Genomic DNA, 57,671 nt, shown 5'->3' with positions numbered 1-57,671 from the left:
ATTGGAGTTGCATTCCAGGTAACATAGCAGAAATCGGAGTAGATAATTTGCTAACATCATTTGTTGACGAAGCTGTCAGTTTACTGGCGATAGAAACAAACTATAATGACGCAGGATATTCTCCGTCCGGAATACGCATGACTGATAGGTTTGGCTATCCATTAATGGTTGATCTGTATGATGCCCCTTTGAAGAAAGGTGCGATCGCTAACAGAAATACATTTATTGTAGGTCCATCTGGCTCAGGGAAATCATTTTTCACAAATAATATGGTGTATTACATGCTTACAGCCAAGATGCATGTAAGTATTGTCGATGTTGGCCATAGTTACAAAAAATTATGTGAAACAATGGGTGGTAGGTATATAACCTATTCACAAGACGATCCAATCGCGTTTAATCCATTCTTCTTTAAAACGCTCAATCCATCCGAGGAAGACGAAGACGCATTGTCTGAATTGCTATTGAGCTTATGGAAAACGGATAATGAGCGAGTGACAAATGCTGAACTAACAACAATTAGAGACATTGTTCACTCATATTATGTATTCCTTAGAGCTAAAAGGTTAGTTGGAGAGAAGTACTATCCTTGTTTCGATACCTTTTACGACTACACAAAAGTCGAGTTTCCCGCAGTTTTCCAGAAAAACGGCGGCAGGGAAGACGTTGAGTTTGATCTAAAAAATTTCCTTTACGTATTGAAGCCTTATTATGATGATGGGCAATACGGTTTTCTGCTCAATTCGAGGAAAAACATTGATCTAATGGATCTCCCTTTTGTGATCTACGAATTGGACAACATCAAAGACCATCCTGTGTTGTTTCCGGTAACAACAATCATGATTATGAATACTTATGTACGTAAGTTATTCAGTGTAAAGGGAACAATTAAAGCTCTGATTATTGAAGAAGCTTGGAAAGCATTGACGAAAGAAAAGTTTGCAAACTTCCTGCGCTGGGCTTCTAAAACAGTAAGAAAGCATGATGGCTCCTTGATCGTTGTTACCCAGGAGCTGGATGACCTTATTGGTAGTGAAGTTGTAAAAGATGCCATCATCAATAACTCTGATATTAAAATCCTTTTAGATCAGAAAAACTATGAAAACAGATTTAAAGAAATTGAAGGCTTACTCGGACTAAGTGAAAAACAAGCTTCCATTGTTCAATCTGTTAATAGATCCATTGATCATAAAAGGCCACCTTACAGAGAAGTATGTATCCTTTTAAAGGACTATGCCAAAGTTTATGGTATTGAAGTAAGCCCAACCGCGTATGCTGCCTTCACTACAAGGAAGGATGAAGTGGAAGAAATACACAGACTTGCAAAAGAGAATTATCATAATGATATGACCAGGGCAACAACTGCTTGGGCAGGTGGAGAACGGCCAGGTAAGCAACAACTAAAAGTGAATTCCATTTAAAATCATAGCAATCATGAAATTCAAAAAACACGTTTTTGCAGCATTACTATTTTTTTCCTTATCAGGCGGTGCGTATTCGCAAATGATTACGAACGATCCAATCCATACTGTCATTACAACAATAATTAAGTTTTTCCAGGAGCCAAGCTTTGTACAGCTGGTAGGAAATGTGAAGAAGTTGGTTCAAATCAGCAAGTTCATTCGTCAAGTTGGAAGGGGCGTAAGCTTGGCTCAGGAAGCCACTACTACATTAAAACTGATTAATAACTATGGAGCCGCGCTTGCCGCTGATAAACACATATTATCATCAGAATATAGCGTGATATCGAAAGACTTTACCAGTTTTTCCAAGGAAGTAGCAAATATTACCAAGGATTTAGCCGAAGTGGTGCAACAGAAGAACTCTACGATGGATGATGGTTCAAGACTTGAAGGAGTGAATAAAGCTTCCGAAAGACTTCGCAACTTGAATTCTGAAATAAAGTCTTACGTCGGAAAAATCAACTATATATCTCAAAGAAGGGCATTTGGTATGGACGATAAAAGTGCTACTGCGCGTCTTTACAAAATTGCTAGCAATGTATCAGGAGAAGGTGGTAGTGGCTTTTCCGGTGTTGATGAGTTCCCAGGTTATACATTCGGAAACGAATATGACAATGAAGAAGTCGATTTTGATATTGAAAAAAAGATGGCTCAGGAAGCTGCCATGATTCAACAGCAACTTTACCAGGAGTTTAATAACAAACTGCAAATTGCTGAATTAGAGGCTCAATCGCTGGCAAACATGCAAATCCCAAAAACAACGGAAAATGGATTCTACATGATAAAAATGAAAGAGGGAGCTTGTCCAATGGTTCCTACACCAACAGGACAAAGTACATTTTTTGGTACAACCATGCATTATGATTCGACTTCCGGAGTGACGGTAACTACTCAATACGAAGACAGAGGAAAAGATGCCTTCCAAAAAGCCATGAAGGATTGGGAATACCAAATGGAAGAAATATGTGGACCACTTTGGGAAGCATATGAAAAAGGAATTGATATGCAGCGTAATGTACTCGTGCAGGAAACAGTGTCACCGCTAAGAGATCAGTATACAAAAGAGATGAATGAGAAAATGGCCGCAGCCGAAGCTACTATTGCAGAAAAATATAAAGGGAAGTCCACGACAAAAATTAAAGAAAAAGAATAGACTCTTCTCTAACATCCACAATTAAAATTCATAACAATGAGCACATTTATGCTACTAGCCGACAGTTTCGGCAGCGCCGATCTTTTGAGAGTAATAGATTTAATGTATGCGAAGCAGATAGCTGACAATACCTATGGTAGTGCTATTGGTACTGAGCTAATGGCCGCATCCAGAGGAATTGCCGGAATCGCTGGCCTATTTTATATCGGTTCAAAAATATCAGGTCAGATTGTAAGAAACGAAGGAATCAATTTTATCCCGTTACTCAGGCCATTTGCCTTAATGATCTTAATTGGCTTGATTCCAGAAATCACTACTCTAATAGATGCAACGTTTAAGAAAGTTGCGGTTGCTGCGCAAGCTGACAGTGAGTCCGTAAAGCAAAGGGTTGCTGAATTACAGAAAAAAAGGGAGCAAGCCGTTAAAAAGAAGTGGCAGCAAATCGAAGAAAATGAAGATGCATATAACATGGAATTCGGTGAGCCGGAAGACGATATGTTTAAATCAGTAAGCAAGGCTTTTAATATTGCAACCGGAAAAATGGCAGATGATTTCAAATCAGCTTTATATGACTTCACACAAGCTATCCTCGCATTACTAGGAGATATCGCGTATATAATCCTGTATTTGATATCAGCCATATATCGTATAATACTAAGGATTATTGCTCCTTTAGCTATTGCATTTGCCATTTTCGATGGTTTATCGAACAACGTAATTGAATGGTTTGGTAAATACATTAATTATGCCCTATTGCCGATGGTGGCTGGAATATATCAAAATATCGCTGTCACTTTAAACATGGGGTTTCTAGATGAAATGATGATTTCCGGAGATATGTCTTCCACGCTTCCAGGACAAGATCCATTTGCCTTTGGATTAGTTTATACAGGAGTCCTTATTATCCTTTTGGTACTCTACACACAAATACCATCCATTACAAACATGATAATGGTTGTCGGTGGATCTTCCGGAATGATTCAGGGACTAACTGGAAAAGCTGCTGCCGGTGGTATGGCTGCAAAACGATTCGGAAGTATGAGAATGGGCGGTGGTTCAATGGGTGCTGCTAGTATGGGCGGAGCTGGACCAATGGGTTCAGTTGTACAGCAAGCAGGTGCATCACGAGGTATGGGTAACATAATGGGATCAAAAAATCACGATAGTGGTAGTCAAAGTGGTGGCGGATATCCATCAGGAAGATCCGGATCTTTTTCGAGCAAGCCAGCACCAAAAACAGCAACAGTTAGCTAATGAAAAAACCATCATTATATCAATCGTATCTCAGGGTACAACTGGAAGCGATAATTATTACAATTCTAGCATTCTCGTTGACTGTCGGATGCTTAGCTTGGTGCTACAAATATTATGCAGACAAAACAGCTGTATTTTATGTGCATAACCAAGGTGTCACAATACAGGTGTATGACGAGACAAAAAATAGAACGGAGATCATCATTCCAAACATAAAAAAAATAAAAAAATGAATGAGCTATTAAACATGGAGAAGGGGCATCAACGGAACAGACTTCTGGTAATTACAGTGATCGTTGGTTGCATATTAATTTGTATTGTTTCAGTAGTGCTAGCTTTTAAACAAGTTCATGACTCGAGTAATCGGATATACGTGATTAACAGAGGCGTAGCACTGGAAGCGTTTAGCGCAAATGTGTTAGAAAACCGGCCAGCCGAAGCAAAATTCCATGTAACTCGCTTTCACGAGCTGTTTTTTACTTGCCCTCCTGACGCAAGATCAATTGAGGCAAACTTTGTCAAAGCTTCCTTTCTTGCAGACGAATCTGCTAAACGAACATTTGACAGATTAAAAGAAGATCAATTTTATCAAAAGTTGATTCAATCGAATACGAATCAAAAAGTTACAGTTGAAAGTGTCGATGTAGACCTAAAAAAATATCCATACACGGTAAGGACAATCTTCAAAATTACCCAAGAAAGAGCAACTAATAGAAGTACCCGAATATTGGCTTCTGAAGCAACGTTGGTTGACGTAACACGATCAGAAGTGAATCCACAAGGTTTCCTTTTAAGAAACTTTACAATTACTCACAGAAGCGATCCTAAGGAAGAAAATGTAGGAGTTGTTAGGTGAAAACCCAAAATATATTAAGTAAATCTGGTGAACTATGATTCTCAAGAACTTTAAAAGAAAAGATAAAAGACCGGCGGAAGATAAACAGCTATCAGGTTATCAGTTAGGTTCAACTATCCGCGAAAAGATAGATGCGCAATTCCAGATCACAGGACACAAGCTCAATTCTTGGCAGGATATAATTGGGAAAAAGACAACAAGTGGAATTGTCATTTTCCTGTGGGTGGGCTCCTTCTGCTACTTCCTATATTCAATTTTATCAGTAATAATCAAACACTAAAATGGCAGCTAATACCGAAATAAAGGCTGAAAAAGCCAAGGCTCTTTCGAAGCCATCGAAGCACTTATTCATGATACTTCTCCCCATTCCGTTTCTTGTTGGAATAGGTATCGTCGGAAACCAGCAAGGATGGATTGGAGGATCCAAACAAGAAATTAACAAAGAAGTAGGTCTTGATCTGGCAATACCGGATGCAAAAGTTAAAGAATTAAAGAAAGACCAGAAATATGATGCATCAGCCAGTTTATCAGGAGATATGCAGCCGGTTGATGGCCTAGGAATAACCCTTGACGACAATGCTAATATGAATTCCCGCATGATGGCAGGCGACAAAAATAACGTCAGCGGTTTGGAAGCAAATACCAAAGATGATGTCGAAGCTTTTGCAAAATCAATGGGGGCAGCAAATAAAGGGAATGGGACGTTGAGTTCAGAGGATATGAAATTAACCAGTCAGCAAAGAAAAAACAAAGTGAGACAAGGCAGTATTGCGCAGCAAAATGCTTACAACCGTGATGTTAACCGGACAGTTAACAACATGTACAATAATCCTGCTGCCGAACGAGAAGAAAGGGCTGAGAAAGTACGAGCGATTAAAGAAGAAGAACAACGACTCAAAGCAAATGACAAACTTCTGGCCATGTTGGATAAGCAAATGAATCAACAAAATCAGCCGGTGCAGCGGCCACCTATGAATGTTGGCCAAAATACAATGCCCAGAAATTATTCTCCTGGAAAAAATAAAGGACAGAATACTCAAAGCAATGATGAATACAGTGTAGAAGTTAACACTTCTTCTATCGGAACAAATGGGAAAGAAGGTGGAAATGGTTTTTACGGTTTGAACGGCAGTAAGGTTAAAAACAATCGACCATCAAAAGTTAAAGGATCTATCAGGGCCGTAGTGCATGGTGACGGAGACGGGATTACAGTGACTAATGGTTCATCAGTATCAATCCGGATGCAGGATGAAACCAAAATTATAAAAGAAGGAGAACCTTTAATCCTTCCAAAAAATACTTTGGTATATGGAATTGCTCGAATTACCGGAGATCGTATAGATATATCCGTTAATACCATTAGGATAAATAATTTCATCTACAATGTAAGCCTTGTAGCTTATGATTTGGATGGTCGTAAGGGTTTGTACGTTCCTGATATGAGAATCAAGCAACAAGTAAATAATTCACTTGCGCAAAGTTCAACACAAATGATGTCTCCTTCATATGTAATGGGTGGTTCGGTCGCACAGCAAGTTGGAGGTCAACTCGCCAGCCAAGGTGTTAATATGGTGATGCAGACAGGAAGAAATGTTCTTCAAAGAAAGATGCAGCAGCCCAAGGCTCAGGTAAGACCCAACTACCAAATTCTGTTAAGAGCAGGTAAAAACAACGAAGAAACTGACACTGAAGGAGAAAGTGATTCAGAAATAATTGAGTAAGTAAAACATCAAATATCAAGCAAATTAGAAATCCAATAGCCATGAAAAAAATACTTCCAATTGTACTCATGTTAGTTTTGAGTAAGACCGTAATTGCTCAGAATAATGTGCAGATTGTGAGCGATTCACTAGATTCACTGATACCAAACAGTGTATCAAAAAAGAGTCACTTAAAGCCCATAGTGATTGACCCCCACCCTTTCATTTTGCCGATTGCAAAAGCATCGGTAAGAGGTAGCTATCCCGTTGAACTTTCATTTAACAAGACTACTCACATAGTATTTCCAAGCAAAATAAAAGATTTTGATGCCGGAAGTGACGTTGTGATTGCCACTGTCCCAGAAGCTGTGCTGAATGTTCTTCGTGTTAAAAGTGACGTTAAGGGATTTGTTGAAGAAACAAATATGACAGTTTTAACAGAGGATGGAGGTCTTTACAGTTTTTTAGTGCGGTACAATGAAAACCCAGCGGTGTTCAACATCAATATTTCTAACAATATAGTCGCTGATTATGAAGCTACAAAGGCGTTAGGAATCGGTGCTGGCTCCAATAGTTCTCCGAACACTTATGTACTTGCGGAAGGCAATTATTTGGAAGAAGCATTGAAGGTTTCCTCCCAAAAAGTTATAGATAAGAAGAATTTCATCCGGCATGTTGGAGCCAAAAAGGACAATTTTGAAGCTCTGGTGAAGGGGTTATACCTGGACAATAATAATGTCTTGTTTATGAAGCTTCAACTTAAAAATAAGAGCTATATGCCTTATAATATTGATTTTATTAAGGTATTTGTTAGAGATAAAAATTACGTCAAGAGAATGGCTGTGCAAGAGGAAGAAATTAAAACTTTAATGTCTTACCCAATTACTCCTGATCAGTTAAACGGCTACTCGGACATTGATAAAGTGATCTCATTCCCTTATTACACTCTTGCGGATGGCAAAATATTAGAAATTGAGGTGTATGAAAAAGCCGGTGGCCGCCATGTAAAGTTCCAGTTGGACAATCAGACATTACTTCAGGTAAAAAATCTATAATCATGAAATTTATAAATCTTACAATACTATTTATGTGTCTTTCGGTTACTTATTCCTTTTCTCAAGTACATGTCAAAGGCAGTAGATTTTTTGACATTGCAGCTGGTACTGTTGATGGCATCGATCATAACCTAAAAAATGACAATTCAGGTTTTTGGGTATCGCTAGGTACAGGTAGATACAATAAGTTTGAAAACTCTTGGAGGTGGAACTTAGACTACTTGCAAAAGACGTATGCGTTCAGTCCGGATGGACTTAATACAGGTACAATCCCAGTACGTCATTACAGTGTTCAATTTGGACATGGATTTAAGCTTATTAAAAGTAAAAGACGAGTCTTTTATCTCAACGCCATTCCACAGTTGCTTGCTGGCTATGAAAGTGTAAATAATAATGTTAGCGTAGCCGGTAATTACCACATAAACAACAAAAACAAATTTCTGATCGGTGGAATGATGGGAATAGAGGTTGAAATCGAAAATTTCACAATCCAGGCAAAACAGCGTTGGCTTCCTAAATCAAGTACCAAGATATTCCATACCCAGCTGGGCATTGGTTACCGTTTCAATAGATAGTGTAAATAATAAACAGAGCTATGAAAAATGCAATATATATGTTCGTAATGTTCTTAGGAATAGCGACACTAATAGGATGTGAAGGACAGTTAAGCCTAACACCTATGGAAGATTATGGGGCAACACCAGGCTTTCCTGAATATAACTTTTCCTTTCGAGCGATGGATGCGAAGCTCGGTAGGGATACAAGCTATGTCGTAATACCAACCGATACGATCAGCAAAAGCAGAGTTATTTTCCTTGAACTATACTTAAAGCAGCTGACGTTCAGTAAGAATGTAAATTATAAAATAACATATCAGGTGGATGAAGGTACCGACGCTAGCTTGGTATACCGGGCGCAAGAAATAAGAGCGAATGACTGGCTCAACGTTACAACATCGAGTTTCGTCGAAGACAAACTTTACATTCTATTCCTTCCAATAACTCTTGGACAGACATCAGTAAATATAACCTGTACTGACGATGCAAAGAAATCAAAGACCTTTAAAAAGAGCTTTTTTATAGTCAAATAAAGACTTAATTTTGACTTCCGATAATTAAATTTTAAGAGGTTTAATTTTTCGCGCCCCAATACCCTGTCAGGTTTGGGGCATTTTCATGATCTCCCCTACCCTATTTAATGCTAGTGTTTTGTGCGCCAGCGCCAGGTGTGGCCAGCTGAAAACCTTAGAGAAATTAAAACGATTTTCAACCAGGATAAGCATTTTCTTAGGTGACAGAGCACTGATCAGACCGGGAGCTAATGAAGTTGATTAGCAAAAACTTAGGTTTTTTTTACAAAGCTACATGTAGCATTCTCGACAACCCGTTTTGGGCTGTGATAATACGGACCTTGTACTGTAGAACAAATTAAGTTTTGTCCTATTAAACTGTTATATGATATGATTAAGCCGAAATTAACCTTCTGAAATCCTTAAAAAACCAGAGTTTTCCAAAGGCTTACATGTAGTATTTGCGACAACCCATCTAAAATCAGGGAAGTTGATAAACGAATATGAAGCTGCTGGCAGAATTAGTAACAAGAATGGCATTTCGCATGATTATACAATGAAACGGTTCTAGCTCAGGATCAAAGATTATCATCTTCAAAAAAAGTTACATGTAGTATTTCGGACAACCCAGACATTGCATTTCCTACTAAAACACCTCCAAACTTGACGCTTAGATTTGCATACGGAAAGATCATGCTTTATAAATATCTTTGAACGAGATCTGCTTGGCTTTAATGCCTTCTGATACTTCTGTTACTATCTTAATATTTGCAGCCTATTTTATCATCTGTACCGGGATTAACATTTTTGAGGTTAAACTTTGTATCGTAGTTGATGGCAAACGTCACCAGAGCCACAATATGAGCCTTTAAAAACAACGTTGTATCGTAAGATAGATCCAGTATTAGTAAACTGATCCACATGCAACTTAAAAATCCGGCTGATATCCAACTTAAAACATCAATACATCGGCCTCCGGCGTCTATTTTCCTTTCCATAATATAGGTTATAAAATTCTAATAAATATATTACAATAAAATGTAATATACAATATATTGTAATAGTAATTTTATTAAAACCATTGTTAGCCTGGATCGCTCGAAGTATAAATTATACAAAAAATTACAACTATCTTATTAGTTTAAAAAAATTGCACATTCTCTTCCCCATTTGTTCAAATAATAAAAACATGAGCGATAGCGAATACCGCTTTTCTTTTTCTCTTTTTATAGTTTTTATAATTGTTATATAATATTGATGTAGTATTCTGGACATACCCCCCTCTCAATTCGCTGGAAACGCAATAAATTGACTTCTATTACATGTAGGATTCCCGACAACCAATACACAATTTTGACTTACATGTAGCATTCTCGACAACCAGTAAAAATTACATGTAGTATTCTCGACAGCCAAAATCATTTACATGTAGCATTCCCGACAACCCACTCGCCTTACATGTAGTATTTGCGACAGCCAATTTTAATTTTTTTGTGGATAACTTAGGAAAATGACTACTTACATGTAGTATTCCCGACAGCCCAATAAGAAGGCACTGTTTTATTATTGGAAATTTTCCATACTTTTGGAATTATTCCAACATATTGATAGAATTAGTAATAAAGTAAATAAACATAAGCAATGGAACTAGAACCTATTCTAAAATCGCGGTCATTAGAAATTATATCTTGCATGAATATGCAATTTGAATTTTTCATGCCATATTTTGAAGGCTTGAAAGCAGGGTTTCCAAGCCCAGCAGCCGACTTTATTGACGTCAACATAGATTTGGTCAAAGAGCTGGTAAAAAATCCTTCTAGTACTTTTTTAGGTAAGGTAAAAGGTGATTCCATGCAAGATGTGGGAATTTCCGATGGCGATATTCTTATAATTGATAAGAGTTTAGAATTTGAGAATAATTGCATTGCAGTTGCACATATTAACGGCGAATTTACCGTAAAGCGAATTAGAAAAGATAAAAATTCACTCTGGCTCGTTCCTGCAAATGAAAAGTATAGCTCAGTTAAAATTGCTGTTAACGATGAATTTGCAATCTGGGGAATCGTTGTGAAAATAATTAAAGATGTAAAAAATGTTCGCACTAATTGATTGTAATAATTTTTATGCATCGTGCGAACGTGTTTTTAGACCGGAACTGAACGGTGTCCCGATTGTTGTTTTATCCAACAATGATGGCTGCGTTGTGGCTCGCAGCAATGAGGCCAAAGCATTAAATATTCCAATGGGCGCGCCTGCTTTTGAATATGAAAAGATGTTTGAAAAACATGGCGTTCAGGTATTTTCCTCAAATTACGCTTTATATGGAGACATGAGCGCTCGTGTCATGACAATTCTAGGCACTTTCTGCCCAGATCTGGAAGTTTACAGCATCGACGAAGCCTTTCTCTGCTTCGACGGATTTAAACATTTTGATCTCCAAAGAATTGGTATAGAAATGAAAAGGAAAGTGCATAAATGTACTGGAATTCCTGTTTCAGTAGGATTTGCTCCTACCAAGGCACTTGCCAAGGTCGCAAATAAAATTGCAAAAAAATTTCCGGAATTAGGTGGAGTATATATCATCGACACAGTTGAAAAATTACAGAAGGCTATCAAATGGTTGAAAATTGAAGATGTCTGGGGAATTGGTCGCCAACACGCTAAAAGACTTAATGATCAGGGAGTTATAACAGCTCTGGACTTTACATTAATGGGTGACGCATGGGTTAAAAAAAATATGTCCATTGTCGGCCTGCGGTTAAAAAAGGAATTATCAGGGATTCGAACTCTTGAACTGGATGAAATAGCAGATAAAAAAAGCATTGCTTGTACCCGGAGTTTTGACAAAAACTATTCAATCTACGACGAAATAAAAGAACGTGTCGTTACGTATGCTACAATCTGTGCTGAAAAGCTCCGGAAGCAAGACTGCTGCTGTAATGTCCTACAAATATTTATTGTTACGAATTTCTTCCGCCAGGATCAGCCACAGTATAGCATGAGCATTTCTGTTGATTTGCCTTTTCCTACAAATTCGAGTATTGAATTAGCTGAGTTCGCTATCCAAGCACTCAAAAGGATCTATAAACCTGGATTCGGTTACAAGAAAGCAGGGGTGATCGTTTTAGAACTAACACCAGAAGATTCTAAGCAAACAATGATATTTGAGAATTCCAATCCAAAGCACTTAGAGCTTATGGCTGTGATTGATAAGCTTAATAAGTCGTACGGTCAGCAAAAAGTGAAGCTTGCAGCACAAGACTTAGACAGAGTTTGGAAAATGAAGAGAGAAAGACTTTCGCGTAGATATACAACCCGGTTAGATGAAATCATCTTAATTAATGCCCGCTGATATGAAAATGGTCAAATAAATATAAATTGGGTTTGTAAATTAATTAGGTATTTAAATTTCAATAAAACATGACTCCTCCCCCTCTTGAACAGCCACGATATGTTACTGGAAGATCTGAACATCTACCGGTCGGTGGCTACCCTCCTAAGATTTATAAATACCGTGATTGGAAAGAGCAATATCATGATGAGATAATAACTAAAAAGCAAATTCATTTTGCACGGGCGATAAAATTTCCAGACAAGTTTGATTGTCGATTTCCAATTCTCTTTGATTTTTCGTTTGAGACAGTTTTAGAAGCTTATAAAGGTAAAATAACTAAACAAATCGAGTCGGAAGGAATTAGGCCAAATAGGGATAATATAATCCGAAGAGTACAACTCATATACGATGAGTGTTATGGAACAGACGAAAAGCAAGAAAAGCGAAAAAAGGAATATTATAGCCTTATAGCAGACAAAACTTATGTATTTAGTGCAGCGAAATCATGTGATAGCATCCGGATGTGGGATGGGTATGCAGATAATCTTTCTGGCTTTTGTGTTGAATTTGACTTTGAACAAATCGCACCACTAATACCTGTAAATTTAATAAGCGGTGGTCATGTAAGATATATTTCAGATCCTGGATATAAATTGACGCATCATTTCTTAAATGGAGAACAACCAGAACTTAGAGCAAAGCTATTTAACGAGTTACTAATAGATGCCTTTACCTTCAAATTTAAAGAATACGAGTTTGAAAACGAATTAAGGTTTATAAAGCATGATTGGACAGACGATTTAGGACTCCTCCCTCATTACAAAGAATTGATTCCAACTTTCAATGATAAATTAGACATACCATTATCTGCATACACCGGAATAATATTTGGAGAAAACATAGACCCAAAGCATTTAGATGAGATAAAAATTGAATGTGAAAAACAGGGGCTGAATGTTACTTACAAGATGGCATATCGTAACGGGGACACGATAGAAATAAGACCATTATAATTTAAATACTCTGTTAAAAGGTTATCAACGCTGATTTATGTGGCGTTGATAACTTCTAAATTCGGAAGTTCTTCGTAAGTAAATGCTCTGGCTGGTTCGACAGACGTTCTAAAATCCTTATCAATCGTGTAGGCTTGCATCTGATCAGTGGGGTATTGGTTTGTTGCAATTTCAGTTATACGCTTCTCAGTCAAATCATCCATCATCCATTCCCAGGCTAATTCATTATTCAAAATGGTCGGCATCCTGTTTTTGCTGTTATGCACCTGCTTCATAAGATAGTTCGCGTCGGTAGTTACTATTGCCATTGTATCCACTTCTTCCCCGGTTTGACGATCAACCCATGGCTGCCAGATCCCGGCCATGTAAAAGTATTCCTGTTCTTTCAGACTAATGTAATATGGATATTTAACGGCCGTTTTTAGCGGTTCACCTGTTCTTTTATTTTTGGGGAAGATGTGTCTCCATTCGTAAAAGCCAGTTGATAAAACTAGGCAGCGTCTTTTTAAGGTTGCGTCTCGATACATTTTACCGGGAAATAGCAATTCTTCACCTTTAGCATTCAAGGTCGTCAGCGGTGGATGATATTTTCCCGCTACGTCTTTATAACCAGTGCGCATTTTCTTGACATCTTCTCTTGTCTTTAAATAAGATGGGATGAAGCCCCACTCCATTTGAACAATGTCAAAATTGCTTTTCAAGTCATTCGGTTTGAGCACAGCACTCGGTCCATAGGCGAACCCTTCCTGTACATCCTTATCAAGAAAGTTATAATTAGCAACAGCTTTTTCAAGCTCCATAAGTCGAATGTATTCCGACCGGGAAACCTTTTGTCCATTGTAGTAGCACATGGTTACTTAGTTTTGAAATGTTCGGTGATAATTTCTCCTATCTTTTCGGCTTCCCTCTGTCGTCCTTGTGGGATAGACATCCATATCTTCCCGCTGGGCGTGTTCATTTTGCTTACGGTCAAAGGATTCCTTGCATCAGAGAAGGCAACCCGAAATACTATCGTCTCGCCAATGGAATGTTCTTCAATCCTCAGTTTAACGCCTTCAAGCTCTGACTCGAAACTCTCATTTTCAAAAAGCATAGAGTGATGAGTTTAAACAATATCAGAGATTACGTTTCTTAAAGTTATATAGTATTTGCTATCGATTGACTCAACATCGTCCTCTGAGAAAGTCAAATCATCATGGCCGTACTGCTTTAAACTGTTACGCATAAAGGCAATAGCATCTTGTAAGGTTTCTCCATCCTCCGGTATCAGCTCTTGTCTCGCGCCATCTTTCCAACGTGCATGCTGCGGATATGATTCTGAATTATTCATGATTTCTGTTTACTGATGATAATCAGATTAACAAAAACCGTGCTAAACTGTTAAAGATAAGCAAGCTGGCGAGCTGGGCTTTATGCTTAGAGAACGGCAAGATCGCTTTTTAACAGAATTTGGAAAGCCCTTCCATGCCTGCTCAATCCCGTCCAAATCTAATCATCGCTCCAAATTATTCTTCCATTCTCAATGCTCGCTAATATTCTGGTTTCCTTTCCCCCAATTACCGATATCTGGGAGTTAATGTCAAAATCTTCTTCCTGGCAATTATCATAGTTCGTAGCAGTTACTATACCGTCCCGCAAAGAATTAATTCTTAATTTATGGACAGAATTTGGATGTATTGCTAAATTATCTGTTCTGTGTTTAGCCGCAATACTAGGGTATATTATACAATCGTATTGAAAATTATTCCCGTCCTGGGCTTTATTTTCTTCCCCTGTTAGTACTTTATCGGAAAAGTAAGCACTAAATAAATACTCAAATTTATTTATATGAACTACTGGTATGTCCTTTACAAATTCTCCACCAATAAAATCAAAATAAAGCATATTAATCCGTTTCAATAAATCAGGGTATCCTGATAAAGTTTTGTCTAACGATCTGTATGCTTTTACTAATCCTTCATTAATTTGTATATTATTACTCAATATTGGATAACTCACAAAAGGTTCATCACTTTCTTTGATCCATTCAGAAATTATAATTCGGTCCCCAACTCTTGGCTTTGCTTCAAGCAGAGCTATGTTCTCTGAAAAAGAACAATACAAAACAGTTGTCTCAGTGGAATTAGCTCTGCCATATATGCCGATTTTTTTTATAATATCCAAAGGAGGATATCCTATAAATCCCGGGTCTCGAACTTTGCCATCTTCCAAAAAATGATCTCTAACTAATGTAATTCTATACAAATATTTAAAATATATATTGTTCCTTAAGACACCTCTATAATTAAATATCGTATTCAGATATGATTTTATGTCTTTCGCATCTTTCTCATTTATCTTAGATAGATCTATATTCTTTAAGAATTTCAAAGCCTTCAAGTAAAAGTCTCTACATTCACGTAAAATCTTTTCATTTTTTTTTGATAGATTATCCGGGTCATTTATGGCCGCTAGCATTGCTTCTTGCTCCGGGGTCATATGACTTCTATTGTTGTATTTTTTTTGTTCTGGAATTTGCGGAAACTGCATAGAAAAATAAAAAAATTAGTCCAAATAATCTAAATTTCAAATCCATCTCCTCGAACAACTTCCAAAGGAAAAGTGTCAAAACCTCCCTCTTCATCCATACACACAGCTAACACAGTTCCGTCATTTTTAACAATAAACTGAATTAGCTCTGCCTTAAATTCGCTATTTTTAACATGTAGTGTTACAAATCTCCTTTCCATTTAATTTTTTTTAGTTATAAATTACTAAATTCTATCCCCATGATGAGCGTTCAAAAAATCCATAAGGGTTTGTTTATAGCTATCCATAGGAACAAATTGAATAGGAACAACAGGTAGTTTTTTGCGCTCCAACTCGTTTGCAAAAATCCCTTGCGCATTAGTTTGAGCCACAAAAAATAGATGTCCCATGAAGTTCGCTGACTCTTGATGTAGTCCACTAAAAATCAAATCACTGTTTAAAATATGAAATTCTGTTGCAAAAGAAGATTTGATTAATTCTTTGCCCTCCACGGGAAGTACGAATTTTATTGTAGTTGTAATAGTTATAATAGCTCTATTATCATTTTTCTTAAAAACAAGAGCACTTTTCGTTTCTAATCCACTAGGTTTTTTTGATGTCAAAATGTTATCTATATATTCCTTTTTATACGAGCTATTAACATCAAAATTTTTATTTGAAATTCTACTTATAAAGTAAATGTCGGTATAGTTCATACTCAATTTGGAAAAAATGGATCAGTTAAAATGATATTCTTTATTGATAGCATTTATAAGCCTATTCAAATCACTACCTATATGCTGAACTGATTCAAAAGGCTTCTGATCGAGATAAGTTTCAATTTCATACTTAAACTCGTCTAAAAATATATCGCTTACAATGCTATTACGTGATATTAGATTGTTAGCCTGCGCCATTATTGAGAAGTGATCTGAGCCAGTTTGACTGACTTTATCAAACATCTTTTGAAATTTATCATACAAGTCTCGAACGCTTTGTGTATTCATATGAATAAAGCCTTTTAGGAGCTTAGCTATTAGTGGGTTATTCTATTAAACTGGTTGTAAAGCCTTTGGCTGCCATATTGCACGAATATTAGATGCAAGCTTCAATACTTCATTAGTCGTACGGAAGTTGGATCATAATAATAGTCACTAATAGTTCCATCTTTTATCTTTTCTACCATTTCATCAATAATGAAGATCGGTACTAAAAACCATTCGTGCGATTTAACGTTGCGTCCAAAACGATCTCTTGTTTCAATATCTAGTTTTGCTGCACCAAAAAATTTATGAATTACTTTTTCAAGTTTTGCCCTGTTAATATTGGCTAGCTTGTATGTAGCGATAATTTCTACGTCAGCCATAAGAAAGGTAGGATCGACTTTGGCATTACTAATGCGCTTTTTTACATCCCCACCTGTCACTCCAATTTTGTGTACGATGTTCCTATTTTCTCTAACCAGTGGATGATCTGAAAAACTACGAAGTACATATATTGTTCCGCTATCAAGGTCATATTCACTATTCTCACTCGAGAAGAGTGGGCCGTCATTCGGCTCCGTAATAAATCTGCTAGTTTCATCCTTATACATAGCTCGTATAAGTGATCGCAATAAAATATTGCTTTCAGTTCCATTCGCATAAACAACCCGCAGCCTGGCGTCGTCTTCCCCGTTAGGAGCTTTAATTGTTTCACCAATTTCAGCTATATATGATGTTTGGCCCCCAATAATGATAAATTGTCCCGGTTGAAGTGTCGTTTTGGTAAATCCTGCGTCTTTCCTGAAAACTATTGTATTTCGGTACCCAGTTTCAATATCCTTTTTTACAGATTCAAACAGGGGTTTAAAATGCTCAAAATCTTCACACCGAATACGGTTAGCTATTTCCTCTGCTGCTTTTTTCTCAGCCTGTGAACGCACATGCCTTAGTTCAGTAATGGAGTTTTCTTCATTTAGATCTATACCAAGCTCAGCTAGCAATTCGTCATCGTTCATGCCGACCGAAGCATCAGTCTCTTGACTAAATTCGCCATTCAATAAATTTTGATAGTCCAGGTTTTTAAGAAGATTTCGGCACTCCTCCTGATTACGTATTTGATCAAGTCTTACTGCATACAATCTCTCAAATATATCTTTATCTTCTCCATGCTCCGGTAATCGTCTTTTTTCTTTTACAAAATTTTGGATTTCCTCAAAGCCCGCCATAATCCGTTCTTCACGCGCAGTGTAGCCGGTGGCTTTCTTCGATTCGATTTCAAATCCAAGTTCTGCTAGAAGTTCATCGTCTTCTTCCGTAAGTGTTTTATTTTTAGCCATTTCTTTCTTCTGCTTTTAGACGTGCGAGAAAATGGATTCCTTCTGCCATACGTTGCTCCCAAGGATCGGCCGATTTTATGTCCGGCAAACGGCCCCTTTCTTTTTTAAACTTCAAAGCACGTCTGGCAAGATCACGAGCCTCATCTAAGGACAAACTCAGTTTTCTACCAGAAATAACTTCTGCCATAGCTTTTAAGCTTTGTTCGGTCATTGCTTTGGATAAAATGGCATAAGCTTCACTAAAAGGATTAATGCTGTCAATCCAGTCCACATCCAACTCACGTACATCCATGGTAAATTTACGCACTCCATCAATTAAAGCTGTATTACCACGGCCATTTGTATCACTTTCTTGTTCTTGGTTAAGAATTTCTTTTGCTTTCTGCGTAAAGTTCAGCGCTGCAACAGCGTGCTGCCGAACCGCCTCAATATCCTCTTCGCCCAATTCCGGGTATTTATCTCTAATAATTTTTCCCATTCTAACCTGGGTTAATTCTTGCGGAACAACTTCCTCGTCAAAAAGACCTCGCTCGATAGTTTGCTTATCTTGTACAAATGCTGCAATGACCTCATTCAGATCTTCTTTGCAAATACGCTGTGCTTGTTCGCTTTGCGGCACAGACAGCCCTTTAATTTCAATTTGATACTGGCCGCTCTCTTCATCAAACCCAACATTTTCTCTGTTAGGATTATAGCCATCTTCCCCGTAATCATAACCCGGAACTGGGCCACTCTGCGTATTTTTAGGCGAAAAATTAAACCTAGGTGCCAGTACTTGTTCCATCAACAAACTAGCAGAGATCGCTTTCAAAGTGTCATTAACGGCATCGGTAACTGTTTCTTCCGAAGCATCAGGTTCTGCTATCAGGTTTGTAAAACGAGCATGGATTTTATTAGGAGCATCGCGCGTTGCACGGCCGATAATCTGTACAATTTCCGTTAGGCTCGAACGATATCCCACTGTGAGCGCGTGTTCACACCAAATCCAGTCAAAACCTTCCTTGGCCATGCCAAGGGCAATAATAATATCGACAAAATTCCGGTTTCTTTTTACTTCTGGAAGTCTTAGTGCTGCCGAAACCTTATTTCGTTTGGCCGGATCAGCATCAACCAGATCGGCGATACGTAAAATTTTACCCTCTGATGTTTTGACTAAGTGGAATCCTGTTATAGGATCTATACCCTGCCAGTCTCCCAATGTTTCAATAATATGCTCAACCTCTTTAATCTTATCTCCCATACTCTCGCGAGAATTCACGTTCGGAATATGAATGATCGTTTTTTCATTCGGGTCAAGGACATTTAAAATATCATCTGCGTAAGCTCCGCTATAAAAGTAGTAGCCTATATTCAGAGTCTTGAGATATTCATAGCCATTAAGTTGTTCATAATAAGTATAAGTTACCGTTTCGAACCTAGCTTCATCTTCCGGCATCAAAACTGGGTTCGCATCACCACGAAAATACGAGCCAGTCATGGCTACAATATGCACCCGATCACGTGCTACCAGTTGTTTAAGTTGAGAGCCAAGCACATTATCTCCATCTGCACTAACATGGTGAAATTCATCAATAGCGATCAATCGGTCATCAAAACTATCAACTCCTAAGCGCTCGACAGCAAAGCGAAAGGTCGCGTGTGTACAAACCAGCACTTTGTCTTCACTTGCTAGGAACGACTTAACTGAATTAACTTTGCTGCCATCTTCACCTGGTGCATTGCAAAGATTCCATCTGGGTTGTACCTGCCAGTCATAATAAAAACCAAATCTGGTTAAAGACTCATCGGAAAAGCTCGAACCAATAGACTTTTCCGGCACGGTAATGATCGCTTGTTTAACCCCCTGATTATGAATTTTATCCAGGGCAATAAACATAAGCGCTCGGCTTTTCCCAGAAGCAGGTGGAGATTTAATCAACAAATACTGTTCTCCACGCTTCTCATAGGCTCGCTCTTGCATCGCCCGCATACCCAGTTCGTTAGATTGGGTGGAACTACCTGTACTTTTATAATTAACAGTTACTGAGGGGATAGATTTACTTTCATTCATAAGGCTTTTACCTTTGATGTCATTTGAGTGTAAAGAGCAAACAGTTTTTCAAGTCGTTCGGTATCATTTTTGAATCGGCGGCCAATATAGATACGCTCGAGCACTTCGTCATTTCGGTCATGAGCACGGCGTAAGTCTTCCGGCATTTTCTCTGGATCATATAAATCAGCAATTGTGGCCGGAAAATGTCGCTCGCGAGCTATTAGGATTTCTTCAGCGCAGGTGTTTAAATCCTCCCTGTTTTTTTCAGTAAGTTTTGGTACAGGGAAAGTATTCCAGCCAAGCGTATTGGAATAAGAAAAACGCATTTCCAAACGAACACAAACAGTACCAATCCAAACCCAGTGCAGGCGTGAAGCAATTATAGCCATATTCCACAATGGCGCGTCGTAAAGCGCAAAATTTCGATCACCAACTATAGTGCCACCATTGACTAATCCAACTGGAAGGAAATCACGGTTTTCCGAACTCACTCTAGGAACTACAATGGTATAATTACTATTGCGATGCCTGATTTCTCCGAATTTGTAAGGTAGTGCTGCTAGTTCCTGGGTTTGCTTTTTTGTGCTTTTCTTCCGCAATTCTTTGATAGCATCTAGCCGCGCAACTATTTCAGGGATAGACTTGACCTCATCCTGGTCTTCATCTTTTATCCACAAGCAAAATCGCTGTTTCCCATTAATGAATTCCTCTGAGTTCGAGTACGGATATATATACCTCTCTGTAGCATTGTTGCTAGCAATAAAAGCAACTTTTTCGCTTAAAGTGAAAAATAAATATCCGCCATCGACGGGCTTGCTGCCAAAATCCATGGAAACTAATTCATTTACTGGTCTCGACTCCTTGCTAACAATTACGTTATTACCTGCTACAAGATAAGCATTGATATTATCAACTTTTTTCTCAATTGTTTCTTCATCTTCGCCAATAGAAAACAGACGCCTTATTTTGCCCGAATGATTTGATATACCGACTATAACGACAGTAACACCCGCATTATAACTTGCCAGATTATTCCATTTAAATGAAGTATGAGCAAAAGCAATTTCGTGCCGAGTTTTAAGAATAAGCGGCCAGAGGATTGGAACTTGTTGCCCTTGGCAAATGGAATTAGTTGAGACAAAGGCTGACGCCGCATTCGTGTGCTTACCATATTCTGCAGCCATCATAAACCAACCGGCCACATAGTCCAGAGATTTCCATAAGCCGGTCTTGTTTTCAAATATTGCTTTTAAATCACCTTTTTGGTCATTTGATTGCCAAGTAGAACCCAAATAAGGTGGATTCCCGCAGATATATGTCTCTCCACCCTCATTTTCAAAAGCAATTTCAGCTTGATGTAAAGGTGTAGAGAATAAATCATTGGCGTAAAGTTTTACTCCCGTACCTGCGGGAGGAAAGATAGATAACCATTCGAGCCTTAAAGCATTACCACAAGTGATCCAATTTTCAGCACTCAAAGGCAAAAATTCCGCTAATGCAAGTTGTTGTCCACGATACAACACATCGCATTGATATTCAGCAATAATGAGGGCAAGGCGCGCAATTTCACAAGAGAATCCCCGGAGTTCAATGCCGCGAAAATTTGTGAGAGGGATTTCGCTTTTTCGGCTGCTTTCGCCCCGCAGTTTATTAATTTCCGCCTCGATTTCACGCATTTGCTTATAAGCGATCACAAGAAAATTCCCGGACCCGCAGGCTGGATCAAATACCCGGATAAAAGCGAGGCGTTTGCGTAAATTCAACAGTTTTCGTGCATTATCACCGGCTTCTTCCAGTTGGCCGCGCAGGTCATCAAGGAAAAGTGGATTTAAAACTTTCAGAATATTGGGTACGGAAGTATAGTGCATTCCCAGAGCACCGCGTTCGTCTTCATCGGCAACGGCCTGGATCATTGAACCAAAAATGTCTGGATTGATTTTCTTCCAATCCAGGTTACCCACATGCCGTAAATAGGATTTGGCTATTCTTGTGAATTTGGGAACTTCGGTTGATCCGGAAAATAACTGTCCGTTGACATAAGGAAATTTAAGAGCCCAATTTTTAATTTTGCTTCCTGCGCGTTGATCTTTTTTAGTGTCCATCGCCCGGAAGATTTCTCCGATGATCTCGTGGATGTCGGATGCATCACCAGCACTCATCTGTCCTACAGTATCAGAAAAAAGACCGTTTTTTTCGAATATATCGGTATCTTCAGCAAAGAAACAGAAAATCAGCCGTGCCAAGAAATGGTTCATATCATGACGGCGCTCTGCCGTTGCCCATTCCGGATTATCGCGCAACAATTCGATATACAGTTTGTTTAGGCGACTTGTCGCTTTAATATCAAATGCACTTTCACGGATTTGTCTGACCGTCGTAATACCCGCCAAAGAAAGAAAAAAACCAAAATGATCGTGAAAAGCTGGATAATCGCAAGCTACTGTTTCACCGCTGATCACATCTTCGGCTTGAAATTCCTTTCCATCCGTAGCTAGTATAAACTTAACTTTTGCTTTGCTAGTTGCTGGACTTTCTTTAAGCTTATATAGTGTTTCTGTTACATTCCCTTCATTACAAACGGCGATATGGATGTTATTTTGTTGTAGAACACCACCCTCAATATCCGATTTGTTGCTATTCCCAGACCTTAGGCGTTTAATAGTTGTCTCCTTATTGCCAAAAGCTTCTAAAAACGCATACGGAAACTCAGCTGAGACAAAAGGCTGTTCTGCTAACAATGAAATCGCTTCTTCAATCTCAACTGCATTCATTCTTTAAAAAATATTTAATAACGGGTAAATAGGTTAAATTTTAGGATACTTAACCTATATATATTTAAAAGGGAGGCGTAAATCAAGTTTACACCTCCCTTTTCATTGAAATAATAAATTTAAATTAAGTTACTATTTAATTTTATTGAAGTACTTGACATTTTGAGGTCAGCATCCCAGGTGGAAATATGTTTCTTATAAGCTAACGAATAACAATTCATAAATACACTTCTTTTTATATCCCAGTCAGCACGAGGATTCGTTACCCATCTTTGGAATGGATCAGATTCATCCTCTGGGAATACAAGGTTTCTTTTGCCATACAAATTCGAGAATTGAGATTTTAGATCAGCTGATAAAATGCTATGGAAATGATGATCAGCCTGGCTTTCCCTTAATTGAATTATACCCTCAGGCATAAAATCGACTTTAATCCAAAATCCCCGAATGTGTTTATCATTACTACCAAGCTTTATAACAAACTCATATGTAATTTTTAATCCTCCCTTTTCAATCAAATTATTAAGATATTTTGTGATTAACCGCTTACGCTCTGCTGGTTCAGAAAAATGAACGTCACAAATCTTACATAGAAAATCAACAGAGTACCAAGAGTACCTTACTCTATCACTGACGTTTTGATGCATTGCCTTAGACAACATCAGATATAATGTTTTACGGCCATCTCCACCCTTCCCTTTTCCAACCTTTGGGTACCCGGTAACTTCAAAAGTATAATACCTACTTATAAAACCATTCAGAAAGTCCTCACTTAATCTAATATCATAGACTTTCCTATTATCATTTTTTGTATCCGTTGTAATTTTAAGTTGCTTAATAATCTGAATACCCTCCATTTCCACTGTTCTTCCGTGATTATGGTAAGAATATGCTTTTGAAAAAATAAGGTTTCTACTCTGTAAAAGATGTAAAACGTAATCAAAAACGGAAACGAATTTATGACCTTTATATTCGATAGCTTCTGCATCTTTATCCAAAAGATATGAATGCTTGGAAGATAACTCACGTCTGTCTCGACCAACTACTTTAATGAAGTCTGACATTGTGAATCTTGTAAATCCAAACATATCAGTTTTCAGACTAGTACTAATAAATATGATAAAGTCCCTGGCAATCTCATGATCCCTTCCATAGGTCTTTTTAAGCGCGTCAAGGTTATCCGCTATTGCTCTATCAATTCTACTTATGACACGAGTATCAGTAAGAGCCAGAGTTTGTTCGTTCATTGCTTATCAGATAGTTGTGAATAGTTATCAATAGAATTGGCAAAAATCGTGGTTATACATTCAAGGCTAACATTAAAAAATTTAGACAAAGCAATAAACTCGCTTAGTTTAAAGGATTCAGGATTATTTGACCTGTAATTCGTGAAGCTTATAGGGTTTTGATTCAAAGCCCGTGCGATATCCGCTTTTGACACCTGCTCGTAAAGATCATTAAGATTAGCGATCTTTCCGTGACTTATCAAATGTGAAACTTTTGTGATATCCTTCATAAGTATAGTTCTAAAAACTTCTCAAATATATACATTTTTCTATACATACATATATATTTTTATATATTTTCATTATTTGTTGGAAGCACATCAACCACCGTCAATCGGACACCCAATGCAGCCAGGTATCTGAACAGAAATTTTGAAGTATAATTATTATTTACCCTCGGATCACCTTCTATCGAGCTAACTTGCTCCGGACGAATTTTTGCTTTTCTGGAAGCCCCATATACTGTCCAACCAATATCCTCTCGAATACCTTTAAGCACTTCTGAAAGATCCTTCTGCGCTTTTGTAGCTATATCTTCTAACTGTAATTCATTCTTAATAGCAGGACTTTCAGTTTCTAAGCTTGCATACAATTCCCTAAGAAACCTCAGAAGCTTAATTTTAATCTTTTTCTGTTCTTCCTCCGGCAGACCGGCAATCAGTTTATTAAAATCCAGTTCGTCTATGTTACTCATTTTAGATTCTTTTTAGCAGAACGCTTAAAAAAAGAAAGAACTATATCTCTCATGAGCATAGCTATAAAACCCAAAACAGCAGAGCTCACCGCTATTATGATTGCATTTTGTATTATTTCATTCCAATCTCTCATAACAAACGTGATTTATGATTATGATAATTTTTTATGAAACTTAATTCATGATACTATTTCGATTTGTATTCCCATGAATGTTTCATTACTCCACTCCCAGCTACTTTAAAAGACTTATTGTCAATTCGTTTACCATCTCTGTAAACATTAATAACAAACTCTGCCATTTCTCCTGAGCCTTCTTTGGGTTCCGTATTGAATGTGACTTTTAACAGCTCTAAATTTTTCGATGTTACAAATACATACTTCCCATCTGTTAACGCAACATCATTTACAATAAGACCCGTTTCAACAGCTGTACCTTCATAAACCAAGGGTTCACTAAACCCAATCTCTTTTTTATAGTCTTCATATTTTCCAGATTGAATGTATTCAACTTTAAATATAGAACCAGGTTCTGGCGTAACAGTTTTAGAGTCATCAGAACATGAAAAAAATAAAATCCAAGCCGACAACATTAATAAGTACTTTCTCATGATAAGATAGTTATAGATGTTATTAATATACAAATTTATAATTTTTGATTAATTAATAACACCTATGACACTTTCATGATCTTTTAAATTTCAAAGACAATCATACTTATCCAACAAAGCGCACAAATGATCAGGCAAAAAAAATACACTTGCAATAGAATCACGATCTTTTCAGATTTCCGTGATAATTAAATTTTAAGAGGTTTATGAAAACCGGCCTATCAACCGGAACAACACTTTAAGATATATAAATAATTTTGGATTACAATATATTGTAATACTTCACTATAAATATTTTAGTCGTTTTAGCTCCAAACGTATACTATACGTTTAAAAACACAAATCTTAGATTAAACTGAATGCCTGGGCAACAGCTGCGCGTGCATCGCTTAGGTTTTTGTAAGAGATCTCTACTAGGAAAAGGATTTTCTTAGGTGGTGTAACACTGATCAGGTTGGAAGCCGATCATGTTAATTCATAAAAGCTTAGTATTTAGAAAATAACTAACATGTAGTATTTGCGACAACCAAAAGGGACATTGTGTCACTTTATCCTCACAAATTTCTTGTGCTAAATGTTTCACAGTTGTTTCGATAGATCAAGATGTCAATTAAAAAATTTCTAAATAAATTAATTTCATTGTATCCTTTAATGATAGCATTTAGATCTATGTACAGTTCTATTACTGTCTCATCGTAAGAGTAATCTGTATTCTTGACCAACCAATGTCAACAAGCGCTCGTTAAAGGCTTGTTGAGCCTGAACGCATTGATATATCATTCTTTTCTATCTCTATTGTTGCTTCCGGCGGGATAAAGAAACCATTTGAGTCTATTGGAATAAGCTTAATATTACTGTGTGACTCCGGCAAAACCGCTTGAAAATAATCTTTAATCCTTTCAGCATCTGCCCGATTCGCGCCTTGAAAGTAGACCTTTTTCAAATTTTTCATAGTTTTTATGAGGCCAAAATCCAGTGAATGATTGATCGATGGGAAAGTATAGCCAATTACGACCAAAACCTCCGTGGTATCAATTTTGTAATAGTTATCCTTAAAACTATTGTCCTGTATAATAGAAGGGGGTGAGTGTTCCCAGCAAAATTTTAATCCCTCTATTTGGTCATAGAATATGCCTTGTTGATCACCAATGATATCAGCAATAAAATAGGCCATTTGATACTCTGTCATATCATACAACCCATTATCCTTTGCACCAGGAGAGCCGATTGAAAAACTGGCTGGCATACTTACCGATCCATTGAGTTTTTTAAAATTCACCCCGGTATACTTGAATATATTCTTGCCGTTGGTTTTTCCATGAGCATCCCATATATCATCCGCGTTGGGAAAGATTTCCCTGAAAGCTCTCTCTAATTGAGAATCGTAATTCCATGACAAGACATTTATTGTTCCTGGAAATTCAATATATCCAGGTGAATCTTTGATCAGTGTACTGTGAACTGACGTTATGGTTGCCCAGAAGTTAAGATACCTTTGATCGATACCCTTTCTCTCCCAAAAAATTAAACTTGCAAATAGGATTGACTTTAGTCTCGTGAGTTTGAACCTATCATTTTGAATCCAGTAGATTTTGGCCAATGTATCTATGGATAACTGTCCGTCTAACTCGTTACAGAATTCTTCAATAATCTGAATGGAACGTTCCCGTTTATCAGAACCAAGATTAATTTTATGCTTACCATTAAAAGAATAGGAGATTTCCTCCTGAGTTGAGTTTCCTTTAATAAAAACGGCCATCTCTCTTATTTCCTTACAAAGATCGGCAACACAGGGAATCTTTTTTGCGCTGGCACCAGCGCCTAAGTAGTACGTGACACTCATATAGGTAAACAGGAAAGCTCCCTTTCAATTAATTCTGATGATATCAATAATGCTTCTATCCTTCGGCTTAGCAATGTTTGCTGAGCGGATTTATCTTAAGTTTAGGTAAAGCCTTTTCACATTTGCCAATTGTCGAATCAATAGCCCTCTTTGCTTCCTTTAATTCAAGTTTAGTAAAACTTCTCATCCTCATACCTTGTTCATTTTTGAGACTGACAATGATATTATTATCAAATCAAGTTAAGCTCTTTTAACATAATATCTTTTGAATAAACATACTTCGTTGATTGCCAAGGCATTTTATTAACCCCTTCGGATGCATAGCGCCTGACTGACTCCAAATCCTCAAAATTCCCCTGATAAATCGATACAATGTTATTGATTACTCCCAGGGTCTTTCTGTCATTATCGGTAGAAACCAAACTGATTTCTTTATAAAGGTCCCTAATCAGCCCTTCATGGTTGCCCAATATATTGTCCGATTTAAGCTGGTCAATAAGCGCTTCGAGGAAAAGCCGGTTGATGTAGGTCATATCCTTTTTAAAGATATCCAACAGCATCACTGTGTACAGTGTTTTCTTATGTACGAAAACGATGCATTTGCGTCCGGATACAAAAAAAAGGTGCGCGCTCCAGTCCTGACCAGCACGGGGCAAACCTTTTCCTTTATTAGCTTTGATAAATTTACCCAGTTTTTGGGTACAATGGATTTGAACCATAACCAGCTATTTTAATCCGTAATGGTCATTAATTAACGGTGTGAAAACCTCAAAGAAATCTTGCTCTGTGACTTTTCTCAAATCTTCCACCGATGACAGCCCAAAATATGCTGCTGCTTGCAGAATTACCGGAACCACTTCCTCATTGGCCTCAAAATTTCCATTAGAAAGATAAATGGGAATCATAACTTCTTCATTTATTACAATCGGTTCGATTTGATTTTCCATGTGTTCGTTTTTAAGACTACATTATCTGAAATTTATCGTTATCTGTTGCTTTTTTGTAAGCTTCATCATATTCTTCTTTAGAAATTAGCTCGCCAACCTCATAGGTGCACCAAGTTCCGGTTAAATTAAACTTCTTATCTGGGTTCTTAGGATCATATGGTTGATTATGCTGAACATAGATAATCGGCTCTGGATTTAAAAAATTGATAACTTCTTGATAACCATCTATGGTTTGACCATCACCTCCAAAGACCTTATAATAATCATAAATGCCTTCTGTCTGATGCCTTTTAAAATATGCTATTTCCATAGTTCATTATTTTAAGATTTCATTATAGCAAATTCTCCTTAATGAAATTATCATTTTCTGCGATTGGTTGAACACTCACAGCCCCTACGCAGTTCTGACAGCAAGCCATTAGTAAACCCATGCGGTCATTTGGGTTTATCTTCCATTTTTTTGATGCAATATCCAGCAACCATCCTTCCGGTAAAAGTCCCTTAAAAAAATGGAAACAAACGCTTTCCCACATATTTTTGTGGACTGACCGGCATGGTAAATGTGACAAATTGCCCCGGATATTTTTTTATATAATCTTCCTCATAAACAAAGATATAATCTCGATCGTCGCTTTCCGTTAGTATTCCGGCTAAGGCCTCATGGTAATAGATGGCAGCTCGTCTCATAAATTCTCATTATCTGTTTTAATAAGTAAATTTTTGTTACTCGCAAGAGCAAGCATATACCCAACATTTGAAAATTGATTTGCTTTTTTTAAGTTAAGATTCTTCTTTCCTTGTTCGTTTTTTGGACAAGTGAAATTGTTATAACTTCAACATTTCCCACTCAATAAGGATATTTATAACTTGGTGAATGCATCAGATAATTCTAAACCAGTATTAACAAATCGGGAAGTATTTGAATAGATTACCTCCTTTTCGCCCAACATAAATGAAACAGTACTACCTGCAAAATTTATGATCAGGGGTTTCTCCATTTTTAAACCATCTTCTAACAATTCTTTTGTCACAGGGACAGATAGCGAAAAGTTATGACTGTCCAGTGCTTTTAATAAATACTCATAGAGTTCATCCACGGTACGAAAATCTACCGGATCAATTAACGAGGTCGGATCATTAGCTTTTATTAATCCTAAAAATATCATACATTTTCCATTTAAGGTAAAGATTCAATTTCACTCTGAATGTTTCTATTTTATTAATTTTCCATCATTGTTGAATTTAATTACATAACCATGAGTCAGAACCAAAACGCGTCTTTGCCTACCCATATACCCCCTTCCCAGCGTTAAGAAAAACCATATCAGTGAAATGAAGTATAGGAATTGCATGACCGTCCAATAGTACAAAACGGTTTGTCTTTTTCAAGAGACTATCAGTAGGTTGAAATCCAGGTTCATTCCCATTTATCTCAATGGAATAATCTTTATTTTCTGAGGACAGCAAGAGATAATGATTTTGGGAAGGATATTTTTGCTAAAATTTCTTTACCTCGGTGGTCACACTTTCAGAAAATACGTACTCTATTCCATTTGCTTGCCCAAAAGAGAAGTTTGAAACCCCCGATAATAAAGAAATTAAAAAGACCAAGATTCTGGACATTTTCATCGTTAGGAGTCCAATTTTTGGATAAATTCTTCTTGTGTCATAGGTGTTGTACTTTTTTATTTAATTGTTAATGTATTGTTCTTTTTGTTACGACTTTGCAAACTGTTCCGGGTTCAATTCTTTTAATTGAATAAATTTTATTTCTTATATACTATAGCGCTTCAAGGCAAAATGAATTCTTTACAGGGCTCATTTTTTTTATCGTTATATTGCGGAATTTACTGACAATCAAATCTCGTATTATTTTTTCGTTTTCTACCGAAATTTTTGCACCAAGGAATATAGACTTTATACAATCAGGATCAATTGAATGAATATGCAAGCCATTGATATCAAAATTCAAATCATACAAAAGAATTCTAACTTCCTTTTCGTATTTCCAGTCTATTGACTTCATTTTTAACCAGTTGAGTATTGCTTCTCGCGGGTATTTATAGTAGTCAACGGCGACGAATGTTTCAGAATACTCGACTTTTGTTATTAGTCGCTCGGGGTTGGATGATTTTCTTATGCTTGTATAGAGCTTTTTAAAGTCAAATCCAATGCATATACCAGAGTGAGACGTTGTATAGTGTGACCACATTAACGGATTGGAAAATGTTTCACTAAAACAGGTTAATCCCCTTTTAGAAAGATCTTGTTTTAGCCCTCGTGTTTGGGTCTCAATTATATGGTTATAAATATGCTCATTTGAACTTGTTCGGGGCAGAAGCTTGGAAAGCTCATCGGATTGACTGGGATATTTAAGTATTAAGTATTCAATATAATTCTGAGAAATTTGGCTAAAATCGATAAGTGAAATATCACAGTCGAAAGGGTCATTCATGTTTAGCGGAGACCGAAAAGCTAGAGTTTGGCCAGAAATGATCTTTAAACCAATTTCAAAGTTTGTGTACTTATAAATTTCTGAATGATTACTGACCATGTTCAGAATCTCTTCTTTTGCTTTTTTTTCAAAGCCAGGCTCTTCAATATGCAGTTTCGTTAGCATCAAGGTATTATTATAATTTGTAATTTTTTGACAATTCCTCAGTGACCTCAAAACCTTGTCAAACAGATGAATCTTGACCATGACATCACCCTCAGTTATAAGCAAGTCTGTTTGATTTTCGATTGTTCGTTTTTTGAGACTATTGCATAACCTGGTTGTAGAGCTGATGTAAAACCAACTCCCGACCTTCAGTAGAAAGACTAAGAATATAATTTCCCCAATTGGTTGAATTACCGTAACGTTTTTCTTGATCCGGAAGGTTACTTAAAATAAGGTCGCTTCTATCACCAATGCCGTTATTGGAAAAATACTTCAACAGTTCGTGCAACCATTTAATAGTTATAGGTGGGTCTGCAAACACAACGGAAATAGGATTTTGCTCATACGCAGTTTTATACGCATGTAGCGCTGGGATTTCCATACCCCACCCTTCTATAAAGTCTCCTTGGGTCATATGGTCCAGATTCAGAAAGAAGCTACCAAAATTATTCCTGCGTCCACCCCAGGAATCGCATAAGTGGTCTGCCTTCCATGTTGGGGTAACTACCCGTTTAATAAGCCGCTCATTGGTTGCCATATCTGCATTTTCCATGCTGCGATATTCATGGATGAAGGTGATTGCATCTTTTATATGTGATTCCATTAATGTAGTTCTTTAAGGCTTCTTCAATTTTTGAGACGTCCGATTGATGAATATATTAAATCTCCTTGCGGTTCCAAGATAAACTTACCTTCATTTTATTACTTGTAAATAGCCCGGCAAATCGTATTTCCCTGAGAATCAAAAAGCGTAACACCTTTCATAAAATACTTCTTTGCTCGAACGCAAAGCATATTGGAAAGATAATCTCCATCATTATGAGCATCAGACAAATAAACCCACACAAATTGATTTTCAGAGATTTCCACATTTGTATAACGGATTTTCTCCGTATCTAACTTTTTTCTATATCCTTTATAACATCCTTATAAATATCTCGTCGAGATTGAGAGATTTTCTCTTCAAGTCTTGCTCTACTTTCAGTTTCCTCAAATTCGTCGGTCATTTTCTCATCGGGTGTACGCCTGTCCCTAGTAAAAAAAAACCAAATTAAAAAAACAGCACCTAAAATGGTCGGAAGAATTCAGCCATTCTTATTCGGTGCATTTGGTTGCTGATTATGAACTTCATTTTCCATAGGTACGGAGGATTAATTATAGCTTCGTTTTTTGAGATTAAAACCATCCAATAATATACAAATCAGTATTCTTAGAATAAGGCTTGGATAAAGATGAATTAGGAATCTGTGACTTTAACTCATCAAATTTTTCTAAAAGCTGTATTGAAGGTTCACTGGTAAAGAAAACTATGTTTTCCCAGCCAGAATCAGATTTTTTATCGAAACCATAAACCAGATTAATTTTTGGACTCTCACGCTTAGATTCAGACCAATCACTCATGTCCTCCGGCCAGGATGGGATTTCTAGCTCAGGAAGAATCTTTTTTAATTCGTGAAAGACTTTATACGCTTTTTGAACACTTTCATAACTTAATGCCATTTTTTGAAATTTAATTGTGAATGTTTTATTATCGTTTTTTGAGACTATTGTCTTACATCATCTCTACCTCTTCCAGGTATTTTTCTATCCTTAACATAAATCTGTCATATTGCGTTATCAGGTCTAATATGGTACTGTTCTTATTCCAGCTTCCCATTTTAGCTTTGTTTGGTTCTATACCGGCAAACATCTGAGCGGTATCAGCACAAAAGGTGTAATTGATCGCAAGCGGAATATTTAAAGCAATAAGTTGCTTTTCCGCATAGCCTAACTGAATTTGCCCTCTTTTATTAACTGTCAGAATACTAAGGTTTATTCCACTTCCCGACGGATCAGGGAATTGCAGCCCTAAGCTTCCTGTGTTCCATGCAATGAGAAGACCGATCTGTTCGCTGTCAGCAATCATTTTTTTTACAAAATCCACTATGGACTGATCTGTATTCTGGCCCAGTTGTTCAAAGTAATCCTGTGCAGTCAGTGTAGTCCGTCCATAGGACTGTTTTTGCGTTTGCACTGGTTCTACTCCCAGATCCGTGTCTATATTGACTTTTAAACCAGTTGCATAATCTCCTTCTATACGGACAATAGCTCTGGTGATTTCCCGGGTCCTGGTAATAATCTGAGGAATAATTAGCAAAGAATCTACCTCACCACTGAGTTTATAAACCTGAAGTTCAACCAGTGCCAGTGTGAAATGCAACTGTGGAGACTGTGAAAGGTATTCGACCATTTCTTCAACGCTTTCACGAATACCATCACCAACGATCAATAACAGAAACCGCCCCCTTTTCAGGTTTCTGCTGATGTTATCGATCAGTGTATGCTCATCTGTTTCAGCATTGCCGGCCTGGTTGCGAATCATAGAGATTAGGCCTTCAGAATTCTGATTAACATGTCTGACAGCATCATCAAGATCGGTAAAAGTCCATTTGCTTAATTCCTTGGCATAATCAAGAATCTGCCCTACAACTTCCCTTCTGGCCTGCGGATTGCGCCAGAGTTTCGTTTCAACAATTGTTATGTAGCCTTCAGCCGAAATAAGCAGGTTATCAATAAAACCTGCATTTGTTTTTACTTCCCTTCCGATAGAAATTGCAGGTGCAAATCCAGATTCAATATCACTGATAGGAAGTATAGCAGCATTCTCGTGTATGATCTTTTGTATCCAGCTTTCACTAAATTCATTAGTATACAAGGGTATTCTCTCAGAACTGCTTACTATATTGTTTTTAATCAGCACGGGCTGACCATTTTGCCTGTTGCCTTTTATTATCATTAAATCTCAAATTTAGCTGTGATCATCTTTTTCATTACGCTCCCAGCGCTCTGACTCCGCAGCATATTAAATTTACTGAAAGTACAAAAAGCATCATGATATTTTAGGATCTGGTAAATAAATCACGGTTAGAATATTTACGCTAAAAATTCAATCCTTCTTATTGATGCGTACCCATCCTTCGATCTCAATCCCCTCATGTCTTAAATAATTATAAAGAGTAGTTTTGCTTCCAATTTTTAACTGTTCGCAAATCTGGTTGGTTGTATATTTTTTGCTATTATATAATGTTGCTGCCAGGCCGGCCAACTCTTTCGATTTTTTGGTTAACCCTTTAGGCCTGCCTCCTACTCTACCCCTCGCACGTGCTGCCTCCATTCCAGCCAGGGTACGTTCCATCAAAATCTCTCTTTCGTTTTCAGCAAAGACAGAGCTGAGCATATACCAAAGCCTGCCCATTTTAGTAGAAGTGTCAATGCCTTCGGAAATGCTCCGGAAGTCAACACCCATCTCCTTCCATTCGACCATAAGCTTGATCAATTCATAAGTTGTTCTGCCCAAACGGTCAATTCTCCAGACAACGATGACATCTTCCTTTCGAAGCTCTGAAATCATCCTTATATATTCCGGTCTCTGCAATGAAGCGCCGGATATCTTTTCATGATAAATTTTCTCACAACCTGCCTTTTTAAGGGCATCAAATTGCAGATCCTGGTTCTGCTCGGTCTTCGAGACCCTTATGTATCCAATCACCATTTCAAAAAGTACATTTTAACCCGTGGTCTCGCAATATACAGTAATTTGTTTTGGTGTACCACTAAAATGTAATTTCAAAGTGACAAAATCAGGCATTTTAAGAACCAAATGGGAAGAAAAGCTTAGGTGCCCGAGAGTACAGAAATACCACCGAATAAATTAGCTAAAATTTCACATAGATATTTTCTATATGTGAACGTCCAACAAAAAAGCCTGCACTTATGGAACAGGCTCGTGTAGTAAGTATAGAAAAACAAATCCGACTCAGTGTTTCAGCTGAAATCCCCGGGTAGGAAGGAATCAGGCTTGGGGGAAAGCGCCTAATAAATTCAGAATATGTTTTTGCAATCTGTTCGTATCGTTCGTCTGCACCAAGGCTGGTGGATGATTGGATTCGCTTCTGGGTGGCTATGGTTCCTGTACGGTCAATTTATCTGAACATCAGATCTACGGCAGGGACGGTTTTGATAATCCTGCATACTCCCATGCGTAATGCGCAGCACATCTGGATCTTCCGTCATTTCCAATATAGTAATCAGCCTGAATTCTGCCGCTTTTAGCTTCCAATGTGCCGGTTTTAACAAAAGCCGCTGCAGGAAATAAATCTCATCCTCCTAGTTTTACTATTAAATCTGAAAGACATGAAAAATAAAATATTTAATACGTTCAAAATAATGCTGGTATTAGCGTTGCTTACAGCCATCAGGCCCGTTAAAGCGCAATCTATGCAGATGCATCATCAGCATTCGTCGGCAGGTAAAAACATGCTCCTTACCCTGATGGATTCCATGATGGTACAAATGAGTAAACTGCCAAAAGCCACTTCACCGGAATCTGATTTTATACAGCAGATGATACCGCATCATGAAGGTGCCGTAGCCATGGCAAAGTATGAAATTCAGCATGGCAAAGATTTTAACATGATACAGCTCGCCAGAAGTATTCTGACTGAGCAAACCAGTGAGATCCAGCAGATGAACCTGTGGTTAAAGCAAATTTCTGCAACGGACAAAGAAATGCCCTCCGGTTACCAGCAGTCTATGAACCAATCGATGCAGACCATGATGAACACCATGCCTTCAAATGAGCAGCTGACAGATATTGATCATGCTTTTGCAGCTGTGATGGTCCCGCATCACCAGGCCGCTGTTGATATGGCCAAAATCATATTAAAATATTCCGGTGATCAGCTGATTACCGGTTTTGCCAAACAACTTATTTCCTTACAGCAGGTTGAAATTGAACAAATGTCCTTATTCTTAAATAAATGAAAATGAAAACAATAGCGCTTGCAGTCATATTAAATCTTGTTGGTTTAATTACCGCTGCCCAAAGTCCGTATGCTCATGACCGTGTTTATACAGGTAACCAGGTTTCCAATACCGTTTCTGTTGTAGACCCATCAACGAATAAGTTATTGGGAGAAATTAAACTGGGTAAACCCTACCCTAACGTATTGAGTCCCTTATACAAAGGCCAGGCGCTGGTGCATGGCCTTCGATACTCACAGGAGAAAAAAATACTGGCTGTGGTGTCCATCGGCTCCAATGCTGTTACCCTGATCTCTACGGAAACAAACCAGATATTGAAGACCATTTATGTTGGCCGTTCCCCGCACGAGCCGACGTTTACGCCCGATAGTAAACAAATATGGGTGTCTGTGAGAGGAGAAGCATACATCAGTGTCATTGATGTTGAAAAAATGGCAGAGATCAGGCGCGTACCCGTTGCAGACGGACCGGGCATGGTATCCTTTACACCGGATGGCAAACTGGCCTATATATGTTCCAGCTTTACGCCGGAGGTAGATATTGTGGATGCAGCAACTTATACAATTGTAAAAAAGATTCCGGTTACCAGCCCCTTTTCACCCAATATATTTACCAGTCCCAAAGGTGAATGGATAGCCATGACGCACAAGGATACTGGGAAAGTTACCATTATCAATACCGCTTCTCAGTCTGTTGCCAAAGTGATTACGACCGGCGCGATAACCAATCATGTTTCTTTCAGTTATGTGAAAAATAAACTGATGATGCTCGTTACAGTTGGCGGTGAAAACAAACTGCGGGTATTTGATGCAGCTCAGGATTTTAAACAAACCGATACGGTTAATATCGGAGCTTTGCCTCATGGCCTGTGGCCTTCGACGGATGGAAAATTACTGTATGTAGGCCTGGAATTCGCTGACCAGGTGCAGGCTGTTGACCTGCAAACAATGAAAATAATCAGCACGATCCAGATTGGACAAAGTCCGCAGGCACTGGTTTATGCTGAAAATGCGGTAACTAATATCAACGCTAAATCCGGTCTTTCTGCCCTGAATGATACGGCTTCCACACAGGTAATTGCATTAAATGCAGTTAACACAAATCAAAAATCACATGGCAGAATTGCTGTGCGAAGCATTGGCCTGGCTGATCTGGTGGAGCAGATTTTCACTTCATTACAACCGAACATCTCTTATACCCTGGCTTTATCAAGGTCAGATAAAGCGCCGTTTTCTTCTGATTATCAGATCAATACTTTTGATACCGATGCGAATGGCAAATACATGGGTCAGTCTACCGGGCTGGTTAAAACGATTAACAGTGTTGATAGTCAGTCTTTCCGTCATGTGATTTTAACCGACACTAAAACCGGGAATGTTGTATTATCAGATCAACTTTAAAAAGTAGATTTACAACAGACTGTTTGATAAGCCCTTATGATTTTTTAAGGTTATCTTTGGCCGACTGTCAACTATTTTATGATTACCAAAAACAATGTCCGGTTGAGTAACAGCACTGTGTTTCGTGTCTCTGCCAGAGTGATATGGTTCAGTGCTTTATTTATGGGCGTTCTGGCGTCTATACCGAAAATACTTCAGCTGCATATTACGCTTATCGAACTGGCTGTGGATGCATCCGTTGCTTTTTTGTTTTCCCTTTTTGTATGGTATTTTAATATATACAGTCTGCCTAAATTTTCAAACCGACAATTTACCAGCCGGTTTTTCAATCTCAGACTGCTCTACAGTTTGCTTTTGGGCATTGGTTTAATGTTTCTGCTGGTCAGTGCCCATCAGCTATTGTTTCCGCATTATAAATTTGAGTCGATGATCATGATGTATGAGTTTCGCGGCATACTCATCAACCTGACCATTTATATGTTTTTATACCTGCTTTATCAAAGTTATCATACACAGCTGATCGGTATAGAACTGGAACGTGTAAAAGCAGACCATATCGGGGCACAATATGAATTACTGAAACAGCAGGTCAATCCACATTTTCTTTTTAACAGCCTGAATACATTGAAATCGATGATTGAGATTGGCGATGCGCATTCCGTGGAGTTTGTTCTTAAACTTTCTGATTTTTACCGTTTTACACTGAACAACAGACAACAGGATATTATTCCGCTGTCAGAAGAATTAAATATATTGCAGGCTTATATGTTTTTACTGGAAGCGAGGTTTGAAGAAGGCATCAACCTGAATATCAATATTGAGACATCCGCAGCTTTTACTTTCATTCCTCCTTTTACATTGCAGTTACTGGTAGAAAACTGTGTAAAACACAACGTGATTTCTCTTGAACATCCTTTAAATATTAAATTGTACACCGCTGATGATACGCTGATTGTTGAAAATCAATTGCAGTTAAAGAAAAATCCGGAAGCATCAACAGGAATGGGACTGGAAAATATCAATCAGCGTTACCAGCATCTTACTCAGAAAGAAATCAGAATAGAACAGAATACAATTTCCTTTAAGGTTATTTTACCTCTTATTTATGAAAATCCTGTTGATCGAAGACGAGATTAAAACAGCCAAGGCATTAGGGCAATTAATTTTGTCTATCAATCCAACTGCAAAAATCCTGGCTACTATACAAAGTGTTGAAGCAGCAGTTAAATACATCAGGGAAAATGAAAGTCCTGACCTGATCTTTATGGATATTCAGCTGGCGGACGGCTTGTGTTTTGACATATTTAAGCTGGTTAAAGTCGTTTCGCCGGTTATATTCTGTACCGCTTTTGATGAATATGCACTGGAAGCTTTTAAAGCTAACGGAGTAGATTATGTGCTTAAACCGTTTTCCAGGGAAAGTTTAACGGCAGCACTGGATAAAGTCGTTCACCTGAAAAACTTTTTTCAAACACATGACAATGCTTTGCCGGATCTGGAAGTTCTGCTGAATAAAATTGAAGTCCGTGGTAAAAAAGGCTTTCTGGTATTTAAGAATAACAAATATCTAACCATACAAACAGAAAATATTGCGTTCTTTTACACCCATCATGATACCACCACGATAACGACTTTTGATGGCCAGGAATTTCCCGTAAACCAATCCTTGGATGAGATTTACCAGCAATTGGCACCACATCAGTTTTTCCGCATTAACCGTCAGTACCTGGTAAACTATACGGCTGTTAAAGAAGTAGAGCATTATTTTACCCGCAAACTGGTCGTATCTTTATCCGTTGACACTCCCGATAAACTACTAATCGGAAAAGATAAAACTGGCTCATTCCTGAACTGGCTGGACAGCAGATAGTAAGTAAAATAAAACAATTACTCTCATCCCCACCTCCTGGTTACATATCCTTTGATGGTTTATGACAAACTATGCCAGCATAAATTCAGATCCTCCAAAAAATTCCTGCATGTACCCTTGCACTTTTCTGTCATTTTTCTTCAGGTCCGATTGTTATTTTAACCCTAGCCTATTGTGCACATTTGTTAACAGCATAAAACGGGCTTCCCGGATTGTTAAATAGCACGTGCCGGGCTGTGCATTTGCCGTCGCTGTTATCAGAAGCCTCTGGCTAAAAAAGTCTTTTCATAGACCATTGGCTTAATCCACTGTAAAGCCATACTGGCGGTAAATCTTTTTTGCTTCGCTGCTGACCAGAAAGTTCATAAAATCTTCGGCAGCTTTGGGATGTGGCGCGGTTTTGAGCTGCCCGGCCATATAGATTGCCTGGATATTTTCCTTTTCCGGAACCGGGATCATCTCGATTGGATTGCCGATCATCTTCTGATAATAGGCCTCAGAATACCACACGGGCCCGGCCTGTGATTGTCCGTACATGATGCGCATGGGCGTCTGACGATGATGGATCTGGGTCAGATACGTTGTTTTATCTTTTACTTTTAGCTCCATGATCTTTTTTCGTAGCATTTCGCCACCGGCTTTCACATAGGCTTCTTCTATCCTTTTTCCAATTCCCTCCCATTCAGGATTGGGCATGCTCACCATCACATCTGCCCTTCCAAGATCACAGAGCCCTTTTACATTTTTAGGATTACCTTTTTGCACCATGATTGCCAGATTGTTTTTAGCATATACTTCGCTGCGGCTAAAAAAATCCTGCATCTCGGAGATCTTGGATTTGCCCGCCGTATAAACATCAGGCTGATGCGAAATCCGCATGTTGCCAACTGTTATTGATCCACTTTTAATTTGCTTGGCCAAAATACCGGGCGGAAGTGTCTCAGCAAAAATGCGGGTGTAATCAGGATAGGCTTTTTTAAAGCCGGCCAGAAGGTCATCAATGACCATAAACTGGTTTCCGGCAAAAAACACAACCAGCTGCGGATCAACGATATCTCCGTACAGATCAGGCACATTGTCAACACCCGCTACGGTAAAGGAAAGGCCTTCGTTCCAGGGTTTGTTCCAGGGTGGGTCAAAACGGTGTTCCTGCTGCTGGGCATGAAGCTGACTTAGGCTTGTTAAACTCAAAATGAGTGCGGTGATGATTACTAAATGTTTCATATCTGTTGTTAATAGGTTGATGATGATCATGGATGTACAATGGCCCAGCCTTGCTGCTGACGGATAATGATTTCTCCGTTTCCGCTGGGCACATAAGAAATAAAGTCAAAGAGCTCATCTTTGCTGATTTTTCTTTCTCGCATCGTGTTCTCGCATTCAGCCAGAATCACCCCTCGCTGCTGCAAAGCTTTTAGCTGGGTTTCATAGGGCTGGTCCTTTTTAAACACGGTCACTCCCCCGCCATGCGCCACAAGTTCCACTTCCAGTTTTCCATTTAAACGCGGGTCATCCAGCGCATTCATAATGTTTCTCATCGTTGCTTTAATTACTTTTTCGTCATCACTATTAAGCTGATAAACCACCTTATAGGATTTCTGATCTGCAATAGCTCCGTGAAAATCTGCTGGACTTACGGGAGATTTCTGCGCAATCGCACCTGCAGAAATAAGCATTGCTGCTACATACATCATTGTTTTCAACGTTTTCATCTGTTTTGGTTTTAAAAGATTAGGGTACTGTTTAAATTATTTTCTTTCTTTTTTTGCATCTGCAATAGCCTTGAATGGACCAAGCTTATGCTGTTTCTCTGTAAATTCGTCAGCATAGGGTGCAAACGGAAAATCAATTGGTTTTTTGGTAAGGTCCACCCAATCATTTTTTTGGTCTTTGTGCGGGCGTGGCTGTGAATTGACAAATGCGGCAAGATCCCAGGCTTCTTTCTCAGTCAATAGCCTGTTTTCATAACTCGCACCGAAAGGCATGTTGTTTACCACATAGCCTGCAAAGGAGGAAAGCCGGTAAAGTCCTGCCCCGTCGTTGTAGCTGTTTTTACCCCAAAGCGGCGGATAGATGTAAGACCCTTTCTCCGGATTGGGTATTCCTTCACCGTTAACACCATGACAGCTTTCACATTTGGCTTTGTAAATAATCTGCCCATTTTTAGGATCTGCGGCTCGGTCAAGGTAGGCAAGCTTCTCTAGCCCCGTTCCTTTCGGCACGATACCTTTGGGAGTATCCTTCCCCAGCCACTTCATGTAAGCGATCATCGCTGTCATTTCCTTGCTGGCGCTGTCGGGTTTCGTTCCGTTTAAACTTCTTTCAAAGCAGTCTGAAATGCGTTTGATGATGGTCTCTTCTGTGCCCGAACGTGCCCTGAATTTGGGATAAGTGCTGAATACCGCCGCATAATTATTGCCCATGATTTTGGTACCTGCGTCAAGATGGCAGTTCTGGCAGTTCATCCCATTACTAATCTGCATCACAGTTCCTTTTGGCCCCAGGTAGTCAGCGGTGTGTGCAATCAGCTCTTTTCCATACCGGATCAGCTCTATCTCGCTGATTTTGGGAATAGAATCTGTCTTCGGCGGCTGCCAGAGTTGATTTTGCGGCCGCACTGATTCCGTTTTCTTTGGGGCACTAGCAGCACTGGCTGATGGAATTTTAGCCGGTCTTTGCGCCAGGCCAGGCAGTAGAATTCCAGTGATCAGCAGCAACAGACCTGCCAATCCAAGAAGACAAGTCAGAGTATTTTTCAGCAACTTCAGAAAGGTTATTGGATCCTTCATATTTATTAGGTTTAGAAAATTATTGTTCAGGCAGATTCAAGGGTATGATGACGTTCTGCTGATTGATGATACAAAGATAGGGTGAACACAGCCCTAATAGAAATCATTAAAAGTAATGTGCCATAACATTTCATTATAGAAGAGCGTACCATTCATATACTTTCATCACCTGGGTAATCCGGCATTACGGCAGGCAAATTTCATAAACAGTTCAGGAAGCGCTTCTTGCTGACCATGAAGCTGTGTGAAATAAAAATACCTTTCTATGTTAAGCCCTTCAATATCGACAATGTAGCACTCCTTGTTTTGAAGCTCCTTTAATACCGCATGGATCGAAAGCAATGCCATACAATCAGAATGAAGCATGTATAATTTTATACTTTCGCTTCCTCCAAGCTGCATTTCGCTTTTTAAATCAGACAGGCTCATGCCTGCCGCTTTTAGTGCATGTCCGATTACTTCCAGTGTTCCCGAACCCGGCTCCCGAAGAAGAAGCGGAATTTCTTTGAGCTGCTGCGGCAGAATAGACCCTGATTTTACAAATGTATTTTTCAAACTGGAAACCAGCACGATTTCATCTTTCAGAAACTCTGAATACCGGATGGCTGTATTTTTAGAATAACCCTCGATCACGCCCAGGTCAATTATTTTGTTCTGAAGCAGCTGCTCGATCTGCTCGGTATTATTAACCGTAAGTGTCACCTGCACATCCGGTAACTTATTATGGAATGCGGCTAAAATAGGAGGTAAAACATATTGTGCAAGCGTGGTACTGGCACCTAGCCTGAGTATACCGCTATGCCGTCCAGCCAGCGCATTGATATCAAATTCCAGGTTCCGGTAGGCTTCAAGTATCTGCTTGGTATGCACCAGCAGCAGCTGTCCGGCCTGGGTCAGGGTGATTTTTGAACCGTCTCTTTCAAAAAGTTTTATCTTAAGCTGGCTTTCAAGCTCATGGATATGTTTGGTCACAGCAGGCTGGGATATAAACAACTCAGAAGCTGCTCTTGTAAAATTAAGCCTGGTAGCAACTGCTTGAAATACCTGCAAACGAAAATCGAATAGCATAGCTCTTTTTAAAGTTAGTTTAGCCGGATTTTCCATCCGTTCATTATATTTTATTTTTATAAAGTCCTTTATCAGGCCCAATGCACAACTGCATACAAGGCAACGGCCGAGATCACGATCCAGAGTGCAAGGCCCTGAAGTAACGGCTTGTACCCAATGGATGTAAGCACTTTTCGTGACAGGCCAGCACCGATCAAAAACAAAGTAAGCGTTAACCCCGCCTTAGCGATACCGGTTAACAAGGGCTTTACCAGGGCGATCTGAGGGACATTGGTATTGACCACCATGGCAAGTATGAAAAATCCTATAAAGTAAGGAATATTAATCTTTTTAGATTCATTCTTAAAGATAAAGGTGGAAGCAAAGGCAACCGGTATAATCCACAGTGCCCTGGCAAGCTTTACTGTGGTGGCTACTTCAAGTGCCTGCTCGCCGTATTTGCTGGCCGCCCCTACTACCGAACTGGTATCATGGATCGCCAAAGCACACCATAGGCCAAACTCAGCCTGGGACAAATTATAGTAATGTCCGACTAGCGGAAAAATGATCAATGCAGCTGAATTGAGAATAAAAACACAGCCAAGAGCTACAGATATCTGTTTCTCTTTCGCCTGGATGACGGGAGAAATTGCTGCAATCGCGCTTCCGCCGCAGATCGCCGTTCCACTCGAAATCAAAAAGGACGTTTTTTCTTCAATACGCAGCCATTTTCCCAGCAGATAACCGAAGCCCAAGGTCATACTGATTGACCCTAATGTGAAAAGTATGCCCTCACTGCCTGCTTTAATCGCACTGTGCACATTCATGCCAAAACCCAGGCCAACAACAGAAGCCTGTAAAAGCCAGTGCGTTGCTTTATGGTTTAAGTGCAGGTATGGGTGGCCGCTTAGCTGAGCAACAACCAAGCCCATCAGTAAGGCCATGGCCGGACTTACCAATTGTGTAATGCTAAGCACAACACAAACAATGAATATTATTTTTCTGCCGTTTTCGCTTAGGTTAACAAGTAATCCACTCGTTTGCTTTGTAATCTGATTTTGAGTATTCATGACTTTTCTGTTTTGATACTCAAAGGTCCTGGATTTAGGATTCATATTTTCATCACAAAAAGGCATGTGTTATAACTAAATGTTATCATACATAAATTATCTTTCCCAACATTGTACCAGTCAGGTTTATTATCAAAGGTGCCAGATGCTCTTTACCCCACTTTCAAGTTTCGGGCAGGTCAACTCATTGCATAACCCTGTCCAGTTGTCTTTTTCAACCAAAACGTCGGTTGAATGGTCAACGCTTTTTAGGACGGGTCAATATTTATAAAATACGATTTAACGTGTACGGCAAACCATTATATGTACCAAAAGAGCTTATGGTATCTCAGAAGTGAATAATGTTGCATTTTTACCAAAGTTCGTTTATACCACCGATTTATTTTAACAAATTGGAGTATAGATATTTTCTATAACCGAGTTCAGACCCGGTAAGGTCAGTAGCACCAAACTGATCCAGTTCGCTTAGGAATATTTAAGTTTTTAGAGAGATGTCAGTAGCCGATGCTCCCCCTTTCTTTATTTTTAATTTAATTTTCACACAAACATTATTTAAGCAAATACTTAAATAATGTTATATTTGTATCGAAATATAGAAAGGTATGGAAAATAATGAAATAGATTCAGAACAAGTCAGTAGTTGTATCCGCTTGTTTGCGGATCAAGAGCAGATCCAGGTATGTAAGGAAATATTGGACGCAAATGAAGATGTTTTAACCAGATTAGCGCAGGTTTACGCGCTTGCTGGAAATGATGCCCGTCTAAAAATACTTTATCTAATCCAGCAGCAAAACGAGCTTTGTCCCTGCGACTTAAGCGATATTTTGCAGATGACGGTTCCGGCTGTTTCTCAACATCTTCGTAAATTAAAGGACGCTGGTTTAGTACGAACCAGAAAAACCGGGCAGACTATCTTTTATTCGATCATACCTGATCAGGCAAATGTCATCAACCAGTTATTTGTAAATATCCCCAATCAAGAAAGTGTAGCAGTATGAAAGCGCCCAAAATCACCGCTAATGCCGGTATACTTACTGCATTGGCAAGTTCTGTCTGCTGTATTACACCATTACTGGCCATGGTGGCCGGGACAAGCAGCCTGGCAACAACTTTTGACTGGATTGTGCCTGCACGTCCTTATTTTATTGTTGGTACTGTATTGATTTTGGGTTTTGCCTGGTATCAGCAGTTAAAACCAGTTTCCGAAGTCTCATGTCATTGTGAACCTGAAAACAAACCATTTATGCAATCCAAAAAATTTTTAAGCCTGGTTACCCTTGCAGCAGTACTTCTCATTACTTTTCCGAGTTATTCTGCACTAGTCTATCATCAAAATCAGGAAGCAAAACAACCCATTTCCAAGAAAGGGCAAACAGCCCTTATAAAGATTAAAGGTATGACCTGTGAAGGGTGTGAACATCATGTTACACAGGAAGTCAATAAATTAAAAGGCATACACAAGGTTCAGGTATCGTACAAAAACGGTAATGCAACCGTTCAGTATGACAGTACAAAAACATCACTGGCAGCAATTAAAAAGGCAGTCGATGCTACCGGATATAAAGTCGTTGAAACAAACTAGGCAGTTATGAGTGTAATATTAGAATCTGTAATTACCTGTCCGCACTGCAATACCGAATATGCTGAAACAATGCCGGTTAATGCATGTATGTACTTTTACGAGTGTACAAATTGCAAGACATTGCTAAAGCCAGCTGCGGGTGATTGCTGTGTATTTTGCACCTATGGAACTGTGAAGTGCCCACCTATCCAAATGAACAAGTCATGCTGTGCCTAACAGTATAATATCAATGACATGAAAATGATGAAAACAATTCCGGCCCTTCCTGTTCAAAATATTGAAGAGTCGGTAAAATTTTATTCTGAAAAATTGGGTTTTACGGCACCATATTATGACGATGGCTTTGCTAAAGTAGTGCGGGACGAAATTGAAATCCATCTGTGGGCATCGTCAGATGTAAACTGGAAGAACAAAGGCTTGTCCCTGGCAGCAGATCCAATTTGCAGTGGGGCCGAAAGCTTTCTGGCGGGTACGGCCAGTTGCCGGATTGAAGTCCAGGGTATCGATGAGTTGTATGAAGAATATAAAAAGCAAGGTGTTATTTATAGTGCTGGCACTGTTGTGGAAGAGCAACCATGGGGAGACCGGGAGTTTCCGGCACTAGACCACCATCGTAACCTGTTAACTTTTTATGAAGAGATTTAGCCTTATGCATTTCGATAATACAGGAAAGTAAAGGCTGCAAAAACCAAAGATCAATTGATGTTTTTGTTACAAAGGGGCCGCAGTCGCGGACGATGAAAACATACGCTAAGCAAATAGATATTTAGTTACTAAGCGTAATATCAAAGATTTAATTAAAGAAATTTAAAGATTCTGATCTCTGAGAAAACGTAGCTTAACTGTATATTCCTGAAAGGAATACTTTGCACTAAGGTTTAATTTCCTGCCTGTTAACTGCCGGATCAGGTCGAAGCGAAGATCTTCATTTTCACACAGGACTTTTACTCTCGCAATCGTATTACCTTCATTAAGATAAAATTGTATAACAACAACCCTGTCTTTGTCCCTGTAAAGACTTATAGGATAGGAAAGCACGGATGACAATTGCTCGCTGATTTGATACGAAGGATCTTCAGTTATGGTTAATACTGACCGGGCCAAAACACTTTGGAAAAGCATAATGACAGAGAAGAGTAATGCTTTCATAAGATATAAAATCTACTGATTATCCGATCTGGTTCTGATACTGGTCAGCGGAAAGAAGTGTTTCCAATTCACTTACAGAGAATCCTTTGATCTGCATAATCCATCCTTCACCGTAAGGGTCTTCATTTAATAGTTCAGGCTCTGAAGCTAGGGAAGGATTAATCTGGATCACTTCGCCTGATAGGGGCATAAATAGATCCGATACAGTCTTAACTGCTTCCACACTTCCGAAAACTTCACCCGTTTTAAAGGTCTGCCCGGCATCAGGCAACTCTATAAACACAATATCACCCAGTTCGCTCTGAGCAAATTCTGTAATACCAATAGTGATTACACCGTCTTTAACGCTCACCCATTCATGCTGGGCAGAATACCGTAATTCTTGTGGAAAATTCATAATCCCTTTGTTTAGTAAGCTTTTCTAAGGTTATCTGCAAATGCATCAGGCAGCAAACTAAGCTCGACTGCCCTTGCTGCTTTCTCAACATCATATTTCACCCGGATAAATTCAACCTGAATACCATCGGGACTTGTTACAGTTGTCTGATGATCAATGGTAAGCATCACATAACAAGCCCTTGCATCACCATCTTTGGGTTTACCAACAGAGCCGGTATTGATCAGGTGATGGTAATGATCCATACCATTAACCCCGGAATTGACGATGCGGTGATAAGGCTTATGGGAATGGCCAAAGCATAGGATATCGGCTTTGAACTCTTTGAGTATTTCCAATATATACTGCTCCGGAAGTTCTTTTAAAAGATATTCATTGATACTGCGGGGACTGCCATGTACCAAAAGCATATTTAAATGATCGTCATTGAGCTGAAATTCGAGTTTTAAATGCCTGGGAAGTGTCAAAAGATAATCCCGCTCCTTAGAGCCAACAAGCTTATAAGCATAATCACTGCTTTGCTCTTTGCTGCACTCACCTTCTGATTGAAGTATTTTAGAGACTTTCAGGTCATGGTTTCCTGCAATGGTGGCAATTCCATGTTTGCGGATCAAACCAATGACCTGGTTAGGCCAGACGTTATAACCAACCAGATCACCCAGGCAGTAAACCGCATCCGGTTTTTGTTTTTCAATATCTTCAAGGACTGCTTCAAAAGCAGGAAGATTGGCATGGATATCAGATAGTAATGCTATTCTCATTTGCCTGTACGTAAGGATTCTGCGTAAGCATCAGGAAGAATGCTGTCTTCTACGGCTTTGGCTGCTTTTTCAACATCATAATCAAATCGTATAAATTCTACCACGATGCTGTCTTTATTTGATATAGATGCATCCTGCCCAATATTCAGGATTACATAACCACCCCTTGGATCGCCATCTTTGGGTTTGCCAACAGATCCGATATTGATCGCATGACGGAAATAATCGCTGCCGTCTGTCTGAACTGAATCCAAAATTCTATGATACGGTTTGTGTGTATGACCAAAGAGCATCACATCTGCATTTGCCTGCTCCATGATCCGGATCATGCTTTGCTCCTGCCGGTCTTCAAACAAATATTCATTTATCCGGCGCGGGCTGCCGTGAACCAAAAGCACTTGCAAAAGTTTTTCATTCAATTGAAATTCCAGCCGGATATGAGCTGGCAAAGTACGCAGGTATGCCCTTTGCTCATCTTTTACAATCTGATTTGTATAAGCAATAGATACTTTCCCATTCTCTTTTTCATCATCGGTTTTGTAGGCACATCCACAATCGTCGCTGCTTCTTCCAATGCCGAAGTCATAATTACCGGCAATGGTGGGGATACCCCGTTTTCTGATTTCATCAACTACTTCATTGGGCCAGATATTATAGCCTACCAGATCACCCAGGCAATAAATAGCATCTGTATCACGTGTTTCAACGTCTTTAAAAAACGCCTCTAAGGCAGGCAGGTTCGCATGGATATCTGAAAAAAGGACAATTTTCATGGTTGTAAATTTAAGTATTCAATAATTTCAGAAACTGTCTGCCGGGCAGACCGGCCTACACCTATCAGCGTAGCAGAAGCGTATCCGGTAAAACTCCCGTAGCCTACCAGCCATAAGCCGGTTACTTCCTTCGATCTTGTGCCTTCACAATCGGCCTTTCCTTTTTCTTTTAAAATTCCAAGATTTGTAAGATGATCAGTTGCAAAGCCAAAACCCGTGCACCAGATCACGACATAAAAGGCTTCATGAATGCCGTCCGGCCATATAACCCCATCCCTGTACATGGTTTTAAAAGTAGGCCGTGTTTTCAGCACACCACGTGAGCGTGCCTCTTTTACTGCCGGCACCATCACGATATTACCTACATTGTACTGAGCTGAATTAAATTCTTTGCCCTCTTTCATCGCATGGTATTTGGCAGAAGCCACATCAAAAAGTACCCTGCCGTCTACATCATCGGGCAAAAATTCCGGCTCTTTTTCTGCTGCCCAAACAGTGGTTGCTACTTTTGAAACTTCCGCCAGGATCTGTGCTCCGGAATTACCGGCACCTACAATCAGTACTTTTTTATTGATAAAAGGATCTGCATTTACATACTGTGAAGAATGCAGCTGCTGACCCTTAAACAGATCTTTACCCGGTACATCCGGCACGAACGGCTTTTGAAAAGTACCGGTGGCCGATATCACCGTTTTACTATGATACTGCCCCTGATCCGAAAAAATAGTGAAAATATTACCTTCTTTTTGAACATCCTGCACTTTTATGCCATGCTGTATATTTAAATCATAGCGTTTTTGATAAGCGTCCAAATAGTCCAGTACTTCCTTCTTAGAAGGAAATTCATGTTCTGATTTTGGCATCATCCATCCTGGCAACGAGCTATGCTGTGCCGGTGAAAATAAAGTCAAAGTATCCCAGACGTGCTGCCACGCTCCACCGCCTTGCATCTGGTCATCCAAAATAATGTATTTCAGATTCGCCCGGCGAAGAAAGTACCCGCAAGCTAAAGCACTCTGCCCACCACCAATAATTACCAGGTCATATAATTCCATGCAGGGCTCAGGCAATTTCAGTTTTGTAATATTTATCCCGCAGCCAAAAAGCCACATTCACCAGGGCAATCAAAGCCGGTACTTCTACCAGCGGACCGATTACACCAACAAATGCCTGACCGGAGTTGATCCCGAACACGCCGATAGCAACTGCAATGGCAAGTTCAAAATTATTACCTGCCGCAGTGAAGGCAATGGAAGCATTTTGTGAGTAATCCGCACCCAGTGATTTTGCCATAAAGAAGCTTACCAAAAACATGATCGCAAAGTAAATGACCAGTGGAATAGCGATTAAAAGCACATCACCCGGCAGCTGAACAATCAGCTCGCCTTTCAAGCTGAACATCAGCATGATCGTAGCTAAAAGCGCAACCAAAGTAACAGGTGATATCATAGGTATAAATTTTTTCTCATACCAGTCTTCTCCTTTCAAGGCAGACAGCCCAAAACGGCTGATCATTCCGGCAGCAAAAGGAATACCCAGGTAAATGCCTACACTTTTAGCAATTTCAGCGATCGTAATATTTACATTCAGTCCTTTTAGTCCCACCAATGGGGGCAAAACCGTAATAAAGAAATAAGCATAAAAGCTGTAAAGCAGTACCTGAAACACACTATTTAATGCTACCAGCCCGGCAGCATATTCCCGGCTTCCTTCTGCCAGCTCGTTCCAGACCAGAACCATGGCAATACACCGGGCCAGACCGATCAGAATTAGCCCGATCATATAATCCGGATGATTCGGAAGAAAGATAATGGCCAGTATAAACATAAGTACCGGCCCGATAATCCAGTTCAGTACCAGCGAAGCCGTCATCACTTTGGTATTTCTAAATACTTCGCCCATTTTGTTGTATTTCACCTTGGCCAGTGGCGGGTACATCATTAGGATCAGGCCGATAGCAAGCGGGATATTGGTTGTACCACTTGAAAAAGTATTGATATAATCAGGTAATGAGGGAGCAAAGTTACCAAGGCCTACGCCAATGGCCATGGCCATAAAAATCCATAATGTTAAGTAGCGGTCCAGGAAGCTTAGCTTCTTCCGGTTTGCCGCAGGGGCACAATTATTTGCAGACATGCTATATTAAGTTTTCTTTAACAAAGTTCTCACTGTAGGCTTTGACCATTTCACGTACAGTACGAAACTGTTCTGTTATTTGTTCTTCGCTGCCGGTTGCTTTGCCAGGATCTGGAAAGTTTTGATGGAATTTCTTCGCATTAGTCGGAAAATAGGGACAGCGTTCTTTGGCGTTATCACAGACCGTGATCACAAAATCAAAGTCAATGTCTTTGTATTCATCGATGTTGTTAGAGGTGTGGCCAGAGATATCAATCCCGTCTTCTGCCATGATGGAAATAGCTTTGGGGTTCACTCCATGGGTCTCAACCCCTGCGCTATATACGCTTGCTTTATCACCGGCAAATTTTCTGAGGTAGCCTTCGGCTATCTGGCTCCGGCAACTGTTCCCGGTGCAAAGCACTAATACTTTTTTCATTTTGCTTAATCTATTCCTGTTATTTTGCTTCTTCTTTCCAAAAGGTTGACGCTTCGCCAGATCCCCTTCATTTTTCCGATATTTTCACGGTATCCGATCAGACGGAAACCGTTTTTCTCGTGTAGCCTGATACTGGGAACATTTTCGGCAAATATGCCTGCCTGAAGTGTCCAGTAGCCCCCTTTTTCACTATCCAGGATAAGGTGCTTTAAAAGTCTATCACCTATTTTTTGTCCCCGGAACCGGCTACCGACATAAACGCTCACTTCGGCTACGCCGGCATAGACACATCTTCCGGATACAGCTGTCAATGCTGCCCACCCGGCAATTTCACCAGTGTCTGAAAGTGCCACAAAACGGTGCCAGGCTACATGGGACTGGTCCCAGGCCGGCCACTCAGGAGCGCTGGTTTCAAGCGTGGCATCGCCGGTAGCTATACCTTGTTCATAAATCTCACGGACTACTGGCCAATCACCTGGTTCTAAATTTCGTATCGTGATCATATTTACCAGATTAGATTATTAACAGCATCCCCCGCCCGGCGTGCAACTTTGGGTTTCTGCACCAACCATTTCAAGTACCTGCACTTGTTTAACATTAGCCACTGTCGCGCTTGAAGGTGTGCAGCATTCTTCACCGGATGGTGTAGTGCCACAGCTTTGTCCCCTGGTTATTGCCTTGCACTGGGTAAAATCAGCGGCCAGGTTAACAGTAAAGGAATCACCTTCAGCTATAAATTCAGAAGGGTACATCTGGCGGGTATCAAACTTTGAATTACCAAATTCTATTTTGACCACGCCCAGCGGATTAAGTGGAAGCGATTTTTCTACCAGGCTGATGATGGAAAGCGCTTTGCTTACTTTCATGGCACGTTCTGTCTCTGCTACCGACGGCTCCCAAAGCTGCACAACAATTTCCGTCCAGCTGTTCATCACGCCACCACAATCGACAGATACAATCGGAGCTTGTTTGATCTCGGTAATATGATATGATGCATCTACATACTCACCTTCTGCGTATTGGAATTGGAGGACCTTGTCCGGATTTTCCAAAAGCATATTTTTGAAGGCTTGCCAGTTCATTGGATTTAAGTTGTTCATTGCTATGTTACGATTAAATAAAAATAAATAAATTATTTGTCCACATACTTAATTGCAGCAGGCTACTTCAATATCTGATTCAAAGATTTCCCCAAATATAGCTTTTGCTTCCTGCCATACTGTTTCATTGATGCAATAGCAAACACGAGGCGGATTGATTTCTCCATGCAGGATACCAATATTTTTAAGCTCCTTTAAATGCTGTGAAACCGTGGCCTGCGCAAGCGGCAGCACTTCTACCAAATCTCCGCAAACGCATGATTTTTCTTTTAAAAGATGCTGAATGATAGCAACCCGTGCCGGATGTGCCAGCGCTTTGGCTAAATCAGCAATCCGGTTTTGTTTATCCGTAAATACATGTGTCTTTGTAACTCCCATGTGTCAAAGATAAAGTAAATTTTATTCATTGCAATAATACGATAGACATTATTTTACTTTCTGAAATGTAGGTTGGTATAAAGAAATTGTATAGCAGTAGTACAAGCGTCATAGGCTACTGGGTATTAAGTTGCATCACTAATGCTCTACAAAATAACCGATGTTACTATTATCTGCCCATCTCGCTCAAAAGTGCAAATAACTGTTTTCTGATCTTTCGCCAGTGCAAGCTTGGGATATTGACCAATACCGAGTGAGGAAGTTTTTAAACCATCGGGGCCCTGGAACTGAATACTATTATCCAGTTGCCAGGCAATAGCATTACCCTTGGCAGTTTGAAGTATTACAGGCGTGCGGCCACTGCCTAATTTTATCTCAGCTTTGCCAGGCTCCGCAAGGTAAACTTCCATTTGACGACGCCAGACCGTGAAAGCTTCTCCTTTTGCATTAACTGTCAAATCCCCACCGTCCATCGGACAGGCATTAATCATATAATTCCCCATACCTAGCCTGCCTGCCTGTCCAAAATGTTCTCCATTATCATTCGACGAAATCAGGTACATATTACGCGCACCATTCATCTTATTACGAAACATGACAAATATTTTCCCTCCTGGATTGATGTATACCGAGGGTTTACAGCAGTCACAGATACCATTTTGCTCTCCTTTGTAAATCAATTGATTTTCCCCCCAGCTTAAACCGCCGTCACTGGAAAGTGCCCCATATAAATTATTGTTTCCAAGGCGGGTATCCAGCCAGGCAGTATATACAAGATTATCTTTACCAGCACCAAGACCTGAAAGCGCTTCTTTGGCTGTCGTATCTGCATCGTTCACCCTAACAGGTTTTGACCACTGGTTGGTTTTATTAGAAAGATTAACAGCAAACAGATTTCCCTGATGATCGCCAACAGTCACAACGGTATAATCCTTTGTTGTGGTCAGTTGTGGTCCCCTGCCCATTCCCAGGCCCATCTGAGAGAAATTACCGACTACAAAAGGCTTTGAATAAAACTTGCCCCCATCAACAGAAGACACATAATACAAATCCCTTTCCTTTCCATTTTTAACCCCATAAACAATACGGATAACTCCACTCGCATCCACAGCAATTTCAGGTTGACTGCCACTGCCCAAATTTTGCTCTGATTCAAAAGAATGTACAGGTTTCTTATCATTTTGCGGTGAGAGCAGCATGGAGACCAGAATAAATATTCCAAGTTTAGATAACAGTATCATTTTCCTATTTTAATTTAAATCAAGATCCTTTCTACGCTGAAAAGCAAAAAAAGAGGCTTTTTACCTTTCAGAAATCAGTAATTCCATAATTATGTAAGCCGCTTTTATAATTATGTAGTTATAATTTCAGATAAGGCATGATCTTTGTAAAGCTAAAAAGCATTTATTTGTTTATGAAATATTTTGTTTTATTCTTCCTGATGATGACTTGCTTACTGGTCCTTCCGGTGGGGAATAGTTATGCATGTGGCAGTAAACACAAAATCTCAAAAACTGAAATTAAGCATTCTTCCCACAAAAAAGATTTTTGCGTCACTTCCGATCATCAAAAATCAGGCGCTAAGAAGAAAATGTGTGGCCATAGTTGCGATGGATCCGGCTGCAGTTGTGCTCATGGATCTTCGGTGTTTGCATTAAAAACATATCCGGGCATACTCATTGAGAAGCCTGTTTTTACAATTAGCCAGGCTAATTCCTGGTTCTTCAAAGAATCTGCTCCCCAACCGGTATATCTGTCTCTTTGGATGCCCCCAAACATAAGCTGTTAAGTTGCCTGACGCCACAAGTGCGTCTTTTTAAAAGCATCCCTGCTTTTGAATGTTCAATTTATTGTTAACAGTTTAGTTTAATCAGATGAAATCAATAAAAATATTGATGGCAGCAGTACTGTTGCTGTCCTCCATTCTGCTCAAAGCAGAAATAAAAAATATATCCACTGACAATGTAAAAATTGCCGGATCATGCGCCTTATGCAAAGAAGGTATTGAAACGGCGGCTTTTGAGAAAAACATTTCAAAAGCCAGCTGGGACAAGGATACGAAAATGGCCCAGGTCACCTACGACAATAAAAAAACATCAATTGACGCGGTTCTGAAAAAAGTGGCTTTGGCTGGGTATGATAATGATCGCTATTTAGCTCCTGACGATGCTTACGGCAAGCTGGAGGATTGCTGCAAGTATGAACGTGCCGTTAAAAAAGATGCTGTTGCACAGAAAAAGATGCCTGAACATCAGCATGGTGCTATGGCGAGCACGGATAAGGACGCAGCCGCCGATCCTTTAAAGCCTGTCCTGGATGCCTATTATGCAGTTAAAGATGCGTTGGTTAATTCTGACGGAAACGCCGCATCAACAAATGCGACCAGCCTGGTAAAAGCAATCAAGGCAGTCAAAATGGATCAGCTTGCCTCTGAGCAGCATATGATCTGGATGAAAGTAATGAAAGACCTTGATTTTGATGCAGACCATATTGCTGAAACCAAGGATACAGGCCACCAGAGGGACCATTTCTCATCCCTTTCAGATAATATGTACAAAGTCATAAAATCTGGAAAGCCATCTGAGACGGTTTATTACCAGCATTGCCCGATGGCCAAAGAGGGCAAAGGAGCCAACTGGCTAAGCCAGATACCGGCTATCAAAAACCCATACTACGGCGCTCAGATGTTAAACTGTGGTAAAACAACGGAAACCATCAAATAACAAAAGACGGTTTTTGTCTCCGTACTTTAATTCTGCTCTTACAGCTGACTGTAAGAGCAGAATATTCTTCTTCTTACAAAACAAAACACTTATGCATTTCGGTAAAACTGCTGGCATAAAGGCTATTTTCCCTGTTATTATCTTCCTTCTATTTTCTGAAACAATATTTGCTCAGAAAATAGTCCGGTATGACCTATACGTTAAAGACACAACAGTAAATTTTTCTGGCAAACCTAAAAGGGCCATTGCGGTAAACGGACAGATACCCATGCCCACACTGACTTTTACGGAAGGCGACACGGCTGAGATCTATGTACATAATGAGCTTAATGAGGAAACTTCCCTGCACTGGCACGGCTTGTTCTTGCCTAATAAATATGATGGGGTTCCGAATCTGACCCAAATGCCTATTAAGCCACATACCACCCATTTGTACCGGTTTGCCATTATTCAAAATGGTACACACTGGTATCACAGCCATACGGAACTGCAGGAGCAGATTGGTATGTATGGATCGATGATCCTGAACAAGAATAAAGAACCAGACATTCCCACAGTACCGATTGTGCTGAGCGAATGGACGGACCTGAACCCCAAAAACGTGCACCGGATGCTGCACAATGCCAGTGACTGGTTTGCCATCCAGAAGGGTACTACGCAAAGCTATTCTGAAGCAATCCAGCAAGGCTATTTTAAAACCAAAGTAGCCAACGAGTTCAAGCGGATGACAGCCATGGACGTGAGTGATGTGTATTACAACAAATTTTTAATCAACGGAAAGAACGAAAGTCAGCTTCCACAGTTTAAGCCCGGGCAGAAAGTTCGATTAAGAATTTCAAACGGCGGTGCATCCACTTATTTCTGGCTCACTTATGCAGGTGGTAAAATGACTGTTGTCGCCAACGACGGTAACGATGTAGAGCCGGTAGAAGTAGACAGGCTGATTATAGCCGTTTCAGAGACTTATGATGTGATTGTCAGCATTCCCCAGATAAATCCCGGATCTGCCCCAGTTTCTTATGAGTTTCTGGTAACATCGGAAGACCGGACTAAATCTGCTTCCCTGTACCTGGGTGAAGGAGTAAAACAACTGGCATCGCCGCTACCCCGACTCAAATATTTTGAGGGTATGAAAATGATGAATGGCATGATGAAAATGAATGGTGACCTGGATGATATGGGCATGAATATGAGCCTGAACCAGATGGATATGAACGTGGTCATGTATCCTGAAATTACCGGCCCACCGGCAGGTAATAAAATCAAAGAGACGGCTAAACCGGCTGAGATGAAAGGAATGGAGGGTATGAAAATGGATGATAATAAGAAGCCGATGGAAAGCGGACATGCAGATCATAACATGTATAACAGCAACGCCTTGTCATCGATTACGACCCTGAACTATGCGATGCTCAAATCACCTGTCAACACCTCTTTGCCAAGAAACGCACCGGTAAAAGAGCTACGCTTCGTTTTGACCGGCAACATGAACCGCTATGTATGGAGTATGGATAATAAAGTGGTTTCTGAAAGGGATAAGATCCTGATTAAAAAAGGCGAAAACGTACGGATGGTCATTTACAATAATTCGATGATGCGCCACCCGATGCACCTTCATGGCCATGATTTCAGGGTTCTCAATGGCCAGGGCATTAACGCACCGCTGAAAAACATCATTGATGTTATGCCGATGGAAACTGACACGCTTGAATTTGCAGCTACAGAAAGCGGCGACTGGTTTTTTCATTGCCATATCCTTTACCATATGATGAGTGGTATGGGCGCGGTCTTCTCCTACGAGAATTCACCTGCTAACCCCGAAATTCCTAATCCAAGGTTAGCACAACGCAGACTTTTTGCCGATGACCGGGCATTCCATTTTATGGCCGAGAACGATTTTGCTACCAACGGCAACGATGGTGAAGCCATGCTGCAAAATACCCGGTGGAGTATTGGCACGGAATGGCGGCTGGGTTACAATGATCACCATGGCTACGAAGTAGAAACGCATGTAGGCCGTTACCTTGGCAAAATGCAGTGGCTCATGCCCTTTATCGGCTTTGACTGGCGGTACCGGAAAATGGACATGGATGAAGTGGAAACGAATCTCTTTGGTCAACGGAATACCAAAGATAAACGCTCCATTCTAAGTGCGGGTGTCAATTATACGTTGCCCATGCTGGTTACTGCCCAGGCCGAGATTTTCACCGACGGGATTGTCCGCTTTCAGTTAGAACGCATGGATATACCTGTTTCCAAACGCCTTAGGATGAACCTGATGGTCAACACCGATAAAGAGTATATGGCGGCGATCAAATATATTTTTACCAGGAACGCAGGGGTTACCGCGCATTATGATAGTGATATGGGATTTGGTGTAGGATTGACTTTGAATTATTGATCAATGAAAGGCTTGGCCTTTCCACATAAACCAAAAAAATGGAAAATCACCACGGGCACCATCACATGCCAAAAGAGGTTCCAATGCCTGAAGATCATCATCCAACGAAGCAAATGGATGAGCACCAGGGCCACGACAAACATGCCGGGCATCACACAGAAGATTTTCTAAAACGCTTCTGGATATGCATGGTACTTACTATTCCTGTGCTGCTGCTCTCGCATATGATCCAGCAAATGGCCGGATTTGACCTGACATTTGCCGGCGACAAATATGTACTCTTAATCCTTAGCAGCATTATCTATTT

General features: G+C 39.5%; 62 protein-coding genes and 2 pseudogenes (1 of these 64 running past the window's edge). 22 read left to right on the top strand and 42 right to left on the bottom strand.

The features are described 5' to 3' along the window. The 8 genes from E0F88_RS29865 to E0F88_RS29830 form a co-directional block, all read left to right on the top strand. Positions 1-1,421 carry the 3' portion of a TraG family conjugative transposon ATPase gene (locus tag E0F88_RS29865; protein WP_131962004.1) on the top strand. It extends 1,111 nt beyond the left edge of the window, so 1,421 of the gene's 2,532 nt are visible here — the last part of the coding sequence; the start codon falls outside the window, past its left edge; the stop codon is at positions 1,419-1,421. A 13-nt stretch (positions 1,422-1,434) separates the two neighbouring features. Beyond that, positions 1,435-2,616, top strand: a complete 1,182-nt coding sequence (locus E0F88_RS29860) for a hypothetical protein (protein ID WP_131962003.1) — start codon at positions 1,435-1,437, stop codon at positions 2,614-2,616. A gap of 36 nt (positions 2,617-2,652) precedes the next feature. Beyond that, positions 2,653-3,870, top strand: coding sequence for a TraJ family protein (locus E0F88_RS29855; RefSeq protein WP_131962002.1), 1,218 nt, complete (start codon positions 2,653-2,655; stop codon positions 3,868-3,870). 229 nt (positions 3,871-4,099) lie between these two features. Beyond that, positions 4,100-4,726 (top strand): conjugative transposon protein TraK, encoded by a 627-nt coding sequence (gene traK, locus E0F88_RS29850; RefSeq protein WP_131962001.1) that lies wholly within the window; start codon positions 4,100-4,102, stop codon positions 4,724-4,726. A gap of 281 nt (positions 4,727-5,007) precedes the next feature. Then, on the top strand, positions 5,008-6,447 hold the full coding sequence (gene traM / locus E0F88_RS29845) for a conjugative transposon protein TraM (RefSeq protein ID WP_131962000.1): 1,440 nt from the start codon (positions 5,008-5,010) through the stop codon (positions 6,445-6,447). 41 nt (positions 6,448-6,488) lie between these two features. After that, positions 6,489-7,481 (top strand): conjugative transposon protein TraN, encoded by a 993-nt coding sequence (gene traN, locus E0F88_RS29840; protein WP_131961999.1) that lies wholly within the window; start codon positions 6,489-6,491, stop codon positions 7,479-7,481. Between the two features lie 2 nt (positions 7,482-7,483). Beyond that, positions 7,484-8,056, top strand: coding sequence for a conjugal transfer protein TraO (locus E0F88_RS29835; RefSeq protein ID WP_131961998.1), 573 nt, complete (start codon positions 7,484-7,486; stop codon positions 8,054-8,056). 20 nt (positions 8,057-8,076) lie between these two features. Further along, positions 8,077-8,571, top strand: coding sequence for a hypothetical protein (locus E0F88_RS29830; protein ID WP_131961997.1), 495 nt, complete (start codon positions 8,077-8,079; stop codon positions 8,569-8,571). 740 nt (positions 8,572-9,311) lie between these two features. Here the strand turns inward: E0F88_RS29830 and E0F88_RS29825 are convergent. Beyond that, positions 9,312-9,548: a hypothetical protein gene (locus E0F88_RS29825; protein ID WP_131961996.1), complete on the bottom strand. Its 237-nt coding sequence runs from the start codon at positions 9,546-9,548 to the stop codon at positions 9,312-9,314. 643 nt (positions 9,549-10,191) lie between these two features. Here E0F88_RS29825 and E0F88_RS29820 point away from each other — a divergent pair. The 3 genes from E0F88_RS29820 to E0F88_RS29810 all read left to right on the top strand — a co-directional run bounded on the left by E0F88_RS29820 (position 10,192) and on the right by E0F88_RS29810 (position 12,897). After that, positions 10,192-10,659, top strand: coding sequence for a LexA family protein (locus E0F88_RS29820; protein WP_131961995.1), 468 nt, complete (start codon positions 10,192-10,194; stop codon positions 10,657-10,659). Continuing rightward, positions 10,643-11,902, top strand: coding sequence for a Y-family DNA polymerase (locus tag E0F88_RS29815; protein WP_131961994.1), 1,260 nt, complete (start codon positions 10,643-10,645; stop codon positions 11,900-11,902). The genes E0F88_RS29820 and E0F88_RS29815 overlap by 17 nt, the downstream gene beginning before the upstream one ends. 68 nt (positions 11,903-11,970) lie before the next feature. Then, a complete protein-coding gene (locus E0F88_RS29810) occupies positions 11,971-12,897 on the top strand; it encodes a DUF2971 domain-containing protein (RefSeq protein ID WP_131961993.1) in 927 nt (308 codons plus the stop codon). Between the two features lie 35 nt (positions 12,898-12,932). Here the strand turns inward: E0F88_RS29810 and E0F88_RS29805 are convergent, their stop codons facing one another. The 25 genes and pseudogenes from E0F88_RS29805 to E0F88_RS29690 all read right to left on the bottom strand — a co-directional run bounded on the left by E0F88_RS29805 (position 12,933) and on the right by E0F88_RS29690 (position 34,099). Next, complete coding sequence (locus E0F88_RS29805) at positions 12,933-13,748, bottom strand: SOS response-associated peptidase (RefSeq protein WP_131961992.1); 816 nt, start codon at positions 13,746-13,748, stop codon at positions 12,933-12,935. 2 nt (positions 13,749-13,750) lie between these two features. After that, on the bottom strand, positions 13,751-13,990 hold the full coding sequence (locus tag E0F88_RS29800) for a hypothetical protein (protein ID WP_131961991.1): 240 nt from the start codon (positions 13,988-13,990) through the stop codon (positions 13,751-13,753). 12 nt (positions 13,991-14,002) lie between these two features. Next, on the bottom strand, positions 14,003-14,227 hold the full coding sequence (locus tag E0F88_RS29795; protein WP_131961990.1) for a hypothetical protein: 225 nt from the start codon (positions 14,225-14,227) through the stop codon (positions 14,003-14,005). Between the two features lie 158 nt (positions 14,228-14,385). Continuing rightward, positions 14,386-15,426 carry an RES domain-containing protein gene (locus E0F88_RS29790; protein WP_131961989.1) on the bottom strand — a complete coding sequence of 347 codons (1,041 nt, stop codon included), beginning with the start codon at positions 15,424-15,426 and terminating at the stop codon, positions 14,386-14,388. 29 nt (positions 15,427-15,455) lie between these two features. Further along, complete coding sequence (locus E0F88_RS33840) at positions 15,456-15,626, bottom strand: hypothetical protein (protein WP_165940182.1); 171 nt, start codon at positions 15,624-15,626, stop codon at positions 15,456-15,458. 24 nt (positions 15,627-15,650) lie between these two features. Further along, positions 15,651-16,121 carry a hypothetical protein gene (locus E0F88_RS33835; RefSeq protein WP_165940181.1) on the bottom strand — a complete coding sequence of 157 codons (471 nt, stop codon included), beginning with the start codon at positions 16,119-16,121 and terminating at the stop codon, positions 15,651-15,653. 21 nt (positions 16,122-16,142) lie between these two features. Beyond that, positions 16,143-16,412, bottom strand: a complete 270-nt coding sequence (locus E0F88_RS29775) for a hypothetical protein (RefSeq protein WP_131961986.1) — start codon at positions 16,410-16,412, stop codon at positions 16,143-16,145. Between the two features lie 101 nt (positions 16,413-16,513). Beyond that, the gene (locus E0F88_RS29770) at positions 16,514-17,725 is read right to left on the bottom strand and encodes a GIY-YIG nuclease family protein (protein WP_131961985.1); all 1,212 of its coding nucleotides are present in this window, start codon (positions 17,723-17,725) and stop codon (positions 16,514-16,516) included. Next, entirely contained in the window at positions 17,718-19,775 is a 2,058-nt protein-coding gene (locus E0F88_RS29765) for a DEAD/DEAH box helicase (RefSeq protein WP_131961984.1), read from the bottom strand. The genes E0F88_RS29770 and E0F88_RS29765 overlap by 8 nt, the downstream gene beginning before the upstream one ends. Further along, positions 19,772-22,528: a class I SAM-dependent DNA methyltransferase gene (locus E0F88_RS29760; protein ID WP_131961983.1), complete on the bottom strand. Its 2,757-nt coding sequence runs from the start codon at positions 22,526-22,528 to the stop codon at positions 19,772-19,774. Before E0F88_RS29760 ends, E0F88_RS29765 begins: the two co-directional genes overlap by 4 nt. A 119-nt stretch (positions 22,529-22,647) precedes the next feature. Further along, positions 22,648-23,775 (bottom strand): hypothetical protein, encoded by a 1,128-nt coding sequence (locus E0F88_RS29755; RefSeq protein WP_131961982.1) that lies wholly within the window; start codon positions 23,773-23,775, stop codon positions 22,648-22,650. Beyond that, the gene (locus E0F88_RS34125; RefSeq protein ID WP_220466399.1) at positions 23,772-24,044 is read right to left on the bottom strand and encodes a hypothetical protein; all 273 of its coding nucleotides are present in this window, start codon (positions 24,042-24,044) and stop codon (positions 23,772-23,774) included. The genes E0F88_RS29755 and E0F88_RS34125 overlap by 4 nt, the downstream gene beginning before the upstream one ends. Positions 24,045-24,103: 59 nt before the next feature. Next, positions 24,104-24,508, bottom strand: coding sequence for a helix-turn-helix domain-containing protein (locus E0F88_RS29750; RefSeq protein ID WP_131961981.1), 405 nt, complete (start codon positions 24,506-24,508; stop codon positions 24,104-24,106). A 187-nt stretch (positions 24,509-24,695) separates the two neighbouring features. Further along, positions 24,696-25,118: a beta-barrel fold lipoprotein gene (locus E0F88_RS29745; RefSeq protein ID WP_131961980.1), complete on the bottom strand. Its 423-nt coding sequence runs from the start codon at positions 25,116-25,118 to the stop codon at positions 24,696-24,698. A gap of 742 nt (positions 25,119-25,860) precedes the next feature. After that, on the bottom strand, positions 25,861-26,961 hold the full coding sequence (locus tag E0F88_RS29740) for a hypothetical protein (RefSeq protein ID WP_131961979.1): 1,101 nt from the start codon (positions 26,959-26,961) through the stop codon (positions 25,861-25,863). Positions 26,962-27,191: 230 nt separating this feature from the next. Further along, a complete protein-coding gene (locus tag E0F88_RS29735) occupies positions 27,192-27,680 on the bottom strand; it encodes a DUF6933 domain-containing protein (protein WP_131961978.1) in 489 nt (162 codons plus the stop codon). A gap of 6 nt (positions 27,681-27,686) precedes the next feature. After that, complete coding sequence (locus E0F88_RS29730) at positions 27,687-27,908, bottom strand: hypothetical protein (protein WP_131961977.1); 222 nt, start codon at positions 27,906-27,908, stop codon at positions 27,687-27,689. A gap of 16 nt (positions 27,909-27,924) precedes the next feature. Continuing rightward, positions 27,925-28,218, bottom strand: coding sequence for a hypothetical protein (locus E0F88_RS29725; protein ID WP_131961976.1), 294 nt, complete (start codon positions 28,216-28,218; stop codon positions 27,925-27,927). Positions 28,219-28,240: 22 nt separating this feature from the next. Then, positions 28,241-28,595 (bottom strand): annotated as a pseudogene (locus tag E0F88_RS34900) (HipA N-terminal domain-containing protein). A gap of 173 nt (positions 28,596-28,768) precedes the next feature. Next, positions 28,769-29,074 (bottom strand): hypothetical protein, encoded by a 306-nt coding sequence (locus E0F88_RS29715; protein ID WP_131961975.1) that lies wholly within the window; start codon positions 29,072-29,074, stop codon positions 28,769-28,771. Positions 29,075-29,688: 614 nt separating this feature from the next. After that, complete coding sequence (locus E0F88_RS29710; RefSeq protein ID WP_165940180.1) at positions 29,689-30,528, bottom strand: DUF2971 domain-containing protein; 840 nt, start codon at positions 30,526-30,528, stop codon at positions 29,689-29,691. Positions 30,529-30,667: 139 nt separating this feature from the next. Continuing rightward, entirely contained in the window at positions 30,668-31,171 is a 504-nt protein-coding gene (locus E0F88_RS29705) for a hypothetical protein (RefSeq protein WP_131961973.1), read from the bottom strand. Between the two features lie 572 nt (positions 31,172-31,743). Continuing rightward, positions 31,744-32,067, bottom strand: a complete 324-nt coding sequence (locus E0F88_RS29700; RefSeq protein WP_131961972.1) for a hypothetical protein — start codon at positions 32,065-32,067, stop codon at positions 31,744-31,746. A gap of 52 nt (positions 32,068-32,119) precedes the next feature. Then, on the bottom strand, positions 32,120-33,343 hold the full coding sequence (locus tag E0F88_RS29695; RefSeq protein ID WP_131961971.1) for a PDDEXK family nuclease: 1,224 nt from the start codon (positions 33,341-33,343) through the stop codon (positions 32,120-32,122). Between the two features lie 150 nt (positions 33,344-33,493). Then, positions 33,494-34,099 (bottom strand): recombinase family protein, encoded by a 606-nt coding sequence (locus E0F88_RS29690; protein ID WP_131961970.1) that lies wholly within the window; start codon positions 34,097-34,099, stop codon positions 33,494-33,496. A gap of 641 nt (positions 34,100-34,740) precedes the next feature. Here E0F88_RS29690 and E0F88_RS29685 point away from each other — a divergent pair. The 4 genes from E0F88_RS29685 (at position 34,741) to E0F88_RS29670 (ending at position 38,640) form a co-directional block, all read left to right on the top strand. After that, on the top strand, positions 34,741-35,370 hold the full coding sequence (locus E0F88_RS29685) for a DUF305 domain-containing protein (protein WP_082217961.1): 630 nt from the start codon (positions 34,741-34,743) through the stop codon (positions 35,368-35,370). Positions 35,371-35,372: 2 nt separating this feature from the next. Continuing rightward, positions 35,373-36,770 (top strand): YncE family protein, encoded by a 1,398-nt coding sequence (locus tag E0F88_RS29680; protein ID WP_229213954.1) that lies wholly within the window; start codon positions 35,373-35,375, stop codon positions 36,768-36,770. Positions 36,771-36,848: 78 nt separating this feature from the next. Next, positions 36,849-37,907: a sensor histidine kinase gene (locus tag E0F88_RS29675; RefSeq protein WP_082217963.1), complete on the top strand. Its 1,059-nt coding sequence runs from the start codon at positions 36,849-36,851 to the stop codon at positions 37,905-37,907. Beyond that, positions 37,876-38,640 carry a LytR/AlgR family response regulator transcription factor gene (locus E0F88_RS29670; protein ID WP_082217964.1) on the top strand — a complete coding sequence of 255 codons (765 nt, stop codon included), beginning with the start codon at positions 37,876-37,878 and terminating at the stop codon, positions 38,638-38,640. The genes E0F88_RS29675 and E0F88_RS29670 overlap by 32 nt, the downstream gene beginning before the upstream one ends. Before the next feature lie 300 nt (positions 38,641-38,940). On the opposite strand, the gene E0F88_RS29665 is transcribed toward E0F88_RS29670, so the two are convergent. The 5 genes from E0F88_RS29665 to E0F88_RS29645 all read right to left on the bottom strand — a co-directional run bounded on the left by E0F88_RS29665 (position 38,941) and on the right by E0F88_RS29645 (position 43,546). Further along, positions 38,941-39,864, bottom strand: coding sequence for a molybdate ABC transporter substrate-binding protein (locus E0F88_RS29665; RefSeq protein WP_082217998.1), 924 nt, complete (start codon positions 39,862-39,864; stop codon positions 38,941-38,943). Positions 39,865-39,890: 26 nt separating this feature from the next. Further along, a complete protein-coding gene (locus tag E0F88_RS29660; RefSeq protein WP_082217965.1) occupies positions 39,891-40,352 on the bottom strand; it encodes a DsrE family protein in 462 nt (153 codons plus the stop codon). Positions 40,353-40,388: 36 nt separating this feature from the next. Then, positions 40,389-41,429 (bottom strand): c-type cytochrome, encoded by a 1,041-nt coding sequence (locus tag E0F88_RS29655; protein ID WP_082217966.1) that lies wholly within the window; start codon positions 41,427-41,429, stop codon positions 40,389-40,391. Positions 41,430-41,594: 165 nt separating this feature from the next. After that, a complete protein-coding gene (locus E0F88_RS29650; RefSeq protein WP_229213953.1) occupies positions 41,595-42,533 on the bottom strand; it encodes a LysR substrate-binding domain-containing protein in 939 nt (312 codons plus the stop codon). A gap of 35 nt (positions 42,534-42,568) precedes the next feature. Further along, a complete protein-coding gene (locus tag E0F88_RS29645) occupies positions 42,569-43,546 on the bottom strand; it encodes a YeiH family protein (RefSeq protein WP_082218000.1) in 978 nt (325 codons plus the stop codon). A gap of 602 nt (positions 43,547-44,148) precedes the next feature. Between E0F88_RS29645 and E0F88_RS29640 the strand changes: the two genes are divergently transcribed. The 4 genes from E0F88_RS29640 to E0F88_RS29625 are packed head-to-tail and all read left to right on the top strand — an operon-like array spanning position 44,149 to position 45,773. After that, positions 44,149-44,544 carry an ArsR/SmtB family transcription factor gene (locus E0F88_RS29640; RefSeq protein ID WP_131961968.1) on the top strand — a complete coding sequence of 132 codons (396 nt, stop codon included), beginning with the start codon at positions 44,149-44,151 and terminating at the stop codon, positions 44,542-44,544. Further along, complete coding sequence (merTP, locus tag E0F88_RS29635; protein WP_131961967.1) at positions 44,541-45,128, top strand: mercuric transport protein MerTP; 588 nt, start codon at positions 44,541-44,543, stop codon at positions 45,126-45,128. The genes E0F88_RS29640 and merTP overlap by 4 nt, the downstream gene beginning before the upstream one ends. Before the next feature lie 6 nt (positions 45,129-45,134). Next, on the top strand, positions 45,135-45,344 hold the full coding sequence (locus E0F88_RS34420) for a GDCCVxC domain-containing (seleno)protein (RefSeq protein ID WP_131961966.1): 210 nt from the start codon (positions 45,135-45,137) through the stop codon (positions 45,342-45,344). Positions 45,345-45,362: 18 nt separating this feature from the next. After that, entirely contained in the window at positions 45,363-45,773 is a 411-nt protein-coding gene (locus tag E0F88_RS29625) for a bleomycin resistance protein (RefSeq protein WP_131961965.1), read from the top strand. 162 nt (positions 45,774-45,935) lie between these two features. Here E0F88_RS29625 and E0F88_RS29620 read toward each other — a convergent pair whose 3' ends face one another. The 11 genes from E0F88_RS29620 to E0F88_RS29570 form a co-directional block, all read right to left on the bottom strand. Further along, positions 45,936-46,277 carry a hypothetical protein gene (locus tag E0F88_RS29620; protein ID WP_131961964.1) on the bottom strand — a complete coding sequence of 114 codons (342 nt, stop codon included), beginning with the start codon at positions 46,275-46,277 and terminating at the stop codon, positions 45,936-45,938. 19 nt (positions 46,278-46,296) lie between these two features. Next, positions 46,297-46,674, bottom strand: a complete 378-nt coding sequence (gene gcvH, locus E0F88_RS29615; RefSeq protein ID WP_131961963.1) for a glycine cleavage system protein GcvH — start codon at positions 46,672-46,674, stop codon at positions 46,297-46,299. A gap of 11 nt (positions 46,675-46,685) precedes the next feature. Next, positions 46,686-47,435, bottom strand: a complete 750-nt coding sequence (locus tag E0F88_RS29610; protein ID WP_131961962.1) for a metallophosphoesterase family protein — start codon at positions 47,433-47,435, stop codon at positions 46,686-46,688. Continuing rightward, positions 47,432-48,208: a metallophosphoesterase family protein gene (locus E0F88_RS29605; RefSeq protein WP_131961961.1), complete on the bottom strand. Its 777-nt coding sequence runs from the start codon at positions 48,206-48,208 to the stop codon at positions 47,432-47,434. The genes E0F88_RS29610 and E0F88_RS29605 overlap by 4 nt, the downstream gene beginning before the upstream one ends. Beyond that, positions 48,205-49,263, bottom strand: coding sequence for an ArsO family NAD(P)H-dependent flavin-containing monooxygenase (locus E0F88_RS29600; protein ID WP_131961960.1), 1,059 nt, complete (start codon positions 49,261-49,263; stop codon positions 48,205-48,207). The genes E0F88_RS29605 and E0F88_RS29600 overlap by 4 nt, the downstream gene beginning before the upstream one ends. A 7-nt stretch (positions 49,264-49,270) precedes the next feature. Further along, positions 49,271-50,344 (bottom strand): ACR3 family arsenite efflux transporter, encoded by a 1,074-nt coding sequence (arsB, locus tag E0F88_RS29595; protein WP_131961959.1) that lies wholly within the window; start codon positions 50,342-50,344, stop codon positions 49,271-49,273. Position 50,345: 1 nt separating this feature from the next. Then, positions 50,346-50,762, bottom strand: a complete 417-nt coding sequence (locus E0F88_RS29590; RefSeq protein ID WP_131961958.1) for an arsenate reductase ArsC — start codon at positions 50,760-50,762, stop codon at positions 50,346-50,348. A gap of 5 nt (positions 50,763-50,767) precedes the next feature. Then, positions 50,768-51,265 (bottom strand): GNAT family N-acetyltransferase, encoded by a 498-nt coding sequence (locus tag E0F88_RS29585; RefSeq protein WP_131961957.1) that lies wholly within the window; start codon positions 51,263-51,265, stop codon positions 50,768-50,770. Between the two features lie 18 nt (positions 51,266-51,283). Then, positions 51,284-51,862, bottom strand: a complete 579-nt coding sequence (locus E0F88_RS29580) for a DUF6428 family protein (protein ID WP_131961956.1) — start codon at positions 51,860-51,862, stop codon at positions 51,284-51,286. 48 nt (positions 51,863-51,910) lie between these two features. After that, positions 51,911-52,240 (bottom strand): ArsR/SmtB family transcription factor, encoded by a 330-nt coding sequence (locus E0F88_RS29575; protein WP_131961955.1) that lies wholly within the window; start codon positions 52,238-52,240, stop codon positions 51,911-51,913. A gap of 146 nt (positions 52,241-52,386) precedes the next feature. Further along, complete coding sequence (locus E0F88_RS29570; RefSeq protein ID WP_131961954.1) at positions 52,387-53,481, bottom strand: sialidase/neuraminidase family protein; 1,095 nt, start codon at positions 53,479-53,481, stop codon at positions 52,387-52,389. Positions 53,482-54,135: 654 nt separating this feature from the next. Here E0F88_RS29570 and E0F88_RS29565 point away from each other — a divergent pair. From E0F88_RS29565 to E0F88_RS29555, 3 genes and pseudogenes are all read left to right on the top strand, one after another. Next, a complete protein-coding gene (locus E0F88_RS29565) occupies positions 54,136-54,963 on the top strand; it encodes a DUF3347 domain-containing protein (RefSeq protein WP_229213952.1) in 828 nt (275 codons plus the stop codon). A 91-nt stretch (positions 54,964-55,054) separates the two neighbouring features. Further along, a complete protein-coding gene (locus tag E0F88_RS29560) occupies positions 55,055-57,364 on the top strand; it encodes a multicopper oxidase domain-containing protein (protein WP_131961952.1) in 2,310 nt (769 codons plus the stop codon). Between the two features lie 38 nt (positions 57,365-57,402). Then, positions 57,403-57,671, top strand: a pseudogene (locus tag E0F88_RS29555) (heavy metal translocating P-type ATPase); the annotation flags it as partial.

Origin of the sequence: Dyadobacter psychrotolerans, from assembly GCF_004349265.1 — a bacterium.
GTDB lineage: Bacteria > Bacteroidota > Bacteroidia > Cytophagales > Spirosomataceae > Dyadobacter > Dyadobacter psychrotolerans.
This window is presented reverse-complemented; position numbering and strand designations above follow the sequence as displayed.

Bases quoted from the DNA above. Each gene is read 5' to 3' on its own strand.
- E0F88_RS29860 (WP_131962003.1), top strand. From the start codon at position 1,435: ATGAAATTCAAAAAACACGTTTTTGCAGCATTACTATTTTTTTCCTTA.
- E0F88_RS29855 (WP_131962002.1), top strand. From the start codon at position 2,653: ATGAGCACATTTATGCTACTAGCCGACAGTTTCGGCAGCGCCGATCTT.
- traK (WP_131962001.1), top strand. From the start codon at position 4,100: ATGAATGAGCTATTAAACATGGAGAAGGGGCATCAACGGAACAGACTT.
- traM (WP_131962000.1), top strand. From the start codon at position 5,008: ATGGCAGCTAATACCGAAATAAAGGCTGAAAAAGCCAAGGCTCTTTCG.
- traN (WP_131961999.1), top strand. From the start codon at position 6,489: ATGAAAAAAATACTTCCAATTGTACTCATGTTAGTTTTGAGTAAGACC.
- E0F88_RS29835 (WP_131961998.1), top strand. From the start codon at position 7,484: ATGAAATTTATAAATCTTACAATACTATTTATGTGTCTTTCGGTTACT.
- E0F88_RS29830 (WP_131961997.1), top strand. From the start codon at position 8,077: ATGAAAAATGCAATATATATGTTCGTAATGTTCTTAGGAATAGCGACA.
- E0F88_RS29825 (WP_131961996.1), bottom strand. From the start codon at position 9,548: ATGGAAAGGAAAATAGACGCCGGAGGCCGATGTATTGATGTTTTAAGT.
- E0F88_RS29820 (WP_131961995.1), top strand. From the start codon at position 10,192: ATGGAACTAGAACCTATTCTAAAATCGCGGTCATTAGAAATTATATCT.
- E0F88_RS29815 (WP_131961994.1), top strand. From the start codon at position 10,643: ATGTTCGCACTAATTGATTGTAATAATTTTTATGCATCGTGCGAACGT.
- E0F88_RS29810 (WP_131961993.1), top strand. From the start codon at position 11,971: ATGACTCCTCCCCCTCTTGAACAGCCACGATATGTTACTGGAAGATCT.
- E0F88_RS29805 (WP_131961992.1), bottom strand. From the start codon at position 13,748: ATGTGCTACTACAATGGACAAAAGGTTTCCCGGTCGGAATACATTCGA.
- E0F88_RS29800 (WP_131961991.1), bottom strand. From the start codon at position 13,990: ATGCTTTTTGAAAATGAGAGTTTCGAGTCAGAGCTTGAAGGCGTTAAA.
- E0F88_RS29795 (WP_131961990.1), bottom strand. From the start codon at position 14,227: ATGAATAATTCAGAATCATATCCGCAGCATGCACGTTGGAAAGATGGC.
- E0F88_RS29790 (WP_131961989.1), bottom strand. From the start codon at position 15,426: ATGCAGTTTCCGCAAATTCCAGAACAAAAAAAATACAACAATAGAAGT.
- E0F88_RS33840 (WP_165940182.1), bottom strand. From the start codon at position 15,626: ATGGAAAGGAGATTTGTAACACTACATGTTAAAAATAGCGAATTTAAG.
- E0F88_RS33835 (WP_165940181.1), bottom strand. From the start codon at position 16,121: ATGAACTATACCGACATTTACTTTATAAGTAGAATTTCAAATAAAAAT.
- E0F88_RS29775 (WP_131961986.1), bottom strand. From the start codon at position 16,412: ATGAATACACAAAGCGTTCGAGACTTGTATGATAAATTTCAAAAGATG.
- E0F88_RS29770 (WP_131961985.1), bottom strand. From the start codon at position 17,725: ATGGCTAAAAATAAAACACTTACGGAAGAAGACGATGAACTTCTAGCA.
- E0F88_RS29765 (WP_131961984.1), bottom strand. From the start codon at position 19,775: ATGAATGAAAGTAAATCTATCCCCTCAGTAACTGTTAATTATAAAAGT.
- E0F88_RS29760 (WP_131961983.1), bottom strand. From the start codon at position 22,528: ATGAATGCAGTTGAGATTGAAGAAGCGATTTCATTGTTAGCAGAACAG.
- E0F88_RS29755 (WP_131961982.1), bottom strand. From the start codon at position 23,775: ATGAACGAACAAACTCTGGCTCTTACTGATACTCGTGTCATAAGTAGA.
- E0F88_RS34125 (WP_220466399.1), bottom strand. From the start codon at position 24,044: ATGAAGGATATCACAAAAGTTTCACATTTGATAAGTCACGGAAAGATC.
- E0F88_RS29750 (WP_131961981.1), bottom strand. From the start codon at position 24,508: ATGAGTAACATAGACGAACTGGATTTTAATAAACTGATTGCCGGTCTG.
- E0F88_RS29745 (WP_131961980.1), bottom strand. From the start codon at position 25,118: ATGAGAAAGTACTTATTAATGTTGTCGGCTTGGATTTTATTTTTTTCA.
- E0F88_RS29740 (WP_131961979.1), bottom strand. From the start codon at position 26,961: ATGAGTGTCACGTACTACTTAGGCGCTGGTGCCAGCGCAAAAAAGATT.
- E0F88_RS29735 (WP_131961978.1), bottom strand. From the start codon at position 27,680: ATGGTTCAAATCCATTGTACCCAAAAACTGGGTAAATTTATCAAAGCT.
- E0F88_RS29730 (WP_131961977.1), bottom strand. From the start codon at position 27,908: ATGGAAAATCAAATCGAACCGATTGTAATAAATGAAGAAGTTATGATT.
- E0F88_RS29725 (WP_131961976.1), bottom strand. From the start codon at position 28,218: ATGGAAATAGCATATTTTAAAAGGCATCAGACAGAAGGCATTTATGAT.
- E0F88_RS29715 (WP_131961975.1), bottom strand. From the start codon at position 29,074: ATGATATTTTTAGGATTAATAAAAGCTAATGATCCGACCTCGTTAATT.
- E0F88_RS29710 (WP_165940180.1), bottom strand. From the start codon at position 30,528: ATGCTAACGAAACTGCATATTGAAGAGCCTGGCTTTGAAAAAAAAGCA.
- E0F88_RS29705 (WP_131961973.1), bottom strand. From the start codon at position 31,171: ATGGAATCACATATAAAAGATGCAATCACCTTCATCCATGAATATCGC.
- E0F88_RS29700 (WP_131961972.1), bottom strand. From the start codon at position 32,067: ATGGCATTAAGTTATGAAAGTGTTCAAAAAGCGTATAAAGTCTTTCAC.
- E0F88_RS29695 (WP_131961971.1), bottom strand. From the start codon at position 33,343: ATGATAATAAAAGGCAACAGGCAAAATGGTCAGCCCGTGCTGATTAAA.
- E0F88_RS29690 (WP_131961970.1), bottom strand. From the start codon at position 34,099: ATGGTGATTGGATACATAAGGGTCTCGAAGACCGAGCAGAACCAGGAT.
- E0F88_RS29685 (WP_082217961.1), top strand. From the start codon at position 34,741: ATGAAAAATAAAATATTTAATACGTTCAAAATAATGCTGGTATTAGCG.
- E0F88_RS29680 (WP_229213954.1), top strand. From the start codon at position 35,373: ATGAAAACAATAGCGCTTGCAGTCATATTAAATCTTGTTGGTTTAATT.
- E0F88_RS29675 (WP_082217963.1), top strand. From the start codon at position 36,849: ATGATTACCAAAAACAATGTCCGGTTGAGTAACAGCACTGTGTTTCGT.
- E0F88_RS29670 (WP_082217964.1), top strand. From the start codon at position 37,876: ATGAAAATCCTGTTGATCGAAGACGAGATTAAAACAGCCAAGGCATTA.
- E0F88_RS29665 (WP_082217998.1), bottom strand. From the start codon at position 39,864: ATGAAACATTTAGTAATCATCACCGCACTCATTTTGAGTTTAACAAGC.
- E0F88_RS29660 (WP_082217965.1), bottom strand. From the start codon at position 40,352: ATGAAAACGTTGAAAACAATGATGTATGTAGCAGCAATGCTTATTTCT.
- E0F88_RS29655 (WP_082217966.1), bottom strand. From the start codon at position 41,429: ATGAAGGATCCAATAACCTTTCTGAAGTTGCTGAAAAATACTCTGACT.
- E0F88_RS29650 (WP_229213953.1), bottom strand. From the start codon at position 42,533: ATGGAAAATCCGGCTAAACTAACTTTAAAAAGAGCTATGCTATTCGAT.
- E0F88_RS29645 (WP_082218000.1), bottom strand. From the start codon at position 43,546: ATGAATACTCAAAATCAGATTACAAAGCAAACGAGTGGATTACTTGTT.
- E0F88_RS29640 (WP_131961968.1), top strand. From the start codon at position 44,149: ATGGAAAATAATGAAATAGATTCAGAACAAGTCAGTAGTTGTATCCGC.
- merTP (WP_131961967.1), top strand. From the start codon at position 44,541: ATGAAAGCGCCCAAAATCACCGCTAATGCCGGTATACTTACTGCATTG.
- E0F88_RS34420 (WP_131961966.1), top strand. From the start codon at position 45,135: ATGAGTGTAATATTAGAATCTGTAATTACCTGTCCGCACTGCAATACC.
- E0F88_RS29625 (WP_131961965.1), top strand. From the start codon at position 45,363: ATGAAAATGATGAAAACAATTCCGGCCCTTCCTGTTCAAAATATTGAA.
- E0F88_RS29620 (WP_131961964.1), bottom strand. From the start codon at position 46,277: ATGAAAGCATTACTCTTCTCTGTCATTATGCTTTTCCAAAGTGTTTTG.
- gcvH (WP_131961963.1), bottom strand. From the start codon at position 46,674: ATGAATTTTCCACAAGAATTACGGTATTCTGCCCAGCATGAATGGGTG.
- E0F88_RS29610 (WP_131961962.1), bottom strand. From the start codon at position 47,435: ATGAGAATAGCATTACTATCTGATATCCATGCCAATCTTCCTGCTTTT.
- E0F88_RS29605 (WP_131961961.1), bottom strand. From the start codon at position 48,208: ATGAAAATTGTCCTTTTTTCAGATATCCATGCGAACCTGCCTGCCTTA.
- E0F88_RS29600 (WP_131961960.1), bottom strand. From the start codon at position 49,263: ATGGAATTATATGACCTGGTAATTATTGGTGGTGGGCAGAGTGCTTTA.
- arsB (WP_131961959.1), bottom strand. From the start codon at position 50,344: ATGTCTGCAAATAATTGTGCCCCTGCGGCAAACCGGAAGAAGCTAAGC.
- E0F88_RS29590 (WP_131961958.1), bottom strand. From the start codon at position 50,762: ATGAAAAAAGTATTAGTGCTTTGCACCGGGAACAGTTGCCGGAGCCAG.
- E0F88_RS29585 (WP_131961957.1), bottom strand. From the start codon at position 51,265: ATGATCACGATACGAAATTTAGAACCAGGTGATTGGCCAGTAGTCCGT.
- E0F88_RS29580 (WP_131961956.1), bottom strand. From the start codon at position 51,862: ATGAACAACTTAAATCCAATGAACTGGCAAGCCTTCAAAAATATGCTT.
- E0F88_RS29575 (WP_131961955.1), bottom strand. From the start codon at position 52,240: ATGGGAGTTACAAAGACACATGTATTTACGGATAAACAAAACCGGATT.
- E0F88_RS29570 (WP_131961954.1), bottom strand. From the start codon at position 53,481: ATGATACTGTTATCTAAACTTGGAATATTTATTCTGGTCTCCATGCTG.
- E0F88_RS29565 (WP_229213952.1), top strand. From the start codon at position 54,136: ATGGCAGCAGTACTGTTGCTGTCCTCCATTCTGCTCAAAGCAGAAATA.
- E0F88_RS29560 (WP_131961952.1), top strand. From the start codon at position 55,055: ATGCATTTCGGTAAAACTGCTGGCATAAAGGCTATTTTCCCTGTTATT.